This window comes from Brevibacillus gelatini (genome assembly GCF_003710935.1).
GTDB classification, from domain to species: Bacteria; Bacillota; Bacilli; order Brevibacillales; family Brevibacillaceae; genus Brevibacillus; species Brevibacillus gelatini.
On the sequence record NZ_RHHS01000046.1, the window covers coordinates 1 to 57,671 of the forward strand.

Sequence of the window (57,671 nt, forward strand, 5' to 3'; positions counted from 1 at the left end):
CCGAAGACCTTCATCGTTCACGCGGCGTTGCTCCATCAGACTTTCGTCCATTGTGGAAAATTCCCTACTGCTGCCTCCCGTAGGAGTCTGGGCCGTGTCTCAGTCCCAGTGTGGCCGGTCACCCTCTCAGGTCGGCTACGCATCGTCGCCTTGGTAGGCCGTTACCCCACCAACTAGCTAATGCGCCGCAGGCCCATCTCCCAGTGATAGCAAACGCCATCTTTCCTTTTCAGATCATGCGATCCAAAAACCTATCCGGTATTAGCATAAGTTTCCCTATGTTATCCCGGTCTGAGAGGCAGGTTGCCTACGTGTTACTCACCCGTCCGCCGCTAGGGTTCGAAAACCCTCGCTCGACTTGCATGTATTAGGCACGCCGCCAGCGTTCGTCCTGAGCCAGGATCAAACTCTCCAATAAAGTTTGGTACTGGTTCGAAGCTGGTAAAATCATTTAATAATGATAGACTCATCAACGCTTTCGCTGTTCAGTTTTCAAAGAGCATTTTTTGTCGAACGTTTTATATCTTATCACGCTCGTCATTTACGAGTCAAGATTTTTTTATCAAAACTTGTTATCTTTTCTCGTGTTTTGTCGTCCCTCTTGGCGACAAGGAATAATCTATCACATCCAAGATGCGAAATCAATAGCATTTTTTAAAGTTTTTTTCTTCCAGTCCAATTTTGAAACCTCCGCTGAAACCACAACAAAAAACCACTCTTCGATCACAGAGTGGTTTTCTCGCAAGCAGCACCAGCGCCTCACCGCCGCCTTTGCAACTCAGCCAGCACATCATCCAGCGGCAGCTTCTGCTCGCGCAGCAGGACAAGCAAGTGGAAAATCAAGTCGGAAGCCTCGTAGCGCAGTTCTTCGTGGCTGCGATTTTTCGCGGCGATAATCACCTCGGCGGCCTCTTCTCCGACTTTTTTCAAAATCTTGTCGACGCCTTTCTCGAACAAATAGGTCGTGTACGACCCTTCCGGACGCTCGGCCTCGCGAGCAGCGATCAGTGCTTCCAGTTCGCCCAGAATCGCAAAGCGGTCGACTGTCGCGCCCTTATCGGCTGTAACAGCTTTCTCACTGCTCTCGCCTGTTTCCCGCTCCTGCCCCCCTGCCAAAAGCTCCCCGGCAAAGCAGCTATAGGCACCTGTATGACAGGCTGGCCCATTCGGCACGACTTGTACAACGAGCGCATCCCCGTCACAATCCGCCTGAATGGAAACAATCCGCTGTGTATTCCCGGATGTTGCCCCTTTGTGCCACAGCTCCTGTCGCGAACGGCTCCAAAACCACGTTTCTTTTGTCTCAAGCGACCGTTGCAGCGACTCTTTGTTCATATAGGCAAGCGTCAGAACAACCTTGCTCACCGCATCCTGTACAATGACAGGAACCAGTCCTTTTTCGTCAAAGCGCACGTTTTCTGCTGTAAAAAGCTCTACTGTCATGGCCGCACCACAACTCCTTTGGTCTGGAGATATTCTTTCACCGACTGGATGGACGTCTCATCATAGTGGAAAATGGAAGCTGCCAGCGCCGCATCTGCCCGCCCCGCTGTCAGCACGTCGTAAAAGTGTTCCTTCGAGCCTGCCCCTCCGGAGGCAATGACCGGGATGTTTACCGCTTCCGAGACGCGTCTGGTCAATTCGATCCCAAACCCCTTTTTCTCGCCGTCATCATCCATGCTGGTCAAAAGAATTTCGCCCGCTCCCAGCGCTTCCACTTCCTGCGCCCAACTAACGACATCTTTTCCGGCAGCATTGCGCCCGCCGTGCGTGTACACTTCCCAGCGCCCTTCCCCTACCGACCTGGCGTCAATCGCGACCACGATGCACTGGGAGCCGAACACATTCGCTCCTTCGCGAACAAGCTCGGGACGAAGCACAGCAGCTGTGTTCAGCGAAATTTTGTCCGCTCCGGCGCGCAAAATCCGCTTCATGTCCTCCACGCTGTTGATGCCGCCGCCAACGGTAAACGGAATCGTAATGTTGGCCGCCGTACGCTCGATGACATCCACCATCGTCTTGCGCCCTTCGTGGGAGGCGGAAATATCCAGGAACACCAGCTCGTCCGCACGCTCTTCACTGTACTTTTTCGCCAGCTCGACCGGATCTCCGGCGTCGCGCAGCCCGACAAACTGGACCCCTTTTACAACCCGCCCGTCTTTGACATCGAGGCACGGGATAATTCTTTTAGCCAACATCCGGCTCACGTCCTTCCATGCGGGCCAGCGCTTCTTCCAGTGTGAAAGCGTCCGTGTAAAGAGCTTTTCCGACAATCGCGCCGGACACTCCGTCTGACGCATGCTCAGCCAAAACGAGCAGGTCATTCAGTTGGCTCACGCCTCCAGAGGCAATGACCGACTTGCCTGTCGCTTGCGCAAGTGCTGCGATTTCCTCGACGTTTGGTCCTGTCATCGTGCCGTCGCGGGCAATATCGGTATAAATAAACGTTTCCGCGCCGTATGTCACCAGCCGTTTTGCCAGCTCTGTCGCAGCGACGTCTGTTGTCGTAAGCCAGCCACGCGTAGCTACCAGACCCTTGCGGCAGTCCAGGCCAATCGCGATTTTGTCGCCGTACGCCTGCAAAATCCGTTTCGTAAAAGGCTCGTCTTCAATCGCGGCGGTCCCGACAATTACCCGCGCCACGCCTGCATCCAAATAGTCCTTGATCTGCTCTTCCGTCCGAATGCCGCCGCCAACCTGTACTGGGACGGACACTGTGCGGGCGATTTCCTTGATGATGGACGCATTGACCGGCTTTCCTTCCTTGGCACCGTCCAGGTCAACGAGGTGCACCCACTCGGCTCCTTGCTCTACCCAACGCTTTGCCATGGCAACAGGCGAATCCGCATACACAGTCTCCTGGGCGTAATCCCCTTGAAACAGCCGCACACATTTTCCACCGCGAATATCAATAGCTGGATAAATGATAAAACTCACGCCAAAACCCCCTCGCATTGAACGGCAAAATTGCGCAGCAGCCGCATCCCCGTCTCTCCGCTCTTTTCCGGATGGAATTGCATCCCGTACACCTGGCCGCGCCCGACAATCGCCGTGACCTCCTGATGATAGTCGCTCGTCGCCAAGAGCACGTCCGGTTCGCACAGCACATGGTACGAGTGAACAAAATAAACGTACTCGCCTTCACGCACGCCCTCCAGAAGCGGATGCTCCTGCTTTGGACGCAACTGGTTCCAGCCCATGTGCGGGACTTTGTAATCGCCGCGAAAACGCACTGCCTCACCGTGAATCAGGCCGAGTCCGGTGTTTTCGCCGTTTTCCTCGCTTTTGTCAAACAAAAGCTGCATCCCCAGGCAAATGCCCAAGATCGGCCGTTCGGAAGCGACGTATGCTTCAATCGCCCGATCCAGCCCCAGCTCCCTGATGTTTGCAATCGCGTCGCCAAAAGCGCCTACCCCCGGCAAAATCAGCCCGCTGTACTCCTGCAGCCGCTCAGGCACCGAGACGAACTCATACGAATATCCGAGCCGCTCCAAAGCCTTGCTCAAGCTGTACAAATTGCCCATGCCGTAATCAATGATGCCGATCATTCTACAAAACCCCTTTGGTAGACGGGACCCCTTTTACACGCGGATCGATCGTCGTCGCTTCGTCCAGAGCGCGGCCCAGCGCCTTGAATATTGCCTCGATCATGTGATGCGTATTGTGGCCGTAGTGCAAGATCACATGGAGGTTGATTCGCGCTTCGAGTGCCAGCTTCCACAAAAATTCATGCACAAGCTCCGTCGGGAATTGGCCGACTATGTTTGTCGGATAAGCTGCCCGGTACTCCAAATGCGGCCGGTTGCTGATGTCGATCACAACCTGCGCCAGTGCGTCATCCATCGGAACAAAGGCGTTTCCGTAGCGCTTGATCCCTTTTTTGTCACCCAACGCCTCACGGATGCAATGTCCGAGACAGATGCCGATGTCCTCTACCGTGTGGTGGTAGTCGATTTCGATGTCTCCTTTTGCTTTTACCGTCAGATCGAAATGTCCATGCCGGGTGAACAGGTCCAGCATGTGGTCCAGAAAAGGCACGCCCGAATCCTGCCTGCTTTCGCCTGTCCCATCTATCCCAAAGGAAAGGGCGATTTGCGTCTCATTTGTATTGCGCTCAATAGCTGCTGTGCGAATTGTACGCTCACTCATCACTGGTCACTCCTGCTCTTCGCGATCAAAGTCGCGCAGTCTCTCGGTTATGGCGCGTCCATGCCCGGCCAGCCCTTCCTGTTCGGCCAGGGTCACGATTTTTGGCCCGTTTTTCATGAGGTCGCTCTTGCTGTAAGAGACGACACTGGACTTTTTGATAAAATCATCCACCGACAGCGGCGAGGAAAAACGCGCCGTGCCGTTTGTCGGAATCACATGGTTGGTTCCGGCAAAATAATCTCCGACAGGCTCCGAGCTGTACGGACCGAGAAAAATCGCCCCGGCGTTTTGTACTTTGCCCAACTGCGAAAACGGCTCTGCAATCATGATCTCCAAATGCTCGGGAGCGATCCGGTTGATGACGGCGAACCCTTCGTCCAAGTCTTCCACGAGCAAAATGGCCCCGTAATCGCGTATCGCCGCTGCCGCAATCGACTGGCGCGGCAGTTCGGCAAGCTGCCGCGCTACCTCCAGCGCCACCTGCTCGGCCAGCTTCCGCGAAGGCGTGACCAAAATCGCAGCCGACATCGGATCATGCTCCGCCTGCGACAGCAAATCGGCAGCGACATAACGCGCATTGGCGGTATCATCCGCCAGCACGGCAATTTCGCTTGGCCCGGCAACCATGTCAATGCTGACCAGCCCGAACACCTCGCGCTTTGCCAATGCGACAAAAATATTGCCCGGCCCGACGATCTTGTCCACCGCCTTGATTTGCTCCGTGCCATAGGTGAGTGCCGCGATTGCCTGCGCTCCGCCCACTTTGTAAACCTCCGTCACCCCCGCAATCTGCGCCGCTACGAGAATCGCCGGATTGACCTTGCCGTCCGCTCCCGGCGGGGTAGTAATGACCACCTCGGGAACGCCTGCAATTTTGGCCGGGATCGCATTCATCAGGACACTGGACGGATAGGCGGCGGTGCCCCCCGGCACATACAGTCCCGCACGCTGCAAAGGGCGAATCAACTGTCCCAGCATCGTGCCGCTCTCCTTTGTCACAAACCACGACTGGCGCACTTGGCGGCTGTGGTAATCGCGGATGTTTTCCGCCGCCTCCTGCAAAGCCGCTTTCACCTGCGGGGAGACTTGCTCATTCGCTTCGGCAAACTCCGCTTCGCTCACCCGAAACGTCTCCAGCCGCACCCGGTCAAACCTCTCTGTATACTCCCGCAACGCTTCGTCCTTTCGCTTTCGAACATCGGCGAGAATGGCCCTGACGGCTTCCTGCTGCTCTCTCGTTCCCGACTCCACCGACCGCTTTCCGTCAAACTGACTCGCTTCCATAATCCGCATGATGCCTCTCCCCTCCTGCTCTCTATTTTTTACCAGGAATAACCTCCAGAAACTTTCCGGCGATTTCATCGACCGCTTCACTCTTCATCCGGTAGCTGGCACGGTTGGCAATCAGCCGCGTCGTAATCTCGCAAATATGCTCCAGCTCGACCAGGCCATTTTCTTTTAAGGTCCGGCCGGTAGAGACAATATCGACAATCCGGTCTGCAAGCCCGATCATCGGTGCCAGCTCCACCGAGCCGTTCAGCTTGATAACCTCCACCTGCTGCCCCTGCTCGCGAAAATAGCGGGAAGCGATCTTCGGATATTTGGTCGCCACTCTCAGCGCTTCTGTCGGTTTCCAGTCAGGCAGTCCGGCAACCATCATCCGGCAGTAGCCGATCTGCAGGTCCAGCAGCTCGTAGACATCCCGTTCTTCTTCGAGCAAAACATCCTTGCCGACCACACCTACGTCCGCCACTCCGTATTCCACATAGGTCGGGACATCGGTAGGCTTTGCCAAAATAAATTCGAGCCTGGCATTTTCCACGGGAATGACCAGCTTGCGCGAATCCTGCAGTTCAGCCGTTACCTCCAAACCCGCCTGCTGCAAAAAGTGCACAGCCTCTTCAAAAATTCGCCCTTTGGGCATGGCAATCGTCAGCTTTTGCTCATTTGCGAAAAACGCCATCTCCTACTCCTCCTGTTCCGTCATGCAGATCACCTTGCTATAGCCTTGCCCGCTCTCTGCCATTATCTCCGCTTTGCCCGCTACGAGCCGGGTCACGACCACCTGGGAATCCGCCCGCAACTGCTGCGCCTTTGCCAATGCTTCCGACCGCCGAGCCTCTGTATAAAGCAGCAAAATGCGTTTTGGCTCTTGGTCTCGCAGCGACGGCGTGACTGTCAGCAGCCGATCCATTTTGATCGCAAATCCGGTGGCAGGTGCAGAGCGCCCAAACTGGGCCAAAAGCTGATCGTAACGACCGCCGCCCAGCAACGGAGAGCCGAGATCGGCGGCGTAGCCTTCGAAAACAACGCCTGTATAGTAGTTCAGATTGATAATCAGATTGAAATCCAGCAGCAAATCATCGGTAACTCCGTATGCTTCCAGCGCTTCCCACAAGGAAGCAATCGTCTCAACCGCCCGCCCTGCTTTTCCGTCACCCGCAAGCTCCCGCGCCTCGGCGATTTTGCTTTTTCCGCCGCGCAGGCGAAGCAGGGCGTCCAGCCGTTTTTTCCCCTCAGAGTCAATCGCAACCGTCTCCAGCAATTGGCGGAAGCCGACAAAATCACGCTCGTGCAAATACTGGCGAAATTGCTGGCGAACCTCCTCTTCGGCGATCACGTCTTCCAGCAGTCCGTCAACAAAATCAACGTGCCCGATCGCAATCCGAAACGTCTCCACACCGGCCGCCCGCAAACAAAAAACAGCGAGCGCGATCGCTTCCGCATCGGCATCCACAGAGCCATCGCCAATCAGCTCGATCCCTGTTTGGAAAAACTCCGCGTTCCGGCCCGCTTCCTTCTCCTGGGCGCGAAACACGTTGGCCTGATAAAACAGGCGGATCGGCAACGGCACATCTTTATATAGAGAAGAAACAACGCGAGCGATTGGGGTCGTCATGTCCGGCCGCAGGACGACCGTATGCCCCTGTTTATCCAACAGGCGAAACATTCGGTCTGTCAGCGTTGCACTCGCCATTCCCACCGTATCGTAATACTCCAGCGACGGCGTGGAAATTTCCTCGTACCCCCACCGTTCGATACAATGCCGCAGCGCCCACTCCAAATGCCGTTGCTTCGCCAGTGATTCTGGTAATATGTCCCGCATCCCCAGCGGTTTTTCAAATCCCAACGGCTTCGCCATCGTCATTCCCTCCATCGTTCCAGTTCGCTTTACCCTGCTAATATGGTAGCAAACTAAAGTGTTATGTTGAAGATTAACACGAAGACAGCTCGCGGTCAACGGAGATAAGAATAGTCGGAAGATTCTTGAATATATTCCTGTACGCCGCCTTCCCACCAAAAGTCCCGCTCTGGAAGCGGAAGCGATTGAAAAAGGAGCCCGCCAAAACGGACTCCTTTTCTCCATGCCCATGTTCTTTCCCTGCCAGGCGATACGCAAGGCTATTTTTCTTCAGGCTCTCCAGCCCGAATCACGCGCATCGGGTTGCCGCCGACAAAAGACCCGGGCGCCACGTCCTTGTGGACCACCGTTCCCGCAGCCACAATCGCCCCGTCCCCAATCGTCACTCCCGGCAAAATCGTCGAGTTGGCCCCAATCAGCACCCTGTCGCCAATGCGCACTTCTCCCAGCCGGTATTCCTCGACGAGATACTCGTGGGCGAGAATGGTCGTATTGTAGCCAATCACACTGTTTTTGCCGATTTTTATCAACTCCGGAAACATCGTGTCCATCATGACCATCAGCGCCACTGCCGTTTCCTGCCCGACCTCCATCCGCAAAAAGGTGCGGTACATCCAGTTTTTCCATGACGGAAAAGGCGTGTAGCGGGCAAGCTGGATGACGATGAAGTTTTTCACGACTTTCCAGAAGCTTACTGTGCGGTACATTTGCCAGAGCGGGTTTGGCCCCTGGACCGGATAACGTGTAGTCTTCCTCATGCGCCACTCTCCGTCCTAAAAGTCTGAATCGGCATCTTCCAGAATGGCGTTCGACTGCTTGCGCGAGAAGTGCATCGCTGCATTGTAGCCCATCCGCTTCAAGCGGAAGTTCATCGCTGCCACTTCAATGATGACAGCCAGATTTCGCCCAGGCCGCACAGGTACGGTAATGATCGGAATGTCCGTATCCATGATTTTCAGCGTTTCTTCGTCCAGTCCAAGACGCTCGTACATTTTGTGCGGTTCCCACAGCTCCAGTTGCACGACCATCTCAATATTTTTCACGTTGCGGACAGCCCCTGCCCCGAACATGGTCATCACATTGATAATCCCCACGCCGCGAATCTCCAGCAAATGCTGAATCAGCTCAGGTGCGCTGCCGCTCAGCTGCCCGGCCTGCGTCTGGCGAATTTCGACTGCATCATCCGCCACAAGACGATGGCCGCGTTTGACCAGTTCCAAAGCCGCTTCGCTTTTCCCGATTCCGCTCGATCCCATAATCAGGACGCCGACCCCGTATATGTCGGTCAGCACGCCATGAATGGTGGTGGTAGGCGCCAGACGGTTTTCCAGGAAGTTGGTCATTTTGCCCACCAGGGTCGTCGTCGCCAAAGGCGAATGCAGCACAGGCACTCCCCAGGTGTTCGAGGCTTCGATCATCTCCTCCGGGACAGGCTGGTTGCGCGTTACACAAAAGCAGGGAGTCTTCCCCTGCATCAAAAAGTTCATGCGCTCCAGTCGTTCCTCCCGGCTCAATGTCTGGAAAAAGTTGATCTCCGTCAAGCCGAACAGCTGAATCCGTTCCTCCGCGTAGTAGGAGTAGTAGCCTGCCAGCTGCAAGCCCGGACGACTCAAATCCGTTACGGTAATTTCGCGCCCAAGCCCCTCTTCCCCACTCAAAACTGTCATATTGAAATGTTCCGCAAGGTGGCTCACCTTTGTCTTGCGCATGAAAGCTTCCCCCTTTATCTGGGATGATCCGTCCCCGGTTATGTGCCTCTATTGTATCGAAACCGTCAAGCCCCCGACAACCTTTGCCTCTCGTCACGGAACTTGTCTAATCTCGCGAATTGTCGTATCATTTACATTTTTCACGTTATTTCTTAAGATAGAAAATGAGGTTGGTATTAGGCAAAATCTGAGGTAAAGTGCAAATATAGACTGTTTTACTCCGAATGTCGGAAAAAAAGAGGAGGCAACACCTTGGACTTTATACTTCGCTTCTTACTCGTAGACCTACCCGAAGCCTTCTTGCTACTGACGATTAGTTTGGCTTTGTTCAATATATCGGTGTTCGAAAAGAAGAAACAAGCCATTCTGTTTAGCTTGCTATTTGCACTGACAGGCGAGCTGCTTACATTGTTGGAAGTGCTTTATCAACCGAAAGTGCTGTTGATGTTTTTATGTACAACTGTGCTCTTGCTCCTTATTTACCGATTCAATCTATTAAAATCGGTCTTTATGGGAACAGTCGCTCTCGGCGTCATGATTCTTAACGAATCCATTATTCTCGCTATTTTTAACAGTCAACAGTTATTCCTGGAAGAAATCTTGTCTACTACAATGCTGGCAACACTTGCCCGTTTACTATATATAGGGGTATTTCTAACCATCGCGATCGTATTGCGAAAAACCAAATTCGACATTCATCAGCTATTTCAGCACAACCGCTTAAATCGTTATTTATTCCTGCTGATACTATTAGGCAGCATTGAATTTTTTCTTATTTTATTCATGAATACTTCATTCTTTCTGCGGGGAAACAATACATCCATATTCGCCTTGTATACTCCGCAATTCCAACTGTATTTCCAGTTGGCCATCCTGGCTTTGTTTATTGCAATCGTGATCTTGTTCCGGATTTACCTCAATCTGACGATCAACCGTGTGGAAGAAGAGACCGGTACCCCTTATATGAACAGCATTCAGGACCTCTTTACTGCTGTTCGTTCAATCAAACACGATTCTTTGAACCATTACACGGCTATCAATGGATTTTTGAAAAAAGAATTACATAGTCATGCCAAAGAATACGTAGAGCAATTATTAAAGGAAACGGTACTGATTGAAAGATCAGCTGACTCCAGCTCACAAGTATTGGAGCGTATCAAAAACCCGGCTATCGCTTCCTTACTGCAATCAAAAATGGTAGTTTGTCTGGCTGAACGGATCTCGCTTACGATGGAAATCAAGGAGATCAGCCAGTTCTCCCACTACAAAACATACGATTTAATCAAAATCCTGGGTAATTTGCTGGATAACGCCATACGCGCAACCTCCTACGAACTGGAGGAAAACCGTTACATACGTCTGGAATGGGGACAGACCGAAGATGAACACTTCCTGTATATCGAAAATAGCGGTCCGACAATCCCGGAATGTCAACTGCAGGAAATCTTTCATATGGGCTATACCACAAAGAAGAAAGGAGAAGGCGGGCTTGGACTAGCCATCGTCAAAAACGTGGCGGAACGCTACAACGGTAACATTCAAGTCAAATCCACTGACGGTATCACCAGTTTTCGCATTTCTTTTGCAAATCGCTAGCAAGGGGGCAACCAAATGACCTGGACAGAAAAATTGTCTGGAAAAATTGCCCATGCGATTAAGACAGAAGGTTCACCGTACACCGTGGGACAATTGGCGCATGGAATTGAAATCTTTTTGCTCAATGTCATCAATCTTTTCGTTATCGTACTCTTTTCTGCGATATTCAACTTACTAGGAGAAGTCTTGCCTCTCCTTTGCTTCTTTTTTCTACTCCGTTTTTTCACAGGCGGCGTGCATTTTAAAAACCCATGGTCCTGTCTAGTTGCGACACTCCTACTCTTACTGATTGGCGGCGCTATTATCAAGTATGTTTCCCTGGCTTCTGTTGGCATCATGTCGATCCTCATACTTCTCGTTGCAGGGGTAGGAACGTTCATCAATTATGCTTATGCTCCAGCTAAACATACATACATGCCAGACAACCCAAATATCCGGAAAAAGCATCGAACAATTGCTATTCTACTGATAGTTGTTGGTTGCATTCTCTCACTCTTTTTGGTAAGATATTCCTATAAGTTGTCTATGACTTATACACTAGCAATTACTTATCAGTCTCTTCTTCTCATGCCTGTTTCGTTTCGCTTTGTATCTTTCTTAGAAAAAACATTTTCGAAAGGATGATACTCATGAAGAAAGTGCTTTCCTCTGTTTGCAGTTTCTTTGGTGCTTTGTCAGTCCTGAGCGTCGCAGGTGTTATGAAAGGTGGATTTTTATACGAACCAATTCCACCTCATATGCGAGAAGATGTTAAGACAAATAAACAACCATAACCCCATCACAATAACAACCCCGCGAACTCTTCCAACGAGTCCGCGGGTTTTTTTGCTTTCTACCTTCTCTCTTTTTTCATACCGACAACCATCTCAATCAACCAGCCAAAAAGACTCATAAGCGCGGCTGCCACGATGACGATGCCGATATTGTCCGGCCACGGTCCCACTTCGAATCCGTCAATGAAATAAGCTGTCAGGGCAAATGTCACAGCGTTGATGACAAACCAGAAAAGCCCCATCGTCAAGATCGTCAGTGGAAAAGTAAAAAACATCAGCACCGGGCGAATCAATGTGTTCACGACACCCAAAATCAGAATGGCCCACAAAGCAACGGTAAAATTTGCAACGTAAATGGACGCAAACCATTTGCTAATCAAAAGCAGGGCGGCTCCGTTCAGGAGCATTTTGATTATCCAGCGGATCATTCCCATTCCTCCTTCCGCCAGTGTCCCCAGCGTCTACTGGAGCCCTTTCACTTCCAACTCCCACTGTTCAAAAAAGCGGGCCATGAACGCGTGCCGCTCCTGGGCAATCTCCCGGGCCGTTTTGGTGAACAGCCTGTCCTTGATGCGCGTGAGCTTCCAGGCGTATTCCTTTGCCGGGGTATGCTGCTGTGGGTCGTCGGATTGGATAGGACCTCCAATAACCCCAGTATAAGCAAAAACTCGGGCAACTCCAATAGCGCCAATCGAATCGAGCTTATCCGCATCGAACAAAATTTGTTCTTCCAAGCTTACAGGCGGGCGCTCCTTGCGAAAGCGATGGGCAAGAATCGCTGACTGCACTCGCGCGATCACATTCTCTCCGTGCCCCCGCTCGCGTAGCCATTTTTCGGCCACTCTTGCGCTGATCTCAGCGTGACACTCACCGGTACGACGCTCCTCCGCTCTCCCGACATCGTGCAGCAAGGCAGCCAGGCGCAACACCAGCATGTCCGCCCCTTCCTCTTCGCCGATCCGTTCGCACATGGCCAGCACACGCAAGTTATGCTGCCAGTCGTGTGCCGGGTCCTGACCGTCAAAGCATTTTCTCGCTTCCTCCACCAGATCGGCTGGCAGGGCCGCAATCGCTTTTGCCGCGTAATCCATTTCTTCTCCCCCGTCTCTTGCTACGTTTTTTGGACAGAAAAAGACGCCCCCCTGACCTACCCAGGGAGGCTATCCTTGTTTATTTCGATACCAGTTGCTCCAGCTTGGCAATGGTTCTCGCTTTATCCCGTTCCAAAATCGGCTTCAAGTAAGTTCCTGTGTACGAGCCTTCCAATTGCGCCACTTCTTCCGGCGTACCTGTGCCGACAATCTGTCCGCCGCGCGTACCGCCTTCCGGTCCCAGATCCACGATGTAATCGACTGTTTTGATAACATCCAGGTTGTGCTCGATCACAAGGACAGTGTCGCCGTTTTCCACCAGACGCTGCAACACTTTCAGCAGACGGTCAATATCATCGGTATGCAAGCCTGTAGTCGGCTCGTCCAGAATGTACAGCGTGCGGCCTGTGCTGCGACGATACAGCTCGGAGGCCAGCTTGACGCGCTGCGCTTCCCCGCCGGAGAGTGTCGTTGCCGGCTGCCCCAGCTTCATGTAGCCAAGGCCGACGTCCACAATCGTTTGCAGCTTGCGCTCGATCTTCGGCAGATTGCGGAAAAACTCCACTGCATCCTCAATCGTCATTTCCAGCACGTCCGCGATGCTCTTGCCTTTGTATTTTACTTCGAGCGTCTCGCGGTTGTAGCGCTTGCCGTGGCACACCTCGCAAGGCACGTATACGTCCGGCAAAAAGTGCATCTCGATCTTGATAATCCCGTCACCGCTGCACGCCTCGCAGCGGCCGCCCTTGACGTTGAAGCTGAAGCGGCCTTTTTTGTATCCGCGCACCTTCGCTTCGTTCGTCGAGGCAAACAGATCGCGAATGTCGTCAAAGACGCCTGTGTACGTCGCCGGATTGGAGCGCGGCGTGCGGCCAATGGGAGACTGGTCGATGTCAATCACTTTGTCCAGGTGCTCCAGCCCCACGATGCGGCGGTGTTCGCCCGGCTTTACTTTGGCGCCGTTCAGATCGCGCGACAGGGCTTTTTGCAAAATTTCGTTGATGAGCGTACTTTTCCCGGAACCCGATACGCCTGTCACCGCGACGAACAATCCTAACGGAATTTTCGCCGTGACATTTTTCAGGTTGTTTTCCTTCGCACCCTCAATCTTGAGCCACTTGTCGGCAGGCTTTCTGCGCTCCAACGGAACCGGAATGAATTTGCGCCCGCTGAGATAGGCACCAGTGAGCGAATTTTCATCCTTCATCACTTCTTCCGGCGTGCCCGCAGCCACTACCTGACCGCCGTGAATACCCGCACCGGGCCCGATGTCGATAATGTAGTCACAAGCCAACATCGTATCTTCGTCATGCTCGACCACGATCAGAGTGTTCCCCAGCCTGGTCATATGCTCCAGGGTTTTAATCAGGCGGGCGTTATCCCGCTGGTGCAGCCCGATGCTCGGCTCGTCGAGGATGTACAGAACCCCCATCAGGCTGGAGCCGATCTGGGTGGCCAGCCGTATCCGCTGCGCCTCTCCCCCGGACAGTGTACCTGCGGCCCGGCTCAATGTCAGGTAATCCAGTCCGACGTCGATCAAAAAGTTGAGTCGAGCCTTGATTTCCTTCACGATCAGGTTGGCAATTTTCGCTTCCCGTTCGGTCAACACCAGTCCATCAATGAACTGGTGTGCATCGAGAATCGACAGTTCCGTCAGCTCGGAAATGCTGCGCCCTCCGACCTTTACAGCCAGACTCTCCTGGCGCAAACGATGCCCTTTGCAGACGTGGCAAGGTTTCTGGCTCATGAAGCCTTCGATTTGCTCGCGGATATAGTCCGAACTGGTTTCCAGATGGCGGCGCTGCAGGTTGGGAATGACGCCTTCAAACGGTACAACCGCTTCCCGCACTTGCCCGAACTCGTTTTCATAGCGGAACTTGATTTTCTCCCCTTCGCTGCCGTACATCAAAATGTGTACCTGCTCAGGCGACAGCTCCTCAAACGGGATGTCCATGCGAATATGAAAATGGCGGCAAGCCGATTCCAGCAGCTGCTGATAGTAGGTCGACGACTTTGGCTCCCAGGCGCTAATCGCGCCGTCTTGCAACGTCTTGGTCGCATCCGGAACGACCATGTCCGGGTCTACCTCCAGCTTTACGCCCAAACCGTCACACTCCGGGCACGCGCCAAACGGACTGTTGAAAGAGAAAATCCGCGGCTCCAGCTCGCCGATGGAAAATCCGCAAACCGGGCAGGCGTGCTTCTCGCTGAACAACAGCTCCTCCTGCTCCAGCACGTCGACAATCACCTTGCCATCCGCAAGCCGCAGCGCCGTCTCCAAAGAGTCCGCGAGACGCGACTGCACATCCGGCTTCACGACAACGCGGTCCACCACGACTTCGATGTTGTGCTTTTTGTTTTTCTCCAGCTTGATGTCCTCGGACAAATCGGTAATTTCGCCGTTCACACGTACGCGCACGAAGCCCTGCCTGCGAATGTCCTCCAGCAGTTTGACGTGCTCGCCCTTGCGTCCCTGTACCATCGGCGCGAGGATTTGCATTCTCGTGCGCTCCGGGTACTCCATCAGGCGATCGACCATCTGCTCAATCGTCTGGGATTGAATCTCGATGCCGTGATTGGGACAGATCGCTCTGCCCACACGCGCATACAAAAGACGCATATAGTCATAGATTTCCGTCACTGTACCGACAGTGGAGCGCGGGTTGCGGCTCGTCGTTTTCTGGTCGATGGAAATAGCAGGGGAAAGCCCTTCAATCGAATCCACATCCGGCTTGTCCATCTGCCCGAGAAACTGGCGGGCATAGGCAGAGAGCGACTCCACGTAACGCCGTTGTCCCTCTGCGTAAATCGTGTCAAAAGCAAGGGAAGACTTTCCCGAGCCGGACAAACCCGTCAGCACGACGAATTTGTCCCGCGGGATTACTACATCAATGTTTTTCAGATTGTGGGCACGCGCGCCCTTGACGACAATATGTTCCAATGGCATGAAAATACCTCTCCTTAGAGTTCCGCCTTCAGCTCCAGAATCAAATCACGCAGCTCGGCCGCTCGCTCGAACATGAGGTTGCGCGCCGCTTCCTTCATTTCTTCTTCCATGCGTTCGATGACAGCCAGTCGTTCCTTCTTCGGCATCTTCTTGAAATCGGCGTGTGGCAAATAGTCCGCTTTTTCCTCTGCCACCTTTGTCGCCTCGATCACTTCGCGCACAGCTTTTTTCACCGTCTGCGGAGTGATGCCGTGCTTCTCGTTGTAGGCAATCTGGATGGCACGGCGACGCTCCGTCTCGCGAATGGCCGCGTTCATCGAGTCCGTCATCTTGTCCGCGTACATAATCACGCGCCCCTCGGCGTTCCGGGCTGCCCGCCCGATCGTCTGGATCAGGGAGCGCTCGTTGCGCAGGAAGCCTTCCTTGTCGGCGTCCAATATAGCGACAAGGGAAACCTCGGGCAAGTCCAAACCTTCCCGCAGCAGGTTGATCCCGATCAGCACGTCAAATTCACCTAACCGCAAGGATCGCAAAATCTGCATCCGCTCAATCGTCTTGATGTCGGAGTGCAAGTAGCGAACCTTGATCCCGATCTCTTTCAGGTAATCCGTCAGGTCCTCCGCCATTTTTTTCGTCAGTGTCGTGACGAGGACGCGCTCGTTTTTGGCAATCGTAGCCTGGATTTCCCCGATCAGATCGTCGATTTGCCCTTTGATCGGGCGCACCGAAATCGTCGGGTCGACCAGTCCTGTCGGGCGAATGACCTGCTGCACCAGCACCGGGCAGTGCTCCAGTTCATACGGACCGGGCGTTGCCGAGATGTAGATCGCCTGGTTGATTTTTTGCTCAAACTCGTCAAAGCGCAGCGGTCGGTTATCCTTCGCGGACGGCAGGCGGAAACCATGCTCGACCAACACGTTCTTGCGCGCCTGGTCGCCGTTGTACATCCCCCGCACCTGCGGCAAAGTCATGTGCGACTCGTCAATCAGAAGCAGGTAGTCGTCCGGAAAGTAATCCAGCAACGTGTACGGCGCGTGTCCCGCCGGAAGTCCGGTCAGGTGGCGCGAGTAGTTTTCAATCCCGGAGCAGAAGCCCATCTCCAGCATCATCTCGATGTCATAGCGCGTCCGCTGCTCCAGCCGCTGCGCTTCCAGCAGCTTTCCGGCCGCGCGCAGCTCTGCCAGACGCTCTTCCAGCTCCGCTTCGATGCTTTGGACAGCCAGCTTCATTTTTTCGTCGCGGGTAACATAGTGGGACGCCGGGAAAATGGCTACGTGCTCGCGCTGGCCCAAAATCTCTCCGGTCAGCACATCAATAGCGGTGATCCGCTCAATTTCGTCTCCGAAAAACTCCACGCGAATCGCCTGCTCGCTCTCTGACGCCGGAAAAATCTCCAGGACGTCTCCGCGCACCCGGAAGGTCCCCCGCGTGAAGTTGATGTCGTTGCGCGTGTACTGGATGTCGACCAGCCGATGCAAAACCTCGTCCCGGCTTTTTTCCATGCCGACGCGCAGCGACAGCAGCAGCTCCTTGTACTCCTCCGGCGAACCCAGGCCGTAGATGCACGATACCGATGCCACAATAATGACATCGCGCCGCTCAAACAAGGCACTGGTCGCCGAGTGGCGCAGCTTGTCGATCTCGTCGTTGATGCTGGAGTCTTTTTCAATAAACGTATCCGATTGGGGAATGTACGCTTCCGGCTGATAGTAGTCGTAATAGCTGACGAAGTATTCCACCGCGTTATTCGGGAAAAACTCCTTGAACTCTGCGCATAGCTGGGCAGCCAGTGTTTTGTTGTGCGCCATCACCAGTGTCGGCTTGTTCACCTGGGCGATCACCTGGGCAGCCGTATAGGTTTTTCCCGTACCAGTAGCCCCGAGCAACGTCTGGTGCCGCTTGCCTGCCCGGATTCCTGCCACCAGTTCGGCGATCGCGGTCGGCTGGTCACCGGACGGTTGATACTCCGAAACCAATTCAAAACGGTCCATTCCCACGCTCATCTCCTCGTTGCATAACAGTTTCTATTTCCATTATAACACAATTCGGGCGATGATAAGCCGAAATTCGAACAAATGTTTGTCTTCATCCTTCGACACATTATACCGATAATAACTAGTAGTGTACAAGCACATACGGTTAGACTCGCCACCTTCAGGGAGGATCGACATGTCAGATATCGGAACTACCGTTAAAAATAACCCGTATATTCAGCCACACATGAGCTATAAAGGCAAAAAGGAGTTCACTACAGAGCTTGACAACAACGCCTTCATGAAGCTTTTGCTGGAGCAGTTGAAGCATCAGGACCCGATGTCCCCGATGGACAACTCCCAGTTCATCCAGCAAACGAGCATGATGACGATGGTGGAAAAGATCACCAAAATGGCGACGCTGATGGAGCAATCCAACAACAGCATGCTGACGCTGGAAAAGTATGAGTCGCTGATCGGCCGCACCGCAACCTACTACCTGACAACCAAAGACGAGATGACAGGTGAAACCGCGACAGAGACGAAAGAAGGCGTACTCGAAGCCGTTTACATGGACAGCGGCAAGATTTACTTCCGCATCGCCGGAGAGTCTGCCCCGATTCCACTGGCGGACATCAAAGGTCTGGAGTCCCAGGGCATGACCGGAAATGCGCTCGATAGCAGCGTGAAGTTCATGAACATGATCGGCAAGGAAATCTCGTACAAAACGACCAAGGAATTAGACAAGGACGGCAACCCGGCGACTACTGACGACATTGAAAAAGTAGACGAAATCGCGAATGCAGTCATCACCGGCTTCACCATGAAAGACGGCACGGCGCAGTTTACTTTGGATAACGGCACGACCGTCAAGCTCGATCAGGTCGTGGGCATGAGCGTCAAGCCGGACAGCAACGCCATGAGCAACTCGCTGCAGTACGCGCAAATGATCGGCTACAGCATCACTTATACCGAAAAGCAAACCAATCCGGACGGCTCGACCACGGACAACAGTCTGAACGGCATCATTAAGGCCGTCAGCATGAAAAACGGAGTCGTAGAGTTCGTCTTGACCGATGACAAAAAAATTGCGCTGCATCAAATCACCGGATTTGAAGCGAGCGCCTAGTCTGCCACATACGCAAAAGCCGCACTTGCTCCACATCAGGAGCGTGCGGCTTCTTCTTTTGCCCGGCCTTATTCTTTTACGATGGTTTGCCCCGTGAGCGCATCGACATACACCGTCGTGTCAATCTTCGCCTCACCCCCGCAAAAACAGTGCGAACGGGTTTGCCGGAAGGACAGATCATAGCCAAGCTTCCAGGTGATCGCGCCTGTTTCCCAGTCTTTTTGGTGAATGTAGGTCAACTCAAGTGGCAAGGCTTGCAACAAACGCTCCATCGCTTGCTGTTCATGGAGCGCTTTGGCGCGATCAGGGAAGACGATGTGATCCGGGCGATTCACGCTGACTTCCTCCACTTTGCCCGTCCACGAATTCACCGTAATCGTATACATGCCCTCTTCTGCCATCTGTCCGATCCGGTAGACGGGAATGCCGCCAACGAGTGGGTCAGCAGCAATCACCGTGTACTTGTCGTGGTCGATGTCCGTGATCCTCAACTGCTGGCTTCCGGAAGGTACAAGCCTTTTCAGCACGCCTTCCGCTTCCTTGCGATCCCGGCTTTTGTCCGTCTTGGCCGTCGACCACTGTTCCTCTGCCTGCTTGTAGACAAAACGGATGAGTCGCCCCGTCCCGGCATCTATTTCAAGCATCATATGCTGGCTTTGTCCCTGGCTGATCCCTTCCGGAAAATTTCCGAGCTGGTATTTCTTGTCCGAATCGGCGACTCCCTCCTGGAAATAGCCCCAAACAAAAAAGCGACGCGCCTGACCGTCATCGTACGTTTCCTCAAAGACCGCAAGCGGCAACGTTCCGGATTCGAGCTTGAACAAGATGCGCAACAAGTTGCGGGCCTCGCTCTCGGTTAGCGCACGCCAGTTTTCCCCGGTCCCGGTCACGTTCAATATCTGTGCCTGAGTTGCTGGTGCTGCCAGCCTTTTCCCGCTGAACGCGTCCAAGGCGCTGCCGGTATACTCCTGCGAAATGATTCCGTCCTTTACGATATAGGCGAGACTCGCGGCCACCTGCTTGCCTTGCCCCTGCTCATCAGGCAGCAAATAAACCAGTTCCAGCGGACGCTGTGCCTTCCAGTTCGCTACTGCTTGCGCAGCCGAAATGACGCTCTTTGGTGCAGGCAGTGCCGCTGGATTCACCGCTTCATACAACCGCCCGTCCAACGTCGAAAAGCCGACCAGCCGCCCGGAGGCGTCGAAGCTGACAAAGCTGTCATAAGCATCGTCGAGCACGACATTGTTCACCTTGCGAACCATTCGGACCGTCAGCCTGCCCTCATCCTCCGTTACCGCTCGTGCCTGATACGCATTTCCCGCACCAACCAAGCCCGCTATGAAGTTTTCCGCTCGCGTTTTCGCCTGCTGCTCAGTCGGAAATGCAGGCTTCGCCCCGTTGGCGGGAACAAGCTCCAGCCTGAGCAAATGTCCGGTAGCCGGGTCAAAAATTGCACTGTCCTCCCCCTGATCTGCTCCGTTGACCGCTCGTTCAAAAGAAACCTGCACACCGCTAATACCTGGTCCGTCCACATCACCGCCGTACACAATCTTGCGCGATGCCAACTCCGGCAACAGCCGAACCAATTTTTCGATCCCTTTGGCAACAGGCTGAGGGACAACGCCCTGGGCATTCGCGGCGATTACCGAACGAGCCGACTGATCCGTACTTGCTCCCGCCAATGGCGCAGCGATCACGCTCGTCACCGTTAAGGCCCCAGTCAGTACACACAAGACCGTCTTTTTCAGATCGGACAAATGACTCACTCCCTTCATTTTTTTGTACAATATGACGCGCCACCCGCACATAAGTTTTGTGAGTAGGCGAGCGTTCATCAAATTTTATTATTGAATCTCTCCCTATAGGCAAAAGAAGGTACGCAACCTCTGTCGCATACCTTCTTCCCTCTGGCCATCAAGCGCCCACATTCAGTTTTTCCAGCTTCTGCCTGATAAGCTCGACGACACTGGATCGTTTCAAATCGACAAATACGCGCGTCGTCGCATCCGGCACCACGATGATCCCCAGCTGATGGTGGTTCCCTGCGTAGACAGCACACTGCACAAACTTCAGCTCGCCTTCGCGCGTGAGAACTTCCATTTTGCAAAAAGCCGGATTAGCCTGCAACGCCGGATACAGCTCTTCCTTGTCCCGCACCGGAATGCCGTTGACCTTCACGATGATTTCTCCTGTCGTAATCCCGATCTCCTCAGCCCGCGTACCCGTGATGACCCCCATGACCTTGACGCCGCGAGAAGACTGGATGAAATAAGGAGAACGCTGCCTTTCTTTCCACTGGCTCCAGAAAAACAACGCTTCGTGCCCGAACAAAGCAAACAGGGCAGCGAGCAAAACAAGCGGCGCGAACAAAACAGACAGGGCGCACAACGCCAATAGCCCGACTGCGTACCAGGTGAGATTTTTGGAAATTTGTCTTGCCTTTTTCATCGGGGTCATCGTCTGGGTCATATCCGAAAAACCCGTAACCGTTGGCAGCAGCATCAGTCCGTAGGAAGCCAGCTCGCCGGAAAAAAACGGCCAGCCCGGATAAAGGGTACCACTGATTGTCCCCGGCTCCACCTGGACGAACAAGGCAAGCGGAGTCAGCCAAAACGAATGCAGCAGGTACGCTCCGACAATCCGCCCGCGCTGTCCTTCGACAAACAGCGGAGAAGCGTCCTTGCCCCCGTTCCAGCGGACGAGCATCGCTTCGATCAGATGCATGATCGCCACCAGAGCCAAGAGCGGGATCGGCTTCGCCTGCAGCAGCATTTCCCACACGCTGCCGAGTCCCGAAACGTCCCTCACCCCTGGGAATGCTTGAGCAATCGCGTGCAAAATGGATAAAAGACCTGCCGCATAGGCAAAGCAAAGAAAACGCAAGCGAATCAGCGCCAAAAAAAGAGCCAATGCCCATAAAATCCATAAATCTTGTGCCTGCACGACAACTCCCAGTCCCGCAGCAAGAAGCGAGATGCACAACCCTCCTGTTACGCCCATTCCTACTGCCCGGAATGTCGAAAGGAGCGGAGACTGCATGCGGGCGGCAAATAGCTGTCTTTCCAGCTTCATTTGTCTGCGATAGTGCAAGTAAATGAACCCGAGAAAGAGGTAAAAAACGGGATTGAGAAAAAACGCGGCAAAGCCATATGCAATAGAAAGCATATCTGCCTGAATCGCCAATTGCCTCACCTCAAATAAAAAAAGAAAACCACGACATGTGATTTGCCGTGGTTATGATTTCTACGGAATAGAGGGAATTCCCTGCTTCCTAATCCTTGATTATTTTCCCTGTTTGCCAGTAACAACATCCAGAGCCTTCTGCAATTGCAGGTCATTCTCCGGCTTGCGCATGGTTTCACGCAGGCTTTCTTCGAGCTGACTGCGTGTCGCCGCGTCCACTTTTCCGGTTACAGGCAGCTTTTTCGCCGTCTGGAACTGCTTGACCGCCTGTTCGGTCTTTTCGTCAAAGTAGCCGTCATCGCGGCCTGGCGACAATTTCAGTCCGGTCAGGATCAGTTGCAGATTCTTCACATCAGCGCCTGCCATGTCACGGGCCAGCTCCTTATCGGCTGGCAACTGTGTGGCATTGAAATAATCAGGCTGCGCCACCTTGAAGTCCGGCTCGATTCCTTTTTGGTGAATCCATTCGCCGCTCGGCGTAAGCCATTTGGCAATCGTCAGCTTCAATTGGCTCTTGTCCGTCATTTCCATCGTGCTTTGGACAGTGCCTTTGCCGAAGCTCTTTTCACCGACCAGCTTGTAGTTGCCGCTATCGCGCAATGCCCCCGCCAAAATTTCCGAGGCGCTGGCACTGCCGCCGTTAATCAGGACAGAGATCGGATACGGTTTGGCAGCATCCGTTGTCGAGCGGTACTCTTCTTTTTGCTGCCCGCCCGCACCGTACTCAATGGCAACGATGACGCCTTTTTTCGGTACGAGCACCTCGCCGATTTCCTTGACGGCGAGCAAATAGCCGCCCGGGTTGCCACGCACGTCGATGACGAGCCCGCCGATCCCCTTTTTCTCCAGGGCAGCAAGCTGCTCCTTGAAGTGCTTGGCTGTTTCGGTCGAGAACTGGGTAATGCCGATCACCCCGACTTTTACGCCGTTTTTCTCGATAATTTGGCTGTTAACCGTTTCGATTGGAATATCGTCACGAATGCACACGATGGTGAGCGGTTCTGCCACGCCTGCACGCACGACCTTCAGAACGGCTTTCGTTCCTTTGGGGCCGCGAATTTTGGTCACGGCCTCGTGCAAGTCCAGACCCTCCAGCGACTCTCCGTTGACGCTCAAAATCTGGTCGTTCGGTCTGAGGCCCGCACGCTCGGCAGGAGAGCCTTTGAATGGCGAAACAACAGTGACCCGTCCGTTTTGCATGGTGACTTCTGTGCCGATCCCCTGGAAAGTAGAATGCAGCGTCGAAGTAAATTCTTCGGCTGATTTCGGGTCCATGTAATCGCTGTACGGATCTTCCAAAGCGCCGACCATGCCGCTGATTGCGCCTTCTACCAGCTGTTCATTGGTAACCGCTTGAATGTAGTCTTTTTTGATCGCCGTAAAAGCTTCATACAGCTTTTTGAACTCCTGGGGATATTCCAAGCTTCCCGAAAACATCGCACGGGTGGAAGCAGTCAATGCCCCAGTCTGGGTTGTGTTCGCGCTGGCTGATGTCTTCATCAACGCGATGGTCAAAAAGCTGCTGGCCACCATCGAGATGAGCACAAGCGCCAATACGGTACGTCCTTTCCATCTCACTACTCACGTCACCATCCTTTGTGCTCCCGGCAAAAAGATATGCTGCTAGTGTATGCATTTGCCGTTAGCAATATTTGTCTGGCTGCCCGCTGCTGGACTATTTCAGGTACGGCATAGGATTGACGGCAACGTCGTTTTTGTAGACGGTAAAGTGAAGGTGGTTTCCGGTAGAGCGGCCAGTAGAGCCTACTTCGGCGATTTTTTGGCCTCTCGATACGGATTGTCCCACAGAAACCTTGATGCCACCCTCGCGAATGTGTCCGTAAAGCGTGGTGATCTCCGCACTGTGTTTAATCATTACCGTATTCCCGAAGCCATTGGAATACCCTGCAAAAATGACGACCCCGTCAGCCGCAGCCAAAATCGGCGTTCCTTTTGAAGCTGCCATATCTACACCATTATGCCCAGCTGAACGGCCTGTAAACGGGTCTTTCCGCATCCCGAAGCCTGAACTGAAGCGAAATAGTCCATCTGCAATCGGCAAACCGAGCTTGCCGCCCTTGTACCCTGTACTGGACGCGCTCATCGCCCGCACACGCTCCGCATACTTCGCGGATTCCTGGCGTGTAAGCTCAATCAGTTGCTGTCCGTACTGCTCCAGGTCTTCTTCCAGTGCAGCCTCTTTCTTCTTCAGCTCGGCCTTGACCACAAGACTTTGCTTGTACTGCTTGTCCAGCTCAGCCTTGAGCGCTTCCGCCTCGTCGAGCATTCCCGCGTACACGGTCAGTTGATGCTCGATTTCTTTTTTCTTCGTCTCAATCGTTTCTTTGTCGCGAATATTGTCTTCTAGGATACGCGTATCCTGCTCAAGAATCAACTGCAACCCTTCCATGCGGGTCAGAAAATCGCCAAAGTCGGTCGACCCGAGCAGCACGTCCAGGTACGAGACATTTCCGCGCTCATACATGGATTTTACCCGGGTTTTCAAGAGCGTTTCCCGCTTCGCTACCCGTTCCTTCGCCTCGTCCAGCTGATCTTGCGCCTCGGCCGCTTTTTCCTTTGTTTCATTCATTTGCTTTTCGAGCTTGTCCAGCTTGTTTTGCGTCTCGTTGCGGCGCAGGTCGATCGTCATCAGCTGTGTCTGCAAGTCCTGCTGTTCCTTTTGCACGAGACTGATTTGCTGTTCGGTCTGCTTCATTTGCTGTTGCTGTTGTTTTTTCTTTTGCTGGATTTCCTTCAACTCGCGGTTGATCTTGTCCAAAGAAGCCTTGCTGGCTGCCCAGCTCACGTTAGTCGGGATCGCAGAACCAGCCAGAAGGCCGGTGATTAAGAGTGTGTATAGGATTCTCTTTCTCATGATACTCCTCCCACGTTTTCCAATGTTAAATTCGCAAGAAGCGGCGCACGGACACCAAGCTTCCCCAGATTCCGATAAACGCGCCAATCGCCAGCAAAGCGAGGGCTACCTGATACACCAATGGGAACAGTGGCAACAGTTTGAACAGTTGGGAGGCTTCGAAGCTGGCATTGATCGCGTCCAGCAAGTAGTAATAGCCGATTGTCAGCATGATAATCGGGATCAATGCCCCGCACACTCCCATCAGCAGTCCTTCCACAAAAAAAGGCCAGCGGATAAACCAGTTGGTAGCGCCAACCAGCTTCATGATCTCGATCTCTCGGCGTCTCGCAACAATCGTCAGTTTGATTGTGTTGGCAATCAAGAACATGGCGGTAAAGCCAAGACCGATGATGAAGGCAATTCCGACGTTTCTCAAGGTGTCAGTGGCAGCGAACAGTTTTTCAACCGTCCCCTCGCCGTAATTCAAGCTTCTGACCGATTTCATCTGCTTGATTTGACTGGCGACAACCGGCGTATCCTGCGGCTGCTTCGTCTTGACCACAAACGAATCCGGGAGCGGATTTCCGTTTTCCAAGCCATCAAACAGGTATGCCTTGTCGCCCATGCTCTCCTTGAAGCGCTTCAAGCCTTCGTCCTTGGAGATGAACTCTACCGACTCCACAGCCGGCATGCTGCGCACGCTTTGCTCAAATTTGTCCAAGTCTTCCTTGGGGGTAAGATCGGCCATGAAGACGCGGATTTCCACTTGTTTTTCGACCGATTTTGCAAAGTAGTTGACATTCATTGCTAAAATAAGGAAAACACCCAAAATGAGAAGGGTGATCGTAACGGCACTGATTGACGCGAACGACATCCAGCCGTTCCGACCGAGGTTTTTGACCCCTTCACGGACATGGCGTCCCAGCGTTCTAATCTTCATAACCGTAATCCCCTCTCTGCTCATCACGGGCGATCTGTCCTGCCTCGATGGCAATGACCCGCTTTCTCATCGTGTTGACAATCTCCCTGTTGTGCGTCGCCATGACGACCGTCGTTCCGCGCTGGTTGATTTCCTCAAACAGCTTCATAATCTCCCACGACGTCTCCGGATCGAGGTTTCCCGTCGGCTCGTCAGCGATAATGATGCCTGGGTTGTTCACCAACGCCCGCGCGAGAGCCACCCGTTGCTGCTCGCCGCCAGACAGCTCGCTTGGCAGCATTTTCGCCTTGTGCTTCAATTTGACCAATCCGAGCATGTCCATGACACGCGGTTTGATCTGCTTTGGACTGCTCTCAATCACTTCCATCGCAAATGCGACATTTTCAAATACCGTAAGTGTCGGCAACAGTTTGAAATCCTGGAAGACAACCCCGATGCTGCGGCGAACGAGCGGAATTTGCCGCTCCTTGATCCGGCTGACATTGAACCCACCGAGAAAAATCTGGCCCTTGGTCGGCTTCTCTTCGCGGTACATCAGCTTGATGAACGTCGATTTTCCCGCTCCGCTCGGTCCCACCACATACACGAATTCGCCTTTTTCAATCCGAATGTTGATACCCTTCAATGCATTCGTGCCATTCGGGTACGTTTTCCAAACATCAAACATCTCGATCAAGCAAATCACATCCTACATAGTCAGATCCTTCTATATTCTCTTGATCCTGATTTTTGTTTTTCCGCCGAAAATGCTGCTTTTTCAGGCAAAATCGACAAAACCCCTCTTTCCCTTGGGCAACCGTTGCCATACCTTGTTGAAAAACGGCCGAGTTACCCATCTTATTTATTATACCACCCTGTTTCGCGGATGGTATCCACTAAATCTCTCATTTCTTGTCGAAACCGCCTCATTTCCCTGCCATCCGACATGAAATGTGCAAAAAGTCGCGGCAGCACATCGCTTGCTGGTACGGATCAGGGCAGTTCGTTACAATAAATGTATGCAAGATTGATGGGAGGAACTGGAAGATGGAAAATTTCGTTTACTATAACCCGACACAACTCATTTTTGGCCGCGGACAGTTGGCCCAGCTGGAGGAAAAAGCCAAGCAACTCGGCAGCAAAGTTTTGCTCGTATATGGCGGCGGCAGCATCAAGCGCTCCGGTCTGTACGACAAAGTCATCGCGCATCTGCAAGCTGCCGCCTGCCGCGTAGTGGAACTGCCTGGCGTGGAGCCTAACCCTCGGCTCAGCACAGTGAAAAAAGGCATTGACCTGTGCCGGACAGAAGGGGTCGACTGGATTCTCGCTGTGGGCGGCGGCAGCGTGATTGACGCGGCCAAGGCAATCGCGGTCGGCGTCCCCTACGAAGGCGATGTGTGGGATTTTTACTCGCGCAAGGCAACAGCCGAAAAAGCCTTGCCGCTTGGCACCGTCCTGACGCTTGCCGCAACCGGCTCAGAAATGAACAGAGGCAGCGTGATTACCAACTGGGAAACAAAAGAAAAGCACGGGGCTGGCACGACCTTCCCGACCTTCTCCATCCTCGATCCGGAAAATACGTTCAGTGTCCCGCGCGATCAGACGATCTATGGCATCAGCGATATTTTGTCGCACGTATTTGAACAGTATTTCACACATACAACCGAGATTCCGCTCCAGACGCGTTTCGCCGAGTCGATCATGAAGACGGTCATTGAAAACGCAGAGCGCGTCCTGGAAAATCCGCACGACTACGATGCCCGCGCCAACATCCTGTACTGCGGAACGATGGCACTCAACGGCACACTGCCTGTCGGCGTGACAACCGACTGGGCTACCCACTCCATCGAGCACGCCGTAAGCGCCATTTACGACATTCCGCACGGCGGCGGTCTGGCGATCATCTTCCCGAAATGGATGCGCTATGTCTATCGCGAAAACGTAGCTCGCTTCGTCCGCTTCGCCGTGGAGGTGTGGAATGTCGATCCCGCCGGCAAAACCGACGAGGAAGTAGCGCTGGAGGGCATTGCCGCGACAGAAGCGTTCTTCGCCCGCATCGGTGCACCGACTCGTTTGGCAGACTACCAAATTACGGACGAGCATTTGGAAGAAATGGCGGAAAAAGCGACGCCGTTTGGTCCGATTGGTCAGTTCAAATCCTTGACCAGTCAAGACGTCCGCGAAATTCTGCGCATGTCATTGTAAAAAGGAAAACAACGCCGCACTCTTCACACGAGAGATGCGGCGTTGTTTCGTTTTCTCGTTACGCTGGTGATCCTACGTCAATCAGCGATTCAATCATCACTTTTTGGCTGTTTTTATCGACCCAGGCATGTGTCTCTTTCAATTTTTCCTGATACCAGGCAATCTGCGCTTCTACCTGATTGCGCGCGGTTCCGCCCAGCACGTTGCGGGCGTTCACGACGGTTTCGACCGCCAGCGCGTCGTACACATCTGCCCCGATGACGCCCGAAAAGCTCTGGAACTCTTCCAGCGTCAAATCCAGCAAATACTTTTGCTGTTCAATGCAGTACAGGACCGTTCTGCCCACGACCTCGTGAGCCTGGCGGAACGGCATGTTTTTGCGCACCAGGTAATCCGCCAAATCAGTCGCGTTAGAAAAGTCGTTGGTGACAGCCTGACGCATGCGCTCTGTCCGCACCTGCATCGTCTTAATCATCGGCGTCAGCAAAGCGAGAGCGCCGTGGATGGTCGCCACCGTATCGAACATGCCTTCCTTGTCTTCCTGCATGTCCTTATTGTAGGCGAGCGGCAAGCCTTTGAGCACAGTCAACAGACCAAACAGGTTGCCGTAGACACGTCCTGTTTTTCCGCGTACCAGCTCGGCTACGTCCGGATTTTTCTTTTGCGGCATGATGCTGGAGCCTGTGCAGAACGCATCGTCCAGCTCCACGAAAGAAAACTCCTGGCTGCTCCAGATAACCAGTTCCTCACACAGACGGGACAGATGGGTCATCAGCAAGGAAGCATCCGCCAAAAACTCCACGATGAAATCGCGATCGCTCACCGCGTCCATGCTGTTTTGGTAAATGCCGTCAAACTGCAGCATGTCCGCGACAAACGTCCGGTCAATCGGGAAGGTCGTGCCTGCCAGAGCGCCAGCGCCAAGCGGCAGCACATTCACCCGTTTCCATGTTTCCGTCATCCGTTCAATATCGCGCTGCAGCATGGAGACATACGCCATCAGGTGGTAGCCGAACAAAACCGGCTGCGCACGCTGCAGGTGCGTATAGCCTGGCATGACCGTATCGAGATGCTGTCCGGCCTGCTCCAGCAGCGCTTCCTGCAAATACATGGCCAGCTGGATGATCTCCATCAGCTTTTCTCTCAGGTACAGGTGCATATCGAGTGCGACCTGGTCGTTGCGGCTCCGTCCGGTGTGAAGCTTGCCCCCCACCGGACCGATTTCCTCAATCAGCATTTTTTCGATATTCATATGGACATCTTCGTGCGCAACCAAAAATTCCGCTTGCCCGCGCTCGATTTTGTCTTTGACTTTTTTCAAGCCGGCGATAATTTGACGTACTTCCTCCATCGGCAGGATGCCGCACTTGCCCAGCATGGCAACATGAGCCAGGCTGCCGACGATGTCCTGCCGCCACATCTTCTGGTCAAAAGAGATAGAAGCTGTATATTCTTCTACGAGCTGATTCGTCGGCTTCGTGAAGCGTCCTCCCCACAGTTTCATTGCGTGATCGCATCCTTTTCATCCAAAATCTTGATCGCGGTGTTTTTGTTTTCATGCAGTACGCCTTCGTTCACTTCTGCGTACACTTTTGTTGGCAAGCCCCACAGCTTGATGAAGCCGAGCGCCGCTTTATGGTCGAACTGGTCGCCAGCGTTGTAGGTTGCCAACTCATGGCTGTAGAGCGAAGAAGCGGACTTGCGGCCTACGACGATGGCATGGCCTTTGTGCAGTTTCACGCGCACGACGCCCGTTACATGCTTTTGCGTCTCTTCGATGAACGCCTGAATCGCGTTGCGAATTGGTGAATACCACAAGCCTTCGTAGATAACTTGCGCCATTTTTTGTTCGATAATCGGTTTGAACTGCGCTACTTCACGAGGCTGGGTCAAAAATTCCAGCTCGCGGTGCGCCAGGATCAGTGTAGTGGCAGCAGGTGTCTCGTACACTTCACGGGATTTGATTCCCACCAGACGGTTTTCCACATGGTCGATGCGGCCAACGCCGTGATTTCCGGCAATTTTGTTCAGCTTCAAAATCAGTTCGGACAAAGGCAGCTCTTCGCCGTTCAGGGCAGTCGGCTTGCCTTGGACAAACGTGATTTCGATTTCCTCTGCTTCTTCTGGAGCATCTGCAATCGACTTCGTCAGATCGTACGCGCCTTCTGGCGGCGCTGCCCACGGATCTTCCAGAACGCCGCACTCGCAGCTTCTGCCCCACAGGTTTTGGTCAATGCTGTATGGATTGTCCAGGTTGATCGGGATCGGGATATTGTTCTTTTTCGCGTATTCGATCTCTTCATCGCGAGTCCAGCCCCATTCGCGAACGGGCGCCACGATTTTCAGGTTCGGATTGAGCGCTGTGAAGGATACGTCGAAGCGCACCTGGTCGTTTCCTTTGCCCGTGCAGCCATGCGCTACCGCAACCGCGCCTTCTTTTTCCGCGATCTCAACCAGCACGCGGGAAATCAGGTAACGGGACAAAGCGGATACGAGCGGGTACTTGCCTTCGTACATCGCGTTTGCTTTCAGGGCCGGCAGAACGAATTCTTCTGCAAAAGCTTCCTTCGCATCGACGATGATCGATTTGAGCGCGCCTACTTGCAGCGCTTTTTTCTGAACGAAATCCAGGTCTTTTCCTTCGCCTACATCCAGCGCAACCGCGATCACGTCGAAATTGTAAGTGTCTTGCAGCCATTTGATCGCTACTGATGTATCTAAACCGCCAGAATAGGCCAACACAATTTTATCTTTTGCCATCATTCTCTCTCCCCGTTTCGAAGTATCACTCATGTGAGTAATTATACAAACGAGTTAATAAAAATACAACCATTTTTCTTGTTTATTCGCGATATTTTCGCAGACAAAATCAGGAAGCGCTTTCCCGGTGAAAAGGCGGTATCCTGTCTGGCGCTTTTGCTTTTCGGTTTGTCGTCCTGGTTTCGCGGTGGCTTGTTGTGGCTTTGTAGCAAGGAATGCGGGTGCCTAATTGCTGCTCTCGGTTTAGGTTTTTGTGTATGAATATTCTGTTTATTATGGATCTGTATTCTTTATTTATTGATTGAGCGCGCAATCAAGTGCCTTGTCCCATGCATAGAAACGTTTTTATGCAAAAAAGGTTGTATTTATGCACGATGTTGCTCTCCTGATCTGCCAGCTCTCCCGAATCTGACCGTAACTTAAGAAGCGCCCAAACAAAAAACAGTTACAAGAGGCAGCTAGCTGTTTGCCTCCTGTAACTGTTTTTTTGGATTCGATTCTTGCCCAATAATGCGCTGCAGTTCCTCTCGCGGAAGTCTTTCCACTATCGCGACAAAATGGCTGGCCAGTTCCGGATCGAACTGCGTTCCTGCTCCTCTTCGTATTTCCTGAAGGGCTTCCTCGACCGGCAATCCTTTTCGATAAGGCCGATCTGCCACCATCGCATCGAACGAATCGGATATGGCCAAAATTCTCGCAATGAGCGGGATCTCATCCCCCTTCAAACCATCAGGGTATCCTCTGCCGTCCATTCGCTCATGATGGGATCGTATCGCAGGCAAAAGCTCATGAAACATGCCCGCCTGCAAAATAATTTCATATCCAATCACCGTATGCTGTTTAATCTTATCGTATTCCTCAGGTGTTAATTTTCCTTTTTTATTGAGAATCTCATCTGCGATGCCAATCTTGCCTATATCGTGCAGGATACCCCCAACATACACTTCCTCCACCTTATCCGCAGGCAATCCAATTTCTACGGCAATTTCCTTTCCCCAGTGAGCAACCCGTTGAGAATGTCCGCTGGTATAGTGATCGCGGGCGTCAATGGAGGCTGCCATGGCTGTCAAAAAATTGTGGTTAAAAGATTTGACCTCTTCAACCTTTTGTTGAAGCCTTTGAAGATTCTCGTAGTAATGATGAAAGACATGGCTAATTGTATAAAATGCAATCATCATCGGAATCAATGTCAGTGGTCCGTAAGTCTCTACCAGCCTGGCACCTACGCCTGCTAAAATCATAAGCAATAAATAAGTAGAGGTGAACCCCTTGGCCATCGCCTTGACTGTTTGGATCCAACTGTTTTGATAGAAGTAAGATATCCCTAATCCACATAACATAAGGTTTACAAACCAGTAAACTACTGCCAAAAATATATCCGATATGATGGGAGAGATTGTACCGAAACTGTTAATCCACTCATTCAAAGTAGCTACTACCCAAATCGTCATTAGTAGCTGCCCAATGTTAAAAGCTGCTTTTAAAGGATGAATCCTTCCCAGAAAAGCAATGATAATCGATTCAATTAACGCAGTCCATACCCCTACCCAAACACCGTATAACAAGATCCCCGAAAAAATGACAGCATTATTTACTGTCAAAATAGTGTTGGAAATTCGCACAGGCGAAAAACAGGAAAAGATAGTGAGGAGAGTATAGGTAAACAATACTCCCCAATGTTCTCTGGGCTCCCATTCCGATATTGAGCTGTAAGAAATACAGATTGCAGCTATAACAAAGCCAAACTGCACTACAATGCCCTTTATCAGATTTGAGAGATTAATTTTTTGTCGCATATCTTTTACCTTCATGAAGCTGTAATAGCGAGATAGGTTTATTCATCAAACGCTGAACTAGCAAAAAGGCTCCTAACATAATAAAGATATCCCCAATACTGATTACCCTTGGAATAATCAAGGGCATGTAAATTACATCGGTTAAAAATGGCAAATTCGAACTTTCCGTCAATACACTGTGCTTAAAATTCGTTCCGTTGATAACAGGCTCTAAATCATATGGTAACTTTTTTGCTTGCTCCAAATCTATAGGCATTTTTCCATTGTTTGTCCAAATAGCAATAGCATTTAGAAACCATCCGATCAAAAATATGCGCATGTCTTCGAACTCTCTGTTACATATCAGGAACGCTAATATAAATACATACGCGATCGAAATGAAAATGCCTCCCACTGTAGGAAAAAATGCAGCGCAAACTTGGAGAACAATCGTAATGACGAGCAATACAACTTTCTTAAACTTGGGAAATTCCTTTATTCTCCCCCCTCGTATTAAAGCAACAATAAAAGATAAACAAATTACATCCAAAAGCATGCCGCTTGCCTCCAAAGATTTAAGAAAAAACACCACTCAAGCAAGCGGTGTTTCCTCGAAAAATTTATTATCCGACATGGAAGTTTGCAGAAGTAGCAGCAACAATCGCTACCACCATCAAGATCGCTGCGAACCATTTTTTCATCTCGATTTCCCCTCCTTACGTGCATAGTGGAGAAAGCTGGCTTCGCTACTGGTTTTCAATCAGAGGCCAAGCGACCAGGTACAGCCTCTGCACCGTCTTTCCTTTCGCACTGGTTGCGAGAAGGGCGGATTCGCTACTGGCTCCATACAGACCAAGCGACCAGGTACAGTCTGTATTTCCTCGCAACTTTCCTGACTATATTTTACACATAAGTGTCAAAATTCGGCAATGATAGATTCGTAGTCTATTGGATTTAATTCCGATTAGTTCTATCCGACTGGCACTATGTTCACACCAGCGCTGCCAAAATCGCCTTTTGCGCATGCAGGCGATTTTCCGCCTGATCGAAGATGACGGAGCGCGATCCGTCGATGACGCCTGCGGTCACTTCCTCGCCGCGATGGGCTGGCAAGCAGTGCAGGAAAAGGTAATCGCGGTCTGCTTCTGCCACCAGTTCTTCATTCACCTGGTATCCGGCAAACGCCTTCATCCGCACTTCATTTTCCGCCTCGAAGCCCATGCTGGTCCAGACATCTGTGTATACAGCGTCCGCCCCTGCGACTGCTTCTTTCGGATCGTGCGTCACCATCATTTTTCCGCCGCTCTGTTTCGCGTACTTGGCGGCCTTTGCCACGATGGCCGCATCCATCTCATAGCCGGCAGGTGTCGCCACACGCACTTCCAGGCCGAGCAAAGCGGCTGCGAGAACGAGCGAGTTGGCTACGTTGTTCCCGTCGCCCACATAGGCGAGCTTGACGCCTTTGAGCTTGCCTTTGTGCTCCCAAATGGTCAGCATGTCGGCCAGAGCCTGGCATGGATGGTACAGGTCGGTCAAGCCGTTGATGATCGGGATCGAGGCGTGCTCGGCAAGCTCTTCCACATAGGAGTGGGAGAACGTGCGGATCATGATCGCGTCCACGTAGCGGGACAGCACCTTTGCCGTGTCGCTGATCGGCTCTCCGCGGCCCAGTTGCAGCTCTTTTCCGCTCATGAACATGCCCAGCCCGCCGAGCTGGTGCATCCCTACTTCAAAGGAAACGCGCGTGCGCGTCGACGCCTTGTCAAAAATCATTCCCAGCGTCTTGCCCTGCAAAGGCTGGAACGGCTGTCCCAGCTTTTGCAGCTGCTTGATGTGCGCCGCGAGATGGAGAAGCTCCATCAGTTCGTCGCCGTTAAATTCATCGACACGCAGAAAGTCTTTTCCTTTATGCTTTTGCAGGGGCAAGTTTTGAAAGTGTTCCAATATCTTCACTGGCTGCATGAGAGCCACCTCTTTTCATCATAATGGACTTCACATATAACGAGAATGTATCTGTTGCACAGAACAGCGGAACTCCTTGCTGCACCATCCGGCTGCGCAAGGCAAATCCTCTTCTGCCCTGTTGATTTCCTTTTGTAGCGGTGACTAGTGCAAAGGCTGCCTGTTCTTTTTGCAGCAGTTGGTTCCAGGCTGCCTCATCTTCCACGACATGCTTGACCGCAACGCCGGATGCTTTCAGCCAGTTGGCCGTGCCCGCCGTCGCTGCGAGCGTGGCGCCATCTGCCTGAAGCTGCCCGATCAGTTGACCGATCTCTTCCTTCTTGTCCGCATCCGCCAGGGAGATCATGACGAGCTGACCGTTTTTCCAGTCGCCGTACAGGTTGTCTTTGAAGGCAAATGCTTTTCCTGCCGCTTCCTCAAACGTCCGTCCGAGTCCGAGTACCTCTCCGGTCGATTTCATTTCCGGGCCGAGTACCGGGTCCACGCCGTTCAGCTTGATCGTCGAGAACACAGGAGCTTTGACGACGGCAAAAGGAATCTCAGGCAACAGCCCGGTTCCGTAGCCCATGTCCGCCAGCTTTTCTCCCAACTGGGCGCGCACAGCCAACTGGACCATCGGGATGCCCGTCACTTTGCTCGTGATCGGCACCGTCCGGGATGCACGCGGGTTAACCTCCAGCACATAGACGGTATCGTTGTCGATGACGAACTGAATGTTGAGGAGACCGACCGCTTCCATTTCCCGTGCGATTGCTTCTGTGTAGCTGGCAATTTTGTGCTTGATCTCATCCGAGAGCGCCGGAGCCGGGAACAGCGCCACGCTGTCGCCAGAGTGAATGCCCGCTTTTTCCACATGCTGGAAGATGCCCGGGATAATGACGGACTGCCCGTCGCAGACCGCATCGACCTCTGCTTCCCGGCCTGGAACGTATTTGTCCACCAGGAGCGGGAAAAATGCTTCGCTTTGCGGATGATGGAGCCATTCGTTAATCGTCGCTGTCAGCTCTTCGAGATTGTTCACGACTACCATGCCTTGCCCGCCGATGACGTAGGAAGGCCGCATCAGAACCGGGAAGCCGATTTCCTCCGCAATCGCTGTTGCATCTTCCAGGGACGAAACACCTTTGCCCGGGATATGCGGGATGTTCAGCTTGCGCAGCATCGCGTAAAACAGCTCGCGGTCCTCTGCGCGCTCAATCGCGGTCAGCGCTGTGCCCATGACCTTCAGCCCTGCTTGCTCCAGCTTTGCCGCCAGATTGATGGCCGTCTGTCCGCCGAACTGAACCATGACGCCCTCTACCTGTTCGCGCTCGGCGACATGCAGCACGTCTTCTACATGCAACGGTTCAAAATAAAGGTGGTCGGCTGTTTCGTAGTCCGTACTCACCGTTTCCGGGTTGTTGTTCACCACGATGGCTGCGATTCCGCTTGCTTGCAGCGCTTTGGCGGCATGCACGGAGCAGTAGTCAAACTCGATGCCTTGTCCGATGCGGATTGGCCCGGAGCCGAGCACGAGCACTTTTCGCCCGGTCAGCGTTTCTGCTTCGTCTACACCTTGCCAATCCGAGTAGTAGTATGGAGTCTGCGCATCAAATTCGGCTGCGCACGTATCGACAATTTTGTAGGTTGGCGTGATGCCTGCTTGCTCGCGCTGTTGTTTGATTTGCTGCGGCGTTGCTCCTACCAGCGAAGCAATCGTTTCATCCGCGAAGCCGCTGCGCTTTGCCGCAAGCAACAGCTCTGGCGAAAGCGTACTGCTGTCGTGTGCGGACAGCTCTGCCTCCAGATCGACGATTTTGCGCAAGCTACGCAGGAAAAACGGATCGACGCCTGTGAGGCTGTGCAGTTCTGCTTCTGTGAAGCCTTTGCGAATCGCTTCGGCAAAAACGAACAGGCGGATGTCGGTCGCGTCCTGCAACGCCTGTGCAAGCTGCTCGCGCGTCCAGGTGGAAAGCTCCGGACGGGACAGGTGCGTGCAGCCCTGCTCCAGCGAACGAACGGCTTTCAACAGTCCCGCTTCCAGATTGCGGGCAATCGACATGACTTCGCCTGTCGCCTTCATTTGTGTCCCCAGCTTGCGATCCGCATGCGGGAACTTGTCAAACGGGAAGCGTGGAATTTTCACCACGACGTAGTCCAGTGCCGGTTCAAAACTGGCGTAGGTGTAGCCGGTAATCGGGTTGATGACCTCATCCAGCCCGTAGCCCAATGCCAGCTTGGCCGCGATCCGCGCGATCGGATAGCCCGTCGCCTTGGAAGCGAGCGCACTTGAGCGGCTCACCCGCGGATTGACCTCAATCAGCACATAGCGGTCTGAGTGCGGATCGAGCGCAAACTGAATGTTGCAGCCACCGACGACACCGAGCGAGCGAATCACTTTTGTCGAGGCGCTGCGCAGCATCTGATACTGCCGATCTGTCAGCGTCTGCGACGGCGCGACGACGATACTGTCTCCCGTGTGAATGCCTACGGGGTCGAAGTTTTCCATATTGCAGACGATGATGCAGGTGTCGTTTGCATCCCGCATGACTTCATATTCGATCTCTTTCCAGCCTTTGACACTGCGCTCGATCAGAACCTGCCCGATGGGGCTGGCAGCAATTCCGCCCGCTGCGACCTTGCGCAAGGCTGCCTCGTCTTCCGCGATACCGCCGCCTGCACCGCCCAGCGTGTAAGCAGGACGGACGATGACGGGATAGCCGATCTTGTTGGCGAATTCGATAGCCGCCTCGACAGATTCCACGGTATCGCTCTCAGGAATAGGCTCGCCGATTTGCTGCATCAACTGCTTGAACAGTTCGCGGTCTTCCCCGTTTTGAATGGCGGCAAGCGGCGTACCCAGCAGTTGGACGTTGTACGCTTCCAGCACGCCTGCCTCTGCCAGCGCAACAGCAAGATTCAGTCCCGTCTGTCCGCCCAGTGTAGGCAAAAGCCCGTCGGGACGCTCTTTGGCGATAATCGCTGTCACCGCTTCGACCGTGAGCGGTTCCAGGTAAACTTTGTCTGCGACCTGCTCATCGGTCATGATCGTCGCCGGGTTGTTGTTCACGAGGACAACCTGCACGCCCGCTTCCTTCAGCGAAAGGCAGGCTTGCGCGCCGGCGTAGTCAAACTCTGCTGCCTGGCCGATGACGATCGGGCCGGAGCCGATGACCAGAACTTTATGAATGTGTGGCAATTTAGGCATATCTCTTCGCTCCTACTACACGCATCGATTGCAAGAATTGGTGGAATATATGGGACGTATCGCTCGGTCCTGGGTGCGCCTCCGGGTGGTACTGCACGCTGAAAACGGGCAGGCTCACATGGCGCAGCCCTTCGACAGAGCCATCGTTTACATTGCGGTAAGATACGGTGAGCTGGCGTTTGTCCAAAGATTCCTCCTTGACGACGTACCCGTGGTTTTGCGAGGTCATGTACACCTTGCCAGTCACCAGGTCTTTCACCGGATGATTGCTGCCGCGATGACCGTACGCCAGCTTCTCGGTTTTGCCGCCGTACATCAGCGCCAGCACCTGGTGTCCGAGACAGATGCCCAATGTCGGGTACTGCTCAACCGCTTTTCGCCATTCGCTGCAATACGCCAGCAGGTGCTCCGGGTCGCCAGGGCCGTTGGAAAACAGCAGGCCGTCCGGCGCGAGCGCGTTGATTTGCGCAAAAGAAGTGTCGAACGGTACAACCGTCACACGGCAGCCCAGCTCCAGAAGCGAATCGAGAATCGATTTTTTCATCCCGAGATCGATCAGCACGACATGCTCTCCGGTTCCCGGGTAACGTTCGATTTGCTGGGTGGATACATTGGCTACCAGCGATTTTTTCGCATGCTTGTAGCGCAGGGACGCAACCTCTGCCGCTTGCATCGGCTGATCGGAAATGACCCCGAAGACCGGACCGTTTTGCCGGACGCGCTTCGTAATGGTTCGGGTATCGATTCCGGCCAAAATCGGGAAGCCGAATTCTTCTGCCGCCTGGGCCAATGTTTTCGTCGATTGGTAGTGACTCGGCTCGGTGCACAGCTCGCTGACGATCATCCCCGTCAGAGCCGGCTTGGCCGCTTCGTAGTCGCTTTCGTTAATGCCGTAGTTGCCGATCAGCGGATACGTAAAAGTCACGATCTGGCCTGCAAAGGAAGGGTCTGTCATGACTTCCTGATAGCCAGTCATTCCTGTATGAAAAACCACTTCGCCGAAGCCGTCAATCGGCGCTCCGTAAAGCTGGCCCGCAAATACTTCTCCGCTCTCCAGCGTGAGGTATCCCGTTCCCAGCGATTGATTATCTCTAGTCATTGATGAAGCCACTCCTCTCCAATAGGCAAGAGCCAACGCCTTTTGGCGCATCTGTTCAGGTGTATAACTCATTCACGTTCATGTCGTTCATACCGAAACTTTATGCAACTCTTTGTATTAATATACATTCAGCATTATAAAAATGCAACGAGTTTTTTGACTTTGCGTACTCGTTGCATTTTGGAAAATCAAGCCATATGCGCGGTCAGGCTTGGGACAATGCCTCGCCGAGCGCCGCTATTGCCTGCTTTACCTCTTCGTCAGTCGTGATGAAGGAAGGCAGCAGACGGACTACTTGCGGACCGGCTGTCAGCAAAATCACGCCTTTGCTGCGTGCATAAGCAACCACATCTCCTGCCGGAATCGCAAGCTCCACGCCGAGAAGCAAGCCTTTGCCCCGAACGGCGACGACCTTGTCGGGATGTTCGGCATGCAGCTTTTCCAGCTCATGCATCAGCACGTCGTGAATATGGGCTACCTTCTGCAAAATTTGCTCCTCTTCCATAGTCGCCAAGGTAGCGATTCCCGCCGTCGCCGCCAACGGATTGCCGCCAAACGTCGTTCCGTGCGACCCTGGCGAAAAGGCTGCTGCCACTTCCTTCGTGGCGACTACAGCGCCAATCGGGAACCCGCTGCCCAATCCTTTTGCCAGCGAGATCGCGTCCGGCTTTACTCCGTATTGCTGAAAAGCGAACCATGTTCCGGTGCGGCCAATTCCTGTCTGAATTTCGTCCACCAAAAGCAGCAAGCCGTGCTCGTCGCACAAGTCGCGCAGCGCTTTGACCCACGCTTCTTCTGCCGGATGCACGCCGCCCTCGCCCTGAACCAGCTCCAGCATGATCGCGCACGTCTTGTCCGTGATCGCTGACTTGACCGCCGCAAGATCGTTGTACGGTACGGTAACAAACCCCGGCGGCAACGGCGCAAAGCCGTCCTTGACCTTTTCCTGCCCGGTCGCCGTCAATGTCGCCAGCGTCCGCCCGTGAAAAGACTGCTCAAAGGTAATGACTTCGAAGCGATTCTCACCCTTCACCTTTTGCGCGTAGCGGCGGGCCAGCTTAATCAGCCCTTCGTTGGCTTCCGCCCCGCTGTTGCAAAAGAACGCCTGATCCAGCCCGGACAGACGGCTCAGCTTTTCTGCCAAAATCTCCTGCTGCGGAATGTGCACCAGGTTGGAGCAGTGCCACAGCGTATCGAGCTGTTCGTGCAGCTTGGCTGTCACTTTTGGCGGAACATGCCCCAAAGACGTCACCGCAATTCCCGAAGTAAAATCGAGATATTGATTCCCCTGGTCGTCCCACACCTGATTTCCCTGACCTTTGACCAGACTGATCGGCCATCTCGCATAGTTATTCATCACATGCACAGGCGCTGTCACTGTACTCATGTTCATTCCCTCCCTAGTTCGCGTGATTCACGTTCATTCTGACTGTGGTTCCGACTGCTTCCCCTGCACATACGCCGAGAAGATCCTCCGCCGTCCCCCGGCAAATGACCACCTGGTCTACTCCCTCGCCGAGCGCATCCAGTGCTGCCTGGACCTTCGGGATCATTCCGCCGCTAATGATTCCGGACTGAATCATGTCCTGAATCTCCGCCGCGCTCGTCTGCGCTACGACTGCCTTGGTGCCGTCTGCTTGCGGACGCAGAATGCCGGGAACGTCTGTTACCATGATGAGCTTTTCCGCCGCGAGTGCGGCTGCAATCGCTCCTGCGGCCACATCGGCGTTGATGTTGTACGTATCCGCTCCATCCTCGCTGACGGACAGCGGCGCAATCACCGGCACGTAGCCTTGCGCCAGAATCGTTTGCGGTATCGTCGTATCGGCTTTCGTAATTTCTCCTACCCAGCCGAGCGGCTTTGCCGTTTTTTGCGCGATGAGCGTCTGACCGTCAATTCCGCTCACGCCCCACGCCTTGGCACCTGCCTGCGTCAGCCGTCTCACCAGCACCTTGTTGATGCTGCCGCACAAAACCATTTCCACAACGCGCAGCGTATCCTCACAAGTTACACGCAGCCCGTCGACAAACTGGGGAACGATCTGAACGCGGTCCAGCATGTTGTTAATCGCGGGCCCGCCTCCGTGTACGATGACGATCTGCCTGCCTTCCTGCTGCAGCCTGGCGATCGCCTGAAAAAAAGAATCGGGCAGCTGATCCATGGTGCTTCCGCCGCATTTGATGACGATGATTCCCTGCATTGTTTCTCCCCCTCTACGGATACACCGGAACGAGCGGCAGTCCCGTTTTTTCCGGCAGTCCGAACATGACATTCATGTTTTGCACGGCTTGGCCTGCTGCGCCCTTCATCATGTTGTCGATCACCGACAGCAAAACAACGCGCCCTGTGCGCTGGTCCACATGAATCGCAATATCGCAGTAATTCGAACCGTAAACCTCTTTCGTCCGCGGATGGCTTCCGGCCGGGCGCACACGGACAAACGGCTTGTCGGCATAAGTCGCTTCATACAGCTCCTGAATTTGCGCCTGGGTCACATCTGCAGTCAGTTGTCCGTAAGCAGTGACCAAAATGCCGCGCGTCATCGGCACCAGATGCGGAGTAAACTGGACGACTGTCTCCACGCCGCTCTGCTTTTGCAGCTCCTGCTCAATCTCTGGCGTATGCTGATGGCTGCCTACCTTGTATGCGTGAATGCTCTCATTGATTTCGCTGTAATGCACGCCAAGCGACACCCCGCGGCCAGCCCCGGACACACCTGACTTGGCGTCAACGATCCAACTGTTTGACTGCACCCAGCCGCTTTTCATCAAAGGAATCAAGGCGAGCAAGGTCGCTGTCGGATAGCAGCCCGGATTGGCAATGAGTCTGGCCCCCGCAACCTGCTCCCGATTCCATTCTGTCAGGCCGTATACGGCTTGTTCTACGTAGCTTGCGGGCGCTGGCTGCTTTTTGTACCACGCCTTGTACACCTCGCCTTTTTCCAGGCGAAAATCTCCGGACAGATCAATCACCTTCACGCCGTTTTCTACCAACTGCGGAGACAATCCGGCACTCACGCCCGCAGGTGTAGCGAGAAAAATAAGATCGTTTGCGGCGCTCATGCTTTCTGCGTCAATCGGCAAAAGCTTTGGCAATCCCAATCCCGCTACGTGAGGAAAAGTTTTTTCCAATCCCTCTCCCTCTGCGGAGCTTGAATAAACATTCGCTATTTCAACATGGGGATGTCCAGCCAGCAGACGGATCAACTCCGCACCGCCGTAACCGGTTGCCCCAACGATTCCGACCCGAATCATGCCCCTCTCTCCTTCTTCCTATCACCGACTTGTATTTTTATACATGAATAATAATAAAAATTCAAATGAAATACAACTGGCAAATCTGACGCATGCAGGGCAGTTTCATGCAAAAAACGCCCAGGTACTGTACCTGAGCGTCCTTTGTCCAACTCACCATTATTTTTTGTCTGCAAGCCAGGCAGCGATGTTTTCCGCGTCTGTCCCTTTTACCAGACCAGGCGGCATCGAGCCTTTTCCGTTATTCAGCACTTCCAGAATCTGCTCCTTGCTCAGCTGGCTGCCAATTTTTTGCAAATTCGGCCCGACAGCACCTTCCAGCGATTGTCCATGGCAGCCTGCACAGTTGTTTTTAAACAACGCTTCTGCCGTCGCCGCATCGTAGCTGCCAGATGGAGCTGTTGTCGAAGGTGTTTCGGCAGCAGGGGTTTCAGCAGGGGGCTGTGCCTGCTGATTACCGCCACAGGCAGCAAGCGAGAATGAAAGTACAGCCGCAACCGTAATCAGTGGGATGCGTTTCAAGGCTGTTCCCTCCTTTTTATAGGAATTCTTCGCTCAGTATACCTCCACGACGCGCTCTTCATTCCTGTCACGCTGCAAATTTCAGGACAAGGGCAGTTCGAGCGGATTCCATTCCCGCAGTTCCAGTGTCCGCGCGCCTTCTACAATAACCGGATCGCCTTCTGCCAGCTTGCGTGCTTCCTCCAGAGACTCGGCCTTGTAGATGACCATGCCTCCCTGCTTGTCTGTGAATGGACCAGCCATCACCACTTTCCCCTGCTTGTACAAATCATTGATATACGCCAAATGAGCCGGTCTGATTTTCGCATTCAATTCCTGATCGACAATCGGCAACAAAGCGACATACAACATGGATGAGCCCTCTCCTTTATTTTGCGTATTTGATTGCAGTATAACATATTTGCCAATCGGGGCATCGCAACACCGTTTCCGGCAGCTACTTTAAAGCGCACTTTCGGTGTGGAGTATTCAATCAGGCATCACCAAAAGACGGCATGGAAGCCATGCCGTCAGGTGGGATTTTTCGCTCAGAACGCTGCCAAAAGCATAAGCCTTGCAGCAAAGAGCGGCTGTATATACAGTTCTAGCGCTTGATCTGCGCGCGCAGGTAGGCGTCGATAAAAGCGTCGATTTCGCCGTCCATCACGGCCTGAACGTTTCCTACCTCCATGTTGGTCCGGTGATCCTTCACCAGACTGTACGGATGGAAAACGTAGGAACGAATCTGGCTTCCCCAGGCGATATCCTTCTGTTCGCCCTGGATGGCAGCCAATGTTTTTTCCTGTTCTTCCCGCTTTTTCTCGAACAGCCGAGCCGTCAGCATTTTCATGGCCCGCTCCCGGTTTTTGATTTGCGAGCGCTCGGTTTGGCATGTCACCACAATGCCTGTCGGCAAGTGGGTAATCCGGACAGCGGAGTCGGTCGTGTTGATATGCTGACCACCCGCACCACTGGAACGGTAGGTGTCGATCTTGAGGTCTTCCGTGCGGATGTCCACGGCATTGTCGTCCTCGATTTCCGGGAGAACGTTGCAGGATACAAACGATGTATGACGGCGACCGGAAGCGTCGAATGGAGAAATGCGCACGAGGCGGTGCACACCTTTTTCCGACTTGAGGTAGCCGTAGGCGTTGTACCCTTTTATCAGGAGCGTCACGCTTTTCACGCCTGCCTCATCCCCAGGCAAATAGTCCAAGGTTTCGACTTTAAAGCCTTTGGCATCTGCCCAGCGTGTGTACATGCGCAACAGCATGGAAGCCCAGTCCTGCGATTCGGTTCCACCCGCTCCCGGATGCAGTTCCAGAATCGCATTGTTTTTGTCGTACTGATCGCTCAGAAGCAGTTCCAGCTCAAAGCGTTCAAACGACTTTCTCAGCTCCTGGGTGCTGTCGTACAGGTCCTGAATGAGCGACGTGTCGCCTTCTTCGATGACCAGTTCCAGCATCACCTGGAGGTCTTCGTATTGGGAATCCAGCTTGCCCATCGTTTCGACGAGACTTTTGATGGCGTTCAGCTCGCTGATTGTCTTTTGCGCAGCTTCGTTGTCATCCCAGAAGTCTGGAGCCAGCATGCGCTCTTCCAGCTCGCCGATCCGCTCCTGTTTTGCAGGGAGGTCAAAGAGACCCCCTGATATCCGCTAAACGCTTAGCCATACTGGACATCTCTTGTTTGATGTCCGCAATATCAATCAATGCCATTTTTGCGAGTCACCTTCTCTTTACGTAAGCTACGTTTATTGTAACGTAATTCGCCAGATCCGCAAACCTGCCAACCTGCCGTGCGTAAAAAGCGTGAATCGCCGCTTGTCCGCCATCTGCCCTGCTAGGTAGCCATTGGCGGTGATGGCGAGGATCGCAAGTCGCGGACTTCGTGCGGTTGTTTGCTTTCCGGCTGCGGTGCCGCAACCACAGACAGATGCGACGGGCGAATTCGTGTCGCTTTCTTGCGGATGTTTTGCTGCATGCGCGATTGCTTGCGTCGTCCATGCTCTGCCGCCGCCGGACTTTGCTTTTGCTGATCGAGCATGCCTTTTGGCGAGATCAGCACGCCTGGCGTCCAGTTCGGCTCCGGTATCTCGGTTTTCAGCCGTTCTTCATAGAATACAGGATCTTCAGCCGTAAATACTTTTGGCTGCTCCCCTCGTTCCCCTTTGGCAATCCATTTTACTTTTTTATGCTCCGCTGCCGCTTTCAGCACAGCTTTCAGTGTATTCCCGATTCTTTCCATCACATTTTTGGTTTGTATGCCCATCACGTTGACTGTCGCTTTCATTGCCATTCCCCCGTCCCCGTGTATTTGGTAAAAAGTGTTGTACCTATGATTCTATGGATTTTTCCGGACATTTCCACCTGAATCGTTCGATGACTTTTACCAGTGTTAGACAAATAGGCCGATCATAACAAACACGGAAGAACAGATCGGGACGAATACTGTCTAGGCATCAGGAAACAGTAAGAAAATCTCTTGGGCGGGTTTTACCAGTCTACACAAACGGCGCAACTGCGCTGCACACAGAGCGTCTCCTGTCGATTGGAAAAGAAAAAAGCATCCCTCCCGAAAGCGAACTGGCCGCTGTGAAGAGGAATGCTCTGCTTGCTATGGTCAGGCTTAAGCCTTTACTGCTTTTTGTTTTGGCGACGGCGCTCCTGCTCCTGGGCACGGCGCTGTGCGCGGTTTTTCGGATCTGCATCGCCAGACGTCTCAGGGGTTGGGCGATCGGACGGACCTGATGTTTGCAACTGGTTCGGGTCGATGCCCTGGCCGCGGATAACATCCTGACGCTCCAGGTTTTGGCTCACTTCGGCCTTCATGATGTACATGGCCACTTCTTCCTGTACGGAAGCCAGCATGGCTTGATACATCTCGTAGCCTTCGAACTGGTACTCACGCAGCGGATCGTTTTGCGCGTAGGCACGCAGGTGAATCCCTTGGCGCAGTTGCTCCATCGCGTCGATGTGATCCATCCATTTGCTGTCGACAGCGCGCAGAATGACCACTTTTTCGAACTCGCGCATCATCTCGCCGATTTGCGCTTCCCGCTCCTTGTACTGTTTGACCACTTCGTCTTTCAAAAGCTCGACGATTTCTTCCGCTTCCTTGCCTTTCAGCATGGAGACGGTAATGGTTTCATCGTGCAAGAAGCCGTTGTTTGCTGCATCGGCCAATGCTTGCAGGTCCCAATCCTCCGGTACCTCTTCTTTTGGACAATGCTGCTCGACCGCACGCTCCAGCACGCTGAAAATCATGTTGAGCGCAACTTCGCTGAGATTATCCTGCTCCAGAATTTCCTTGCGCTGCTTGTAGACGACGAGGCGCTGCTGGTTCATCACGTCGTCGTACTGGAGTACGCCTTTCCGTGCATCGAAGTTGGAGCCTTCGACGCGTTTTTGCGCAGATTCTACCGCGCGCGTAACCAGGCGGCTCTCAATCGGCATGTCTTCTTCCATGCCCAGGCGATCCATCATGTTCATGATATTGTCTGCCCCGAAGCGGCGCATCAGCTCATCCTGCATCGACAGGAAGAACTGCGAGGAACCAGGGTCCCCTTGACGCCCGGCACGACCGCGCAGCTGGTTGTCGATCCGGCGGCTCTCGTGACGCTCGGTACCGATGATGTGCAGACCGCCCAACTCGGCTACGCCTTCGCCCAACTGGATGTCCGTACCGCGACCGGCCATGTTCGTAGCGATTGTCACCGCACCGTACTGACCTGCACGTGCGACGATTTCTGCCTCCCGCGCGTGATGCTTCGCGTTCAATACGTTATGGGGAACGCCTTTTTGCTTCAGCATCTGCGACAGACGCTCCGAGTTTTCAATGGAGATTGTACCGACGAGAATCGGCTGACCTTTTTTATGACGTTCGACGATGTCGTTCACAACCGCGCGATACTTGGCCGCTTCGGTTTTGAAAACAAGATCCGGCATGTCCTGACGGATCACCGGCTTGTTCGTCGGAATGACGACAACATCGAGACCGTAAATCTTTTTGAACTCTTCTTCCTCTGTCTTCGCCGTACCGGTCATTCCGGCAAGCTTTTCGTACATACGGAAGTAGTTTTGCAGGGTGATTGTAGCGAGCGTCATGCTCTCGCTTTGTACACGCAGACCTTCCTTGGCCTCAATCGCCTGGTGCAAACCGTCGCTGTAGCGGCGTCCCACCATCAGACGGCCCGTGAACTCGTCGACGATGACAACCTCGCCATCCTGCACCACGTAGTCCACGTCACGCTTGAACAGGACCTGGGCTTTCAGCGCCGCTGTAATGTGGTGGTTCAGGGTGATGTGTGCCGTGTCGTACAGGTTGTCGATGTTAAAGGCTTTCTCGACCTTGCTCACACCCTCGTCTGTCAGGTTGACGATCTTGAGCTTTTCATCAATCGTGAAGTCTTTTTCCGGCTCCAGCCGCTTCACAAAGTGCGAGCAGATGTAGTACAGCTCTGTCGACTTGTTGGCCGATCCGGAAATAATCAGCGGTGTCCGCGCTTCGTCGATCAGGATGCTGTCCACCTCGTCAATGATGGCAAAAAAGAGCGGACGCTGCACCATCTGTTCCTTGTAGAGAACCATGTTGTCGCGCAAATAGTCAAAGCCGAACTCGTTGTTTGTACCATAGGTAATGTCACAGGCATAGGCGGCCCGCTTTTCTTCCGGGCTCAGTCCGTTTTTGTTCAGACCGACTGTCAGGCCAAGGAAGTTGTACAGCTGCCCCATGATCTGCGAGTCGCGCTCTGCCAGGTATTCGTTGACCGTTACGACGTGAACGCCTTTGCCAAGCAGGGCATTGAGGTAGGTCGCCAAGGTAGCCACCAAGGTTTTCCCCTCACCGGTTTTCATTTCAGCAATGCGGCCTTCCTGCAGCACCATACCGCCAATGAGCTGAACGTCGAAGTGGCGCATGCCCAAAACGCGCTTCGACGCCTCGCGCACAACAGCAAACGCTTCGTTCAGGATTTTGTCCAGCTGTTCGCCTTGCGCCAGCCGAGCCTTAAACTCTGCGGTTTTCTCCCGCAGTTGCTCGTCGGAAAGCTGGGATATGCTTGGTTCAAGCGCATTGATCGCTTCCACGCGCTTGAACATTTTTTTTACTTCACGTTCATTGCTGTCGCCAAATATCTTTTTAACGAGTCCTAACATGAGGACACCCCTTCCATATGCTTCCAAACAAAAAATATCGCACCACCTGGCGCGCCAGAAAAAAAGATGCCGATTCTACGAAAATAATACTTTCTAAAAAGCTATTTTAACAAATAGAGGCTGACATACACAAGTAAAGGGAGTTGCCAAAAGCAACTCCCTAGTCTTATACGAGTGAAGAATTGTAAAGTTTCGTTATTTTGGTTCAATCAAACCATAACGTCCGTCATTGCGGCGGTAGACCACGCTGACATCGTTGGTGTCACTGTTTTGGAAAACGAAGAAGTTGTGTCCCAGCATATCCATCTGCATGACCGCTTCCTGCGCATCCATCGGTTTCAAGTCAAAACGCTTCGTTCTGACAATATCGATGTCAACATCTTCATCATCGACATCATGTATCATCACAGCTACTTGTTGACTGTCGCGCTGTCCGACTTTTGCAGCGGAATCAACTCGCAGCTTACGCATCAATTTCGTTCTATGCTTCCGAACTTGACGGTCCAGCTTTTCTGCCACCAGATCAATAGCGGCATACATGTCCTCTTGCGTTTCTTCTGCCCGGATAATCACCCCGCCAAGTGGGATTGTTACCTCGATGGTACCTTCACCGCGACGTACATGCATGGTAACTTGTACATCTGCGGACGTAGTATCGAAGTATTTTTCGAGACGGCCGACTTTCTTTTCCACATACTCTTTTAATGCTTCGGTGACTTGAATGTTTTCTCCACGAATATGAAATTTCATGGTTCCAACCTCCTTCCGTCTATATATAGGTATTCGGCACCTCTGTAAATAATCCTGCTCCAGGCTTAAAAAAATCTTCGTAATTTTATTACAATCCGGCAAAAAGCGACAGAATTTTACCAATACTCGCTAGTTTCCCTATGCTATAATAATGGTGGTAGTCACTCAATCCTATATCAAGGTCGTCATCGCACTGGAGGAATCCTCATGGCAGAGGTGAAACCTTCTCATTCCATTATTGGCACTACGCTCGCGAAAGATGTCTACAATGAGTACGGCCTGCTTCTATTGCCCGCAGGGGCAGTTCTTCATCCGAGTGACATACGTCTTTTGGAGGCACATCATGTTCAAGCTGTGCACGTCACTTCTGCGCCGGAAGCTCTTAGGCCGCCTCTGCCCATTCTGCATTGGAACGAGGCCGAAGCAGCCCGCGAGTACATTGCAGCTGTCAAACAAACCGAGCACCTTTTCAAACAGATCGCTACAGGTTCTGTTCCTCCCTTGCATCAGTTCCACAGCACCTTTTATCCTCTGCTGGACCAAGTGCTCCAGCGAGTGGGCTTTCTCCGGTTCCTCTACATCAAGGAAAGCTCGGAAAATTACACCTACCGCCATTCTCTCAATGTCGGAATCGTAGCAGCCCTCATCGGTAAAATTGTAGGACGACCCCCGGACGAAATCTATCGCTTGGGACAAGCCGGCCTCTTGCATGATGTGGGGAAGATCATGATCCCCGACGAGATTTTGTCCAAACCCTCACGTTTGAGCGATGAAGAGTACGAAATCATGAAGCGCCACACGAGCTACGGCTACGAGCTGATCCTGTCGATGGAGGACGCTGACGAGTGGATCGCCAGGTGCGCCCTTATGCATCACGAGCGGCTGGACGGCAGCGGCTATCCTCATGGCTGCCAAAAGGAAGACATTCCTCTGGAGTGCCAGATCATCAGCGTAGCTGACGTATTCGACGCCGTCTGCACAGACCGCGTCTATCGCCGCGGCACTTCGCCTTTTCACGCTGCCAATGTATTGTGGGAGCTGGCATGCCAAGGTAAACTGAACCCTTTGGTCGTCTCGCGTTTTATCCAGTACATTATTTTGCTTTACGTCGGTTCGCAGGCGTTGCTTAGCAACGGAGACCGTGTCGAGATCATCATGGTTCATACCGATGAACCGATGCGTCCACTCGTTCGCCGTGGAGACGAATTTCTGGATTTGCGCGAGCACCGCACACTTACCATCACCAGAATGATTAGCTAGACGTAAAAATCCCCCTGCGCCCGATCTGGCCAGGGGGATTTGCTGTCATCGTTATGATTTACAGTTTGACGACATTGGCTGCTTGTGGGCCGCGGTCGCCTTCCACAATATCAAACTCTACAGCTTGTCCTTCTTCCAATGTCCGAAAACCATCCGATTGGATCGCGGAAAAGTGAACGAATACGTCATCTCCATCTTCACGCTCGATAAAGCCAAAACCTTTTTCTGCATTAAACCATTTTACTTTGCCTTGCATGAAACAGCACAACCCTTTCTGTTGTAAAAATTTGGATAAAAATCCTGTGTGTACACTTCTAGTCTCTCCAAAATCAGGAGCCGCATTCTTCTATCTTGTTGAATATTTTTTCTCCAATCCTCTTACAACTACCCGTGACAGGAACAACGTGAGCACCAGGTACACGGCCGCCTCGGTCATATACGGCGGATAGCGTTCAAACGTACTCTTCGCCACGTTCATGGCGGCGTAGTTCAACTCTGGTGTCGCAATGACAGCGCAAAGGGAGGAATCTTTCAAAAGGGCAATAAATTCGTTCCCGATAGCGGGCAGCATCCGGGTAAACGCCTGCGGCAAAATAATGAGCCGCATCGCCATCCCCTTCGTCATCCCGAGTGAGCGTGCCGCTTCCATCTGACCTGGATCGATCGATTGAATCCCTGCACGAAAAATTTCGGCGATGTAGGCCGCTGCGTTAAGCGACAGCGCCACAAATCCGGAGTAGATCGCTTCCGGACTGCTCTCTCCAGGGTAAAGCAGGCCCCAGATGGACGGAATGACGGCGAAGTGGATCAGCAAAATTTGCACCAGCATCGGCGTCCCGCGAAAAAGTTCTACATAAATCGAGCATATCCACCGCCAAAAACGGTTCGACGACATTTTTCCCAAACTGATAAACAGTCCCAAAAACGTTCCGCAAACGGTAGCAACCGCCGTCAGTAGAATGGTATTGATAATGCCTCGGATAAACAGCTCGCGATATTCATAGATGACGCTCCAGTCCAATGGCGAGTCCTCCCTTCCTGTATGTCAGCACTGGAGTCATAAACACCGGGTACGTCCCGCGACGCACCCGGCTATTGACTAGTTGGTGCCAAAGTACTGGTTGTAAATTTCCTGGAGCTTGCCGTTTTCCTTGATTTTCTTCAGGCCTTCGTTGACTTTGTTCAACGCGTCTGTGTTGCCTTTTTTCACCATGATGCCGTAGTATTCTTTTTCAAACGAGTCGTCCTTAATCAGCTTGAACTTCTTGTCTTGGATTTTTTTCACGTAATATTGCAGTACGCCATTATCGCCAACAACGGCATCGACACGGCCGTTGAAGAAATCGTCCACGGACGAAGGCATGTCGTCATAGCCCATCAAGCCTTGATACGTGTCGCCAAACGCCTTTTTGACCACTTCTTCCCCTGTGGTTGCAGCCTGTACCCCGATCTTCATGCCTTTCAGATCGGCCAGCTTGGTCACTGGAGAGTCTTCTGCTACGAGAATGAGCTGATTGGCTTCAAAGTACGGTTCCGAGAAGTCGTATTTTTCCTTCCGCTTGTCCGTGATCGTGATCGACGAAATCCCGATGTCCACCGTCCCTTTGTCCAGCCCGTCAAACAGCGGGTCCCAGCCTGTGTTTTTCCACTCGATCTTGAATCCGCCCGCTTCTGCGATCGCATTCATCACATCAATGTCATGGCCGCTGATTTTGTCCGCCTCCAGCATTTGGAACGGCGGATACGCTGCATCTGTTCCCACCACGTACACTTTTTCATCCGCGCCGGAGCTGGAGCCTGAGCCGCTCGCGCCAGTTCCCGAGCTTTGCTGGCCACCCGATCCACAGGCCGAGACCAAAAGCCCCACGCCTACGACCAGCACTAGAGATTTGAACCACTTTTTCCCGATACGCATTAAAAATCCCCCTTGTTTTCTCTCTGTATGCTTTACTTTTCCCCAGCACTGTCCACATGGAAATCACGTGTTTTTTGCGTTCTCCACAAAGTTATCCACAATATTCACATGATTTTGTGCACAAGCTGGGTATAACTTTTTTCCTGCGCGTTCTGCGGCTCTGGTACTATGGTTACGGAGATGAGCTTTGACGTAGAACTGGAACTAGCAGCAAAAAGGCAGGATTCGTATATACCGGATATACTTCGATCCTGCATATAAAAATCCTGCCTGTTTATCAGAAAAATATGAATTATTCTTTTTCCGCCAAAATAATAACTTCTACCCGACGGTTGCGCGCCCGGTTCTCCTCGTTCGAATTATCCACGAGTGGCCTGTATTCTCCCCAACCTGCCACGGTAAAACGGGAAGCCGGCAAAGAATATGCATCAACCATTTCCCGCATCACCGCAATAGCGCGAGCAGAGGACAGCTCCCAGTTGGACTTGTATGGGCTATGTGAGATCGGCACGTCGTCTGTGTAGCCCTCAATCCTCACTTTGTACGCGTAGCGCTGCAAGACACGTGCTACTGTGCCTACGACCTCTTTCCCCTGCTCCTCTAAATCAGCAGAGCCACTGGCGAACAGGATTTTCTCCGGAAGCCGGATGCGCAAGCCTTCTTCGGTCTCCTCGTAGTCCAGGTTCAGCTCGGCCAAAGCGGACGAGAGCTGGGTGTGCAACGTCTCCATGTCGCGCTCGCCTGTGTCCGGCATGCCGACAGGCGGTTTCGGCAAACCCGCTTGCTCCTGTTCCTCTGCGCCGTTCTTTTCCCCTGTGCCTGCAAGCAGCTTTTTTTGTCCCTCCAACTGGTGAATCTCGCGCTCCAGCTCCAGCTTTTGCAGATTCAGCAGATCGAGGCTCTCATGCACCTGCTTCAGGTTGGCTTGCTGCTCGGCCTGCTCCTTTTTGGCCGCTTCGCGCTGGGTCTGAATCTTCGTCATTTGCGTCGCCGCGATAATAATCACGATGACGAACAGCAGCGTTATCAAGTCGCTGTAGCTGATTAGCCAGCTTTTCTCCAACTCTTTCTCATCGTACAACCGATCGTCAAGCATAGCGATCCTGCCTTTCAATCTTGCCCTTCATGCTGCCAGGCTCTTTGATGAGCACCAGCTTCTGATCGCCAGGCAAAAACGAGTTGAGCTTTTCAAACAACAAACGCGGCGTCTCCATCCGCTGCAAACCGACACAGCCCTCGATGTACAGCCGTTTTTCAAACATTTCCCGGTCGTACAAATCCATCATCCGGTAGTAGCAGGGCAGCGCGAACAAGTTGGCAAGGAGCGCACCGTAGAGCGTCGCGACAACGGCTGCGCTCAGGCTGTGCCCTGTGAGTGCCATGTCTTCCAGCGATTTGAGCACCCCTGTCATCCCGAGCAGCGTCCCGACCAGCCCCATCCCTGGCGCAAGCAAGCTGATGAGCCGAAAGAAGCCTGCTGCCTGTTGGTAGCGATACTGCTCGCCTTTCAGCTCGTTCTCCAGGATCATTCGCAGTTCTTCCTCAGGCACACCCTCGATCGCCAGCAAGCTGCCGCGCTGCACGAACGAGTCGCGCTCCTGCTGCAGCTCGCGCTCAAGTGCGATATATCCCTGTTCTTTCTGGACGAGCGCGTAGTAGTAGAAGCGCTTGATCGTCTCCTCGACATTGCTTTCCCGCCCGTGAATCAGCAGGCGGATGATTTTTTTCAGGTCGAGGTGCTTGCGCTTGATCGCGTAGGAAACCACTACAGCAAGCGCGACCAGCTCGATGGCGGTCACGTTCAGGAGGTCGGCGAGGTTTCCATTCAGGTAAACCGCGTGTATGAAAATGAGCAGGACGGCTCCGATCAAGGCGAGTGAGCGGCGTTTTGTGGACAATGGTGTCACCTTCCTAGCTTTTAAACAGTTGTCTTTCAATTATAGCAGATGGAGTTTGCTCAAACCGACAGACAAATGATTGAAATGAAAGCATTGATTCAAAATGTCGATAATAAAAACGTAAGGAAATTCTCGAAAAGAGGTGACCTATGTGAATGCTATCCAACTGCAGCAAGCAGTAAACATCAGTGTAACCAAACAAGTGCAGGAGACTGCGCAAGCCCAGGCTTCCATACTGCTGGAGGGCTTGGCCGAAACTCAGAAAAATATGCAAGTGGCTCAAGCAAGTCATCCAACCTTGGGGAAAACCATCGATATTCGCGTGTAAAATAAAAGAGGCCGGTTCTCCGGCCGTTTTTTATTTTTTTCGATCAAAAAATGCCCCGTAACAGTTCGGACCATCCTCATTGTAAGAATTCATGGCGAGCTTTGTGCGCTGGAGGTTGTTTAGCTGTTTTTGTACGGCTTGTTTTCGGACATCCATCTTCGGGATAAGGCGCTGGTTGATTTCGTATATTTGCTCTAATTGTTGCTTTTGCGAAAACGATAGGGATTCGCTTGCCAACTCGTGTTTTTGTATTTGTAAAATCAGATTTTCTCGTTCATCCAACAAAGATAACCACTCTTCTGGTTCCGATCCCTTCACACTCACTACTTCTTCCAAACGTTGTGTTACCTTTAACAGACCATCTAAAAGACCTTCTACCGTCTTTTCCATTTTGAGCTCCTTAACCTTGTCTTTTAGCCAGCAGCATGGCCTCTTTCCAAGTATCCCGGAATTGAATAAAGAGATCTTCGACTTCAAGAAGTATCTCTACATCTTTACGTATATTTGCTTCAATTGTACGCTGAAGCATATACTCGTAAAGCCTGGCAAATTCCTTAGATATTTCATAGTCGCTGTTTAAGGTAGACATGAGCTCATATAGGATGTCCTGTATTTTCAATGAGCCCTCGTGTGCTTTTATGATGTCTTTCTCTTCTAGCGCTATCTTAACTTGTTTAATGAATTTAAGTGCGCCATTGTAAAGCATCAGGGTTAATTCTGCAGGAGTAGCTGTCGTTACCTGATTAGATTGGTATGTCTGAGCAGCATTTTGTAACATCTGCATCACTTCCTAATCATTATTGCCCTAACATTTGAGCAAACCATGAGCCTTGGGACTGGGCTTTGGACATTGCTTGTTCCATGGCGGTGAATTGCTTCCAGTAGCGGTCTTCTATTACTTTCAGACGGTCTTCCCAACGATCTATCTCGTCAGATGTTTGTTTGAGTTTTTTCCCTAAGCTGCTGTCATCATAACCGCTGCTAACTGATCCCGCCTCTTTGGTTACCTTGTCCATAACCTTGTTCAGCGCGCTATACAGCCGTTCAGCTACACCGCTTTCTTTGTATTTATCCGAAGTGTTACTTGCACTGCTATAGTTTGTGAACAGTTTCAGGACGTCTTCCCCATTATTTCGAATGGCGTCACGCAGTTTTGTCTCGTCAATATAAAGCTTACCGTTCTCCTGATAAGCAGCCTTACCGCTTGGAGGACCCGTAATTCCTATTTGAGAAAGAGACAATGTTTGGTCTGCAGCTACTTTTACCGGTGTACTTAAAGCGGCTCTAAGATCATACAAACCATTTGTCAATATTGGATCCCGCAAAAGAATGCCACTTTTGGCCATAGTTTCCAATTTTTCTGCGGTTTTTTCCGGCAACGCTTCTTTTTCATCGTCCAGTAACGGCTGGTAGCCTTTATATTTAGGCTCCGATATTTTCTTATTGATTGTCTCAATAATAACATTATACTTGTCTATAAAATCTTTTACTGTATTAAAAATTGCATCTTCATCTGCTTTTGTACTAACTGTAATCGGGGAACCCGTATTTATCTGTTTTAGCGTAAAATCAATTCCGTCATATTTAAATGTATTGGTTGCAGAAGTATATTCTACGCCGTTAATCTTGAATTTTGCAGGAATACCTGGCGTTTGTGACGAGTAAGTCTTGTTCGCATCCAAATTTAAGCTGTTAGCCGTGCTGGCTACATCAAAATCTTTGCCGTCTTCGGATGTCAAAACCAGCTTGCCATCAAAAAAGCTCGCTTTTACTCCTGATTTGGAGCTGTTGATTTTGCTTACAATACTATCGATAGAATCGGTACCTGCGAAGTTAAGGGACACCTCTTCCAAAGTCCCGTCTCCATTTGTATCCTTCTTGATGGTCATGGTAAAATCTGAACCACCAATCGCTGCCTTGGAATCCGTAACATTTGTCAAAAATTCAGCTCTCGCAGGTATGCTTGGTTTCGCCAGTTGATCTACCTCAACAGTATAAGAAGACAGGGAAGGACTTCCCACTACTTTTGCAGAGGCTACACTCTCATTATCGGATGTAACAGTTTTCTTGTTAAAAGTGCTTGACATCCTGAGAGTCTTCAGTGAGTTTTGCAAATCTGCAAAAAGCGAGTTCATTTCACGATAAGCATCGCGTTTCCATTCAATAGAATATTTACTGCGCTGCAATCGATTGACTGGCTCACGATGTGTTTTCATTAAATCCTTAATAATTTTCTCAGTGTCCAGTCCAGATGCCATTCCACTTATGCGTATCCCCATATTTTTTACCCCCTATCTTTTTTCGTCTACTAGTAACCCGATCATTTCGTGCATTTTGGCCACCATATCCATCATCTTTTTAGAAGGAATTTCCCGCACAACAGTATTATCAATGTCACTTACTACTTGAACATAGTACTCATTTAGTTCCTCATGCAATGTGAATTTGAGATGAGTTGTACTCGACTGCATAAACTTATTCAAACTCTCTACTTGTCGTTCGATATCAGCCTTAGAAAAATGCTTATCCGTTTGAACTGGGGCCTTGTTTTCTTGTTGTTGGACTCCATGCTGGCTTCCAGATCCCCCTGCAAGCTTCTCCACATATGGCACTCTTCCGTTTGCAGCCATATTGCTTCCTTGGATACTCACAATTTTTCCTCCCCTACAGTTCCCTTTATCATAAGTATCGGAAAAATGTGGTGAAGTATTTACTGTTCTTCATCGGTTAGTTTTGCCTGGCTTAGTATTGTTTCAATAAATAAAAAGTCCAAGTAAGTATCCACATCTATTGAACGCTCCTTGGGCATAACAAAACCAATCGTATCGTCGCATAAAAAAGACTTTGTATTTATTAGCCACTCGGTTTTGGCTACATAAATTGCTCCATTTAACATATATATATCTGGAGCATCTTGTCTCCTGAGTACTCGCTCATTTCCACCTATAACTGGCTTTAACTCACATTCATTTGAAAGGTGATACATCCAATATGGAGGCTTGTCCGTAATAGTGACTGATACGCAGGAGTTTGCATTTTGTTTTACGCATTGCTCCAAACATTTTTCAATATCTCCAACATTTCGGAGTGGAGAGGTGGGTTGAAGATTAACGATATAATCGTAACCAGGCAGCTTAGATATAGCGTGTAAAACTGGATCAATGCCTGGAGTTTCATCTTTAGCCAGCTCGGAAGGCCTTATGAAAGGTACCTCGCACCCCCACTGCCTTGCTACGTCTGCAATCTCCTCGTCATCTGTTGAAACGATCAAACGGTCTATATACTTTGATTTTATTGCTTCTTCTATTGTCCAAGCGATAAGAGGCTTTCCTGCCAAATCGCGAATATTCTTCCGGGGTACTCCTTTGGAACCTCCGCGAGCTGGGATGATTGCTAGAACGGATTTATTCCCTATCATCCGAATACCTCCGCAAATTCCAGATTCGCTTTTTCAAAATCAGCCATACGTCCAATATCTAACCAATATTCCCGGATTGGAAAAGCAATGGCCTGCTGTTGGGAATCTTTCATTACATGCTCAAACAAGCTCGGCATGTCAAAGAACTGGTTTTGCGGAATATATTCCAGAACGGCAGGATTTAAGACATAGATACCTGCATTTACAAAGTAGCGTTGTGTTGGCTTTTCCTCAATAGAAATAAGTCTATGTTTATCCAGCCGCACAACACCATAAGGAACTTGGTAATCGTACTCTCTTACACACATTGTTGCTTGAGCTTGATAGGTTTTATGAAAATCTAGCAACTGCTCAAAGTTTACCTTGGTCAAAAGATCACCATTCATAACAAAGAAGGGATCTGACGGCTTTTCTGGCAATAAACTAAGTGCTCCTGCAGTTCCTAGCGATTCTTGCTCCTCAAGATAGCGGATCGTGACCCCCCATTTGGAACCGTCACCAAAATGTTGCTGAATCATTTCTGCTTTATATTTCACAGAAAGGTAAAAGCGATGGAAGCCCTGGTCGATAAAGCTCTGCAAAATCGTTTCCAGTAACGGCTTGTTTCCTACTTTGAGCAGCGGTTTTGGGCAATCATACGTAAGCGGATGAAGTCTTGTTCCTAAACCACCAGCCATAAGTACAACCCAATTGTCTTTTTTGACAGGGCGCAACAAATCGTTTAGTACTTCCAC

The 57,671-nt window shown here is 52.1% G+C and carries 55 protein-coding genes and 1 rRNA gene (1 of these 56 running past the window's edge); 8 read left to right on the forward strand and 48 right to left on the reverse strand.

The window, feature by feature from the left end:
- From EDM57_RS18470 to hprK, 11 genes are all read right to left on the reverse strand, one after another.
- Positions 1 to 418: ribosomal RNA gene (locus EDM57_RS18470) — 16S ribosomal RNA — on the reverse strand; the annotation flags it as partial.
- A 341-nt stretch (positions 419 to 759) separates the two neighbouring features.
- A complete protein-coding gene (gene hisIE / locus EDM57_RS18475) occupies positions 760 to 1,443 on the reverse strand; it encodes a bifunctional phosphoribosyl-AMP cyclohydrolase/phosphoribosyl-ATP diphosphatase HisIE (protein WP_122906167.1) in 684 nt (227 codons plus the stop codon).
- On the reverse strand, positions 1,440 to 2,198 hold the full coding sequence (gene hisF / locus EDM57_RS18480; RefSeq protein WP_122906168.1) for an imidazole glycerol phosphate synthase subunit HisF: 759 nt from the start codon (positions 2,196 to 2,198) through the stop codon (positions 1,440 to 1,442). Before hisF ends, hisIE begins: the two co-directional genes overlap by 4 nt.
- Entirely contained in the window at positions 2,188 to 2,937 is a 750-nt protein-coding gene (gene hisA, locus EDM57_RS18485; protein ID WP_122906169.1) for a 1-(5-phosphoribosyl)-5-[(5-phosphoribosylamino)methylideneamino]imidazole-4-carboxamide isomerase, read from the reverse strand. The genes hisF and hisA overlap by 11 nt, the downstream gene beginning before the upstream one ends.
- Positions 2,934 to 3,548: an imidazole glycerol phosphate synthase subunit HisH gene (gene hisH / locus EDM57_RS18490; RefSeq protein ID WP_122906170.1), complete on the reverse strand. Its 615-nt coding sequence runs from the start codon at positions 3,546 to 3,548 to the stop codon at positions 2,934 to 2,936. Before hisH ends, hisA begins: the two co-directional genes overlap by 4 nt.
- Before the next feature lies 1 nt (position 3,549).
- The gene (gene hisB / locus EDM57_RS18495; protein WP_122906171.1) at positions 3,550 to 4,149 is read right to left on the reverse strand and encodes an imidazoleglycerol-phosphate dehydratase HisB; all 600 of its coding nucleotides are present in this window, start codon (positions 4,147 to 4,149) and stop codon (positions 3,550 to 3,552) included.
- A gap of 6 nt (positions 4,150 to 4,155) precedes the next feature.
- Positions 4,156 to 5,442 (reverse strand): histidinol dehydrogenase, encoded by a 1,287-nt coding sequence (hisD, locus tag EDM57_RS18500; RefSeq protein WP_122906172.1) that lies wholly within the window; start codon positions 5,440 to 5,442, stop codon positions 4,156 to 4,158.
- 22 nt (positions 5,443 to 5,464) lie between these two features.
- Entirely contained in the window at positions 5,465 to 6,112 is a 648-nt protein-coding gene (hisG, locus tag EDM57_RS18505; protein ID WP_122906173.1) for an ATP phosphoribosyltransferase, read from the reverse strand.
- Between the two features lie 3 nt (positions 6,113 to 6,115).
- The gene (locus tag EDM57_RS18510) at positions 6,116 to 7,291 is read right to left on the reverse strand and encodes an ATP phosphoribosyltransferase regulatory subunit (RefSeq protein ID WP_122906174.1); all 1,176 of its coding nucleotides are present in this window, start codon (positions 7,289 to 7,291) and stop codon (positions 6,116 to 6,118) included.
- A 260-nt stretch (positions 7,292 to 7,551) separates the two neighbouring features.
- Positions 7,552 to 8,049: an acyltransferase gene (locus tag EDM57_RS18515; protein WP_122906175.1), complete on the reverse strand. Its 498-nt coding sequence runs from the start codon at positions 8,047 to 8,049 to the stop codon at positions 7,552 to 7,554.
- Between the two features lie 15 nt (positions 8,050 to 8,064).
- Positions 8,065 to 9,000 (reverse strand): HPr(Ser) kinase/phosphatase, encoded by a 936-nt coding sequence (gene hprK / locus EDM57_RS18520; RefSeq protein WP_122906176.1) that lies wholly within the window; start codon positions 8,998 to 9,000, stop codon positions 8,065 to 8,067.
- A gap of 252 nt (positions 9,001 to 9,252) precedes the next feature.
- Between hprK and EDM57_RS18525 the strand changes: the two genes are divergently transcribed.
- From EDM57_RS18525 to EDM57_RS23435, 3 genes are read left to right on the forward strand one after another with little or no spacing between them, the layout of a single operon-like run.
- Positions 9,253 to 10,596, forward strand: a complete 1,344-nt coding sequence (locus EDM57_RS18525; RefSeq protein ID WP_122906177.1) for a sensor histidine kinase — start codon at positions 9,253 to 9,255, stop codon at positions 10,594 to 10,596.
- A 15-nt stretch (positions 10,597 to 10,611) separates the two neighbouring features.
- Complete coding sequence (locus EDM57_RS18530) at positions 10,612 to 11,220, forward strand: accessory gene regulator ArgB-like protein (RefSeq protein ID WP_122906178.1); 609 nt, start codon at positions 10,612 to 10,614, stop codon at positions 11,218 to 11,220.
- A gap of 5 nt (positions 11,221 to 11,225) precedes the next feature.
- Entirely contained in the window at positions 11,226 to 11,369 is a 144-nt protein-coding gene (locus EDM57_RS23435) for a hypothetical protein (protein WP_170163474.1), read from the forward strand.
- A gap of 59 nt (positions 11,370 to 11,428) precedes the next feature.
- On the opposite strand, the gene EDM57_RS18535 is transcribed toward EDM57_RS23435, so the two are convergent.
- The 4 genes from EDM57_RS18535 to uvrB form a co-directional block, all read right to left on the reverse strand.
- Positions 11,429 to 11,797 carry a phage holin family protein gene (locus tag EDM57_RS18535; RefSeq protein ID WP_122906179.1) on the reverse strand — a complete coding sequence of 123 codons (369 nt, stop codon included), beginning with the start codon at positions 11,795 to 11,797 and terminating at the stop codon, positions 11,429 to 11,431.
- A 33-nt stretch (positions 11,798 to 11,830) separates the two neighbouring features.
- Positions 11,831 to 12,460 carry an HD domain-containing protein gene (locus tag EDM57_RS18540; RefSeq protein WP_122906180.1) on the reverse strand — a complete coding sequence of 210 codons (630 nt, stop codon included), beginning with the start codon at positions 12,458 to 12,460 and terminating at the stop codon, positions 11,831 to 11,833.
- Positions 12,461 to 12,539: 79 nt separating this feature from the next.
- Positions 12,540 to 15,407 (reverse strand): excinuclease ABC subunit UvrA, encoded by a 2,868-nt coding sequence (uvrA, locus tag EDM57_RS18545; RefSeq protein WP_122906181.1) that lies wholly within the window; start codon positions 15,405 to 15,407, stop codon positions 12,540 to 12,542.
- A 14-nt stretch (positions 15,408 to 15,421) separates the two neighbouring features.
- A complete protein-coding gene (uvrB, locus tag EDM57_RS18550) occupies positions 15,422 to 17,398 on the reverse strand; it encodes an excinuclease ABC subunit UvrB (RefSeq protein ID WP_122906182.1) in 1,977 nt (658 codons plus the stop codon).
- Between the two features lie 178 nt (positions 17,399 to 17,576).
- Here uvrB and EDM57_RS18555 point away from each other — a divergent pair, with 178 nt between their 5' ends.
- Positions 17,577 to 18,509 carry a flagellar hook assembly protein FlgD gene (locus tag EDM57_RS18555; RefSeq protein WP_122906183.1) on the forward strand — a complete coding sequence of 311 codons (933 nt, stop codon included), beginning with the start codon at positions 17,577 to 17,579 and terminating at the stop codon, positions 18,507 to 18,509.
- 68 nt (positions 18,510 to 18,577) lie between these two features.
- Here the strand turns inward: EDM57_RS18555 and EDM57_RS18560 are convergent, their stop codons facing one another.
- From EDM57_RS18560 to ftsE, 6 genes are all read right to left on the reverse strand, one after another.
- The gene (locus EDM57_RS18560; RefSeq protein ID WP_246005848.1) at positions 18,578 to 20,296 is read right to left on the reverse strand and encodes a hypothetical protein; all 1,719 of its coding nucleotides are present in this window, start codon (positions 20,294 to 20,296) and stop codon (positions 18,578 to 18,580) included.
- A gap of 127 nt (positions 20,297 to 20,423) precedes the next feature.
- Positions 20,424 to 21,692, reverse strand: a complete 1,269-nt coding sequence (locus EDM57_RS18565; protein ID WP_122906184.1) for a PDZ domain-containing protein — start codon at positions 21,690 to 21,692, stop codon at positions 20,424 to 20,426.
- 99 nt (positions 21,693 to 21,791) lie between these two features.
- A complete protein-coding gene (locus tag EDM57_RS18570) occupies positions 21,792 to 23,270 on the reverse strand; it encodes a S41 family peptidase (RefSeq protein ID WP_122906185.1) in 1,479 nt (492 codons plus the stop codon).
- A gap of 97 nt (positions 23,271 to 23,367) precedes the next feature.
- Positions 23,368 to 24,567 (reverse strand): murein hydrolase activator EnvC family protein, encoded by a 1,200-nt coding sequence (locus tag EDM57_RS18575; RefSeq protein ID WP_122906186.1) that lies wholly within the window; start codon positions 24,565 to 24,567, stop codon positions 23,368 to 23,370.
- Between the two features lie 25 nt (positions 24,568 to 24,592).
- Entirely contained in the window at positions 24,593 to 25,489 is an 897-nt protein-coding gene (gene ftsX, locus EDM57_RS18580; protein ID WP_122906187.1) for a permease-like cell division protein FtsX, read from the reverse strand.
- Positions 25,479 to 26,165, reverse strand: a complete 687-nt coding sequence (ftsE, locus tag EDM57_RS18585) for a cell division ATP-binding protein FtsE (protein ID WP_122906188.1) — start codon at positions 26,163 to 26,165, stop codon at positions 25,479 to 25,481. Before ftsE ends, ftsX begins: the two co-directional genes overlap by 11 nt.
- 350 nt (positions 26,166 to 26,515) lie before the next feature.
- Here ftsE and EDM57_RS18590 point away from each other — a divergent pair, with 350 nt between their 5' ends.
- Complete coding sequence (locus tag EDM57_RS18590; RefSeq protein WP_122906189.1) at positions 26,516 to 27,673, forward strand: iron-containing alcohol dehydrogenase; 1,158 nt, start codon at positions 26,516 to 26,518, stop codon at positions 27,671 to 27,673.
- 58 nt (positions 27,674 to 27,731) lie between these two features.
- Here EDM57_RS18590 and argH read toward each other — a convergent pair whose 3' ends face one another.
- The 4 genes from argH to EDM57_RS18610 form a co-directional block, all read right to left on the reverse strand.
- Entirely contained in the window at positions 27,732 to 29,177 is a 1,446-nt protein-coding gene (argH, locus tag EDM57_RS18595) for an argininosuccinate lyase (protein WP_122906190.1), read from the reverse strand.
- Positions 29,174 to 30,433: an argininosuccinate synthase gene (locus tag EDM57_RS18600; protein ID WP_122906191.1), complete on the reverse strand. Its 1,260-nt coding sequence runs from the start codon at positions 30,431 to 30,433 to the stop codon at positions 29,174 to 29,176. Before EDM57_RS18600 ends, argH begins: the two co-directional genes overlap by 4 nt.
- A 458-nt stretch (positions 30,434 to 30,891) precedes the next feature.
- Positions 30,892 to 32,229 carry an HD-GYP domain-containing protein gene (locus tag EDM57_RS18605; RefSeq protein ID WP_122906192.1) on the reverse strand — a complete coding sequence of 446 codons (1,338 nt, stop codon included), beginning with the start codon at positions 32,227 to 32,229 and terminating at the stop codon, positions 30,892 to 30,894.
- Positions 32,213 to 32,764 (reverse strand): DUF5317 domain-containing protein, encoded by a 552-nt coding sequence (locus EDM57_RS18610; protein WP_122906193.1) that lies wholly within the window; start codon positions 32,762 to 32,764, stop codon positions 32,213 to 32,215. Before EDM57_RS18610 ends, EDM57_RS18605 begins: the two co-directional genes overlap by 17 nt.
- On the opposite strand from EDM57_RS18610, the gene EDM57_RS23440 reads away from it, so the two are divergent.
- Entirely contained in the window at positions 32,664 to 32,936 is a 273-nt protein-coding gene (locus tag EDM57_RS23440; protein WP_170163473.1) for a hypothetical protein, read from the forward strand. The two genes, EDM57_RS18610 and EDM57_RS23440, sit on opposite strands and share 101 nt — an antisense overlap.
- 262 nt (positions 32,937 to 33,198) lie before the next feature.
- Here the strand turns inward: EDM57_RS23440 and argF are convergent, their stop codons facing one another.
- The 12 genes from argF to hpf all read right to left on the reverse strand — a co-directional run bounded on the left by argF (position 33,199) and on the right by hpf (position 48,118).
- Complete coding sequence (gene argF / locus EDM57_RS18615; protein ID WP_122906194.1) at positions 33,199 to 34,170, reverse strand: ornithine carbamoyltransferase; 972 nt, start codon at positions 34,168 to 34,170, stop codon at positions 33,199 to 33,201.
- The gene (gene carB / locus EDM57_RS18620; protein WP_122906195.1) at positions 34,115 to 37,357 is read right to left on the reverse strand and encodes a carbamoyl-phosphate synthase (glutamine-hydrolyzing) large subunit; all 3,243 of its coding nucleotides are present in this window, start codon (positions 37,355 to 37,357) and stop codon (positions 34,115 to 34,117) included. The genes argF and carB overlap by 56 nt, the downstream gene beginning before the upstream one ends.
- A complete protein-coding gene (locus EDM57_RS18625) occupies positions 37,350 to 38,456 on the reverse strand; it encodes a carbamoyl phosphate synthase small subunit (protein ID WP_122906196.1) in 1,107 nt (368 codons plus the stop codon). The genes carB and EDM57_RS18625 overlap by 8 nt, the downstream gene beginning before the upstream one ends.
- Positions 38,457 to 38,661: 205 nt before the next feature.
- A complete protein-coding gene (locus EDM57_RS18630) occupies positions 38,662 to 39,843 on the reverse strand; it encodes an aspartate aminotransferase family protein (RefSeq protein WP_122906197.1) in 1,182 nt (393 codons plus the stop codon).
- Between the two features lie 13 nt (positions 39,844 to 39,856).
- Positions 39,857 to 40,657: an acetylglutamate kinase gene (gene argB / locus EDM57_RS18635; RefSeq protein WP_122906198.1), complete on the reverse strand. Its 801-nt coding sequence runs from the start codon at positions 40,655 to 40,657 to the stop codon at positions 39,857 to 39,859.
- A gap of 13 nt (positions 40,658 to 40,670) precedes the next feature.
- Entirely contained in the window at positions 40,671 to 41,711 is a 1,041-nt protein-coding gene (argC, locus tag EDM57_RS18640) for an N-acetyl-gamma-glutamyl-phosphate reductase (RefSeq protein ID WP_122906199.1), read from the reverse strand.
- 159 nt (positions 41,712 to 41,870) lie between these two features.
- Complete coding sequence (cccB, locus tag EDM57_RS18645; protein ID WP_122906200.1) at positions 41,871 to 42,233, reverse strand: cytochrome c551; 363 nt, start codon at positions 42,231 to 42,233, stop codon at positions 41,871 to 41,873.
- 81 nt (positions 42,234 to 42,314) lie between these two features.
- Entirely contained in the window at positions 42,315 to 42,584 is a 270-nt protein-coding gene (locus EDM57_RS18650; RefSeq protein WP_122906201.1) for a YciI family protein, read from the reverse strand.
- Positions 42,585 to 42,816: 232 nt separating this feature from the next.
- Positions 42,817 to 43,930, reverse strand: a protein-coding gene (prfB, locus tag EDM57_RS18655) for a peptide chain release factor 2 (protein WP_122906202.1) whose coding sequence is annotated in 2 segments (ribosomal slippage) — positions 42,817 to 43,848 and positions 43,850 to 43,930 — 1,113 coding nt in all. Because the reading frame shifts where the segments join, the coding sequence is not laid out codon by codon here.
- 124 nt (positions 43,931 to 44,054) lie between these two features.
- On the reverse strand, positions 44,055 to 44,504 hold the full coding sequence (locus EDM57_RS18660) for a hypothetical protein (RefSeq protein WP_122906203.1): 450 nt from the start codon (positions 44,502 to 44,504) through the stop codon (positions 44,055 to 44,057).
- 344 nt (positions 44,505 to 44,848) lie between these two features.
- Positions 44,849 to 47,368: a preprotein translocase subunit SecA gene (gene secA, locus EDM57_RS18665; RefSeq protein WP_122906204.1), complete on the reverse strand. Its 2,520-nt coding sequence runs from the start codon at positions 47,366 to 47,368 to the stop codon at positions 44,849 to 44,851.
- Positions 47,369 to 47,563: 195 nt separating this feature from the next.
- Positions 47,564 to 48,118 carry a ribosome hibernation-promoting factor, HPF/YfiA family gene (hpf, locus tag EDM57_RS18670; protein WP_122906205.1) on the reverse strand — a complete coding sequence of 185 codons (555 nt, stop codon included), beginning with the start codon at positions 48,116 to 48,118 and terminating at the stop codon, positions 47,564 to 47,566.
- A gap of 207 nt (positions 48,119 to 48,325) precedes the next feature.
- Here hpf and EDM57_RS18675 point away from each other — a divergent pair, with 207 nt between their 5' ends.
- Positions 48,326 to 49,378 (forward strand): HD-GYP domain-containing protein, encoded by a 1,053-nt coding sequence (locus tag EDM57_RS18675; protein ID WP_122906206.1) that lies wholly within the window; start codon positions 48,326 to 48,328, stop codon positions 49,376 to 49,378.
- 58 nt (positions 49,379 to 49,436) lie between these two features.
- Here EDM57_RS18675 and EDM57_RS18680 read toward each other — a convergent pair whose 3' ends face one another.
- The 5 genes from EDM57_RS18680 to EDM57_RS18700 all read right to left on the reverse strand — a co-directional run bounded on the left by EDM57_RS18680 (position 49,437) and on the right by EDM57_RS18700 (position 53,191).
- The gene (locus EDM57_RS18680) at positions 49,437 to 49,634 is read right to left on the reverse strand and encodes a cold shock domain-containing protein (RefSeq protein ID WP_122906207.1); all 198 of its coding nucleotides are present in this window, start codon (positions 49,632 to 49,634) and stop codon (positions 49,437 to 49,439) included.
- Positions 49,635 to 49,724: 90 nt separating this feature from the next.
- Positions 49,725 to 50,399, reverse strand: coding sequence for an amino acid ABC transporter permease (locus EDM57_RS18685; RefSeq protein ID WP_122906208.1), 675 nt, complete (start codon positions 50,397 to 50,399; stop codon positions 49,725 to 49,727).
- Positions 50,400 to 50,477: 78 nt separating this feature from the next.
- Positions 50,478 to 51,293, reverse strand: a complete 816-nt coding sequence (locus tag EDM57_RS18690) for a basic amino acid ABC transporter substrate-binding protein (RefSeq protein WP_122906209.1) — start codon at positions 51,291 to 51,293, stop codon at positions 50,478 to 50,480.
- A gap of 292 nt (positions 51,294 to 51,585) precedes the next feature.
- On the reverse strand, positions 51,586 to 52,389 hold the full coding sequence (locus EDM57_RS18695; RefSeq protein ID WP_122906210.1) for an OmpA family protein: 804 nt from the start codon (positions 52,387 to 52,389) through the stop codon (positions 51,586 to 51,588).
- Entirely contained in the window at positions 52,382 to 53,191 is an 810-nt protein-coding gene (locus EDM57_RS18700; protein WP_122906211.1) for a motility protein A, read from the reverse strand. Before EDM57_RS18700 ends, EDM57_RS18695 begins: the two co-directional genes overlap by 8 nt.
- A 151-nt stretch (positions 53,192 to 53,342) precedes the next feature.
- Between EDM57_RS18700 and EDM57_RS18705 the strand changes: the two genes are divergently transcribed.
- Complete coding sequence (locus tag EDM57_RS18705; RefSeq protein ID WP_122906212.1) at positions 53,343 to 53,519, forward strand: putative motility protein; 177 nt, start codon at positions 53,343 to 53,345, stop codon at positions 53,517 to 53,519.
- Positions 53,520 to 53,549: 30 nt separating this feature from the next.
- Here the strand turns inward: EDM57_RS18705 and fliT are convergent, their stop codons facing one another.
- The 6 genes in view from fliT to EDM57_RS18735 are tightly spaced (at most 59 nt apart) and all read right to left on the reverse strand, a layout consistent with a single transcriptional unit that may run on beyond the window.
- Positions 53,550 to 53,909: a flagellar protein FliT gene (fliT, locus tag EDM57_RS18710; RefSeq protein ID WP_122906213.1), complete on the reverse strand. Its 360-nt coding sequence runs from the start codon at positions 53,907 to 53,909 to the stop codon at positions 53,550 to 53,552.
- 10 nt (positions 53,910 to 53,919) lie between these two features.
- On the reverse strand, positions 53,920 to 54,297 hold the full coding sequence (gene fliS, locus EDM57_RS18715) for a flagellar export chaperone FliS (protein ID WP_122906214.1): 378 nt from the start codon (positions 54,295 to 54,297) through the stop codon (positions 53,920 to 53,922).
- Between the two features lie 19 nt (positions 54,298 to 54,316).
- The gene (gene fliD / locus EDM57_RS18720) at positions 54,317 to 55,798 is read right to left on the reverse strand and encodes a flagellar filament capping protein FliD (RefSeq protein ID WP_122906215.1); all 1,482 of its coding nucleotides are present in this window, start codon (positions 55,796 to 55,798) and stop codon (positions 54,317 to 54,319) included.
- A 12-nt stretch (positions 55,799 to 55,810) separates the two neighbouring features.
- Positions 55,811 to 56,170 carry a flagellar protein FlaG gene (gene flaG, locus EDM57_RS18725; protein WP_246005849.1) on the reverse strand — a complete coding sequence of 120 codons (360 nt, stop codon included), beginning with the start codon at positions 56,168 to 56,170 and terminating at the stop codon, positions 55,811 to 55,813.
- A gap of 59 nt (positions 56,171 to 56,229) precedes the next feature.
- A complete protein-coding gene (locus EDM57_RS18730; RefSeq protein ID WP_122906216.1) occupies positions 56,230 to 56,937 on the reverse strand; it encodes an acylneuraminate cytidylyltransferase family protein in 708 nt (235 codons plus the stop codon).
- A protein-coding gene (locus EDM57_RS18735; protein WP_122906217.1) for a nucleotidyltransferase family protein crosses the window boundary here: on the reverse strand, positions 56,934 to 57,671 show its 3' portion. Its footprint extends 315 nt past the window's final position; only the last 738 of its 1,053 coding nucleotides appear in the window; its start codon lies off the right edge, out of view; its stop codon occupies positions 56,934 to 56,936. The genes EDM57_RS18730 and EDM57_RS18735 overlap by 4 nt, the downstream gene beginning before the upstream one ends.

Excerpts from the sequence above, each read along its gene's own strand:
- hisIE (WP_122906167.1), bottom strand. The coding sequence starts at position 1,443 with ATGACAGTAGAGCTTTTTACAGCAGAAAACGTGCGCTTTGACGAAAAA.
- hisF (WP_122906168.1), bottom strand. The coding sequence starts at position 2,198 with ATGTTGGCTAAAAGAATTATCCCGTGCCTCGATGTCAAAGACGGGCGG.
- hisH (WP_122906170.1), bottom strand. The coding sequence starts at position 3,548 with ATGATCGGCATCATTGATTACGGCATGGGCAATTTGTACAGCTTGAGC.
- hisB (WP_122906171.1), bottom strand. The coding sequence starts at position 4,149 with ATGAGTGAGCGTACAATTCGCACAGCAGCTATTGAGCGCAATACAAAT.
- hisD (WP_122906172.1), bottom strand. The coding sequence starts at position 5,442 with ATGCGGATTATGGAAGCGAGTCAGTTTGACGGAAAGCGGTCGGTGGAG.
- hisG (WP_122906173.1), bottom strand. The coding sequence starts at position 6,112 with ATGGCGTTTTTCGCAAATGAGCAAAAGCTGACGATTGCCATGCCCAAA.
- EDM57_RS18510 (WP_122906174.1), bottom strand. The coding sequence starts at position 7,291 with ATGGCGAAGCCGTTGGGATTTGAAAAACCGCTGGGGATGCGGGACATA.
- EDM57_RS18515 (WP_122906175.1), bottom strand. The coding sequence starts at position 8,049 with ATGAGGAAGACTACACGTTATCCGGTCCAGGGGCCAAACCCGCTCTGG.
- hprK (WP_122906176.1), bottom strand. The coding sequence starts at position 9,000 with ATGCGCAAGACAAAGGTGAGCCACCTTGCGGAACATTTCAATATGACA.
- EDM57_RS18530 (WP_122906178.1), top strand. The coding sequence starts at position 10,612 with ATGACCTGGACAGAAAAATTGTCTGGAAAAATTGCCCATGCGATTAAG.
- EDM57_RS23435 (WP_170163474.1), top strand. The coding sequence starts at position 11,226 with ATGAAGAAAGTGCTTTCCTCTGTTTGCAGTTTCTTTGGTGCTTTGTCA.
- EDM57_RS18535 (WP_122906179.1), bottom strand. The coding sequence starts at position 11,797 with ATGATCCGCTGGATAATCAAAATGCTCCTGAACGGAGCCGCCCTGCTT.
- EDM57_RS18540 (WP_122906180.1), bottom strand. The coding sequence starts at position 12,460 with ATGGATTACGCGGCAAAAGCGATTGCGGCCCTGCCAGCCGATCTGGTG.
- uvrA (WP_122906181.1), bottom strand. The coding sequence starts at position 15,407 with ATGCCATTGGAACATATTGTCGTCAAGGGCGCGCGTGCCCACAATCTG.
- uvrB (WP_122906182.1), bottom strand. The coding sequence starts at position 17,398 with ATGGACCGTTTTGAATTGGTTTCGGAGTATCAACCGTCCGGTGACCAG.
- EDM57_RS18555 (WP_122906183.1), top strand. The coding sequence starts at position 17,577 with ATGTCAGATATCGGAACTACCGTTAAAAATAACCCGTATATTCAGCCA.
- EDM57_RS18575 (WP_122906186.1), bottom strand. The coding sequence starts at position 24,567 with ATGAGAAAGAGAATCCTATACACACTCTTAATCACCGGCCTTCTGGCT.
- ftsX (WP_122906187.1), bottom strand. The coding sequence starts at position 25,489 with ATGAAGATTAGAACGCTGGGACGCCATGTCCGTGAAGGGGTCAAAAAC.
- EDM57_RS18590 (WP_122906189.1), top strand. The coding sequence starts at position 26,516 with ATGGAAAATTTCGTTTACTATAACCCGACACAACTCATTTTTGGCCGC.
- argH (WP_122906190.1), bottom strand. The coding sequence starts at position 29,177 with ATGAAACTGTGGGGAGGACGCTTCACGAAGCCGACGAATCAGCTCGTA.
- EDM57_RS18600 (WP_122906191.1), bottom strand. The coding sequence starts at position 30,433 with ATGGCAAAAGATAAAATTGTGTTGGCCTATTCTGGCGGTTTAGATACA.
- EDM57_RS18605 (WP_122906192.1), bottom strand. The coding sequence starts at position 32,229 with ATGCGACAAAAAATTAATCTCTCAAATCTGATAAAGGGCATTGTAGTG.
- EDM57_RS23440 (WP_170163473.1), top strand. The coding sequence starts at position 32,664 with ATGACGAGCAATACAACTTTCTTAAACTTGGGAAATTCCTTTATTCTC.
- EDM57_RS18610 (WP_122906193.1), bottom strand. The coding sequence starts at position 32,764 with ATGCTTTTGGATGTAATTTGTTTATCTTTTATTGTTGCTTTAATACGA.
- argF (WP_122906194.1), bottom strand. The coding sequence starts at position 34,170 with ATGCAGCCAGTGAAGATATTGGAACACTTTCAAAACTTGCCCCTGCAA.
- carB (WP_122906195.1), bottom strand. The coding sequence starts at position 37,357 with ATGCCTAAATTGCCACACATTCATAAAGTTCTGGTCATCGGCTCCGGC.
- EDM57_RS18625 (WP_122906196.1), bottom strand. The coding sequence starts at position 38,456 with ATGACTAGAGATAATCAATCGCTGGGAACGGGATACCTCACGCTGGAG.
- EDM57_RS18630 (WP_122906197.1), bottom strand. The coding sequence starts at position 39,843 with ATGAGTACAGTGACAGCGCCTGTGCATGTGATGAATAACTATGCGAGA.
- argB (WP_122906198.1), bottom strand. The coding sequence starts at position 40,657 with ATGCAGGGAATCATCGTCATCAAATGCGGCGGAAGCACCATGGATCAG.
- argC (WP_122906199.1), bottom strand. The coding sequence starts at position 41,711 with ATGATTCGGGTCGGAATCGTTGGGGCAACCGGTTACGGCGGTGCGGAG.
- EDM57_RS18650 (WP_122906201.1), bottom strand. The coding sequence starts at position 42,584 with ATGTTGTATGTCGCTTTGTTGCCGATTGTCGATCAGGAATTGAATGCG.
- EDM57_RS18660 (WP_122906203.1), bottom strand. The coding sequence starts at position 44,504 with ATGAAAGCGACAGTCAACGTGATGGGCATACAAACCAAAAATGTGATG.
- secA (WP_122906204.1), bottom strand. The coding sequence starts at position 47,368 with ATGTTAGGACTCGTTAAAAAGATATTTGGCGACAGCAATGAACGTGAA.
- hpf (WP_122906205.1), bottom strand. The coding sequence starts at position 48,118 with ATGAAATTTCATATTCGTGGAGAAAACATTCAAGTCACCGAAGCATTA.
- EDM57_RS18675 (WP_122906206.1), top strand. The coding sequence starts at position 48,326 with ATGGCAGAGGTGAAACCTTCTCATTCCATTATTGGCACTACGCTCGCG.
- EDM57_RS18680 (WP_122906207.1), bottom strand. The coding sequence starts at position 49,634 with ATGCAAGGCAAAGTAAAATGGTTTAATGCAGAAAAAGGTTTTGGCTTT.
- EDM57_RS18690 (WP_122906209.1), bottom strand. The coding sequence starts at position 51,293 with ATGCGTATCGGGAAAAAGTGGTTCAAATCTCTAGTGCTGGTCGTAGGC.
- EDM57_RS18695 (WP_122906210.1), bottom strand. The coding sequence starts at position 52,389 with ATGCTTGACGATCGGTTGTACGATGAGAAAGAGTTGGAGAAAAGCTGG.
- fliT (WP_122906213.1), bottom strand. The coding sequence starts at position 53,909 with ATGGAAAAGACGGTAGAAGGTCTTTTAGATGGTCTGTTAAAGGTAACA.
- fliS (WP_122906214.1), bottom strand. The coding sequence starts at position 54,297 with ATGTTACAAAATGCTGCTCAGACATACCAATCTAATCAGGTAACGACA.
- fliD (WP_122906215.1), bottom strand. The coding sequence starts at position 55,798 with ATGGGGATACGCATAAGTGGAATGGCATCTGGACTGGACACTGAGAAA.
- EDM57_RS18730 (WP_122906216.1), bottom strand. The coding sequence starts at position 56,937 with ATGATAGGGAATAAATCCGTTCTAGCAATCATCCCAGCTCGCGGAGGT.